The sequence below is a fragment of the Streptomyces sp. GESEQ-4 genome, from assembly GCF_017948455.1.
GTDB lineage: Bacteria > Actinomycetota > Actinomycetes > Streptomycetales > Streptomycetaceae > Streptomyces.
Genome location: NZ_JAFFSU010000001.1, coordinates 969,063 through 1,026,733 on the forward strand (window position 1 = coordinate 969,063; position 57,671 = coordinate 1,026,733).

General features: G+C 69.9%; 45 protein-coding genes and 6 pseudogenes (2 of these 51 cut by a window edge). 33 read left to right on the forward strand and 18 right to left on the reverse strand.

The window, feature by feature from the left end; all coding sequences use genetic code 11:
* On the reverse strand, positions 1–746 hold the 5' portion of the coding sequence (locus KCH48_RS04390; protein WP_210570559.1) for a thiolase family protein. It extends 418 nt beyond the left edge of the window; 746 of the gene's 1,164 nt are visible here — the first part of the coding sequence; its start codon is at positions 744–746; its stop codon lies off the left edge, out of view.
* Between the two features lie 118 nt (positions 747–864).
* On the opposite strand from KCH48_RS04390, the gene KCH48_RS04395 reads away from it, so the two are divergent.
* From KCH48_RS04395 to KCH48_RS43365, 4 genes and pseudogenes are all read left to right on the forward strand, one after another.
* On the forward strand, positions 865–1,641 hold the full coding sequence (locus KCH48_RS04395) for a crotonase/enoyl-CoA hydratase family protein (protein WP_210570560.1): 777 nt from the start codon (positions 865–867) through the stop codon (positions 1,639–1,641).
* A gap of 245 nt (positions 1,642–1,886) precedes the next feature.
* Positions 1,887–2,123, forward strand: a pseudogene (locus KCH48_RS04400) (cation:proton antiporter); the annotation flags it as partial.
* Positions 2,114–2,275 carry a thiamine pyrophosphate-binding protein gene (locus KCH48_RS41965; RefSeq protein ID WP_246884712.1) on the forward strand — a complete coding sequence of 54 codons (162 nt, stop codon included), beginning with the start codon at positions 2,114–2,116 and terminating at the stop codon, positions 2,273–2,275. The pseudogene KCH48_RS04400 and the gene KCH48_RS41965, both read left to right, overlap by 10 nt.
* Positions 2,259–2,426, forward strand: a pseudogene (locus tag KCH48_RS43365) (thiamine pyrophosphate-binding protein); the annotation flags it as partial. The gene KCH48_RS41965 and the pseudogene KCH48_RS43365, both read left to right, overlap by 17 nt.
* 120 nt (positions 2,427–2,546) lie before the next feature.
* On the opposite strand, the gene KCH48_RS04410 reads toward KCH48_RS43365, so the two are convergent.
* Complete coding sequence (locus KCH48_RS04410; protein WP_210570562.1) at positions 2,547–4,805, reverse strand: cation-translocating P-type ATPase; 2,259 nt, start codon at positions 4,803–4,805, stop codon at positions 2,547–2,549.
* Positions 4,806–4,885: 80 nt separating this feature from the next.
* Entirely contained in the window at positions 4,886–5,161 is a 276-nt protein-coding gene (locus KCH48_RS04415; protein WP_210570563.1) for a heavy-metal-associated domain-containing protein, read from the reverse strand.
* A gap of 913 nt (positions 5,162–6,074) precedes the next feature.
* Here KCH48_RS04415 and KCH48_RS04420 point away from each other — a divergent pair.
* The 3 genes from KCH48_RS04420 to KCH48_RS04430 all read left to right on the forward strand — a co-directional run bounded on the left by KCH48_RS04420 (position 6,075) and on the right by KCH48_RS04430 (position 9,039).
* Positions 6,075–6,506: a hypothetical protein gene (locus KCH48_RS04420; protein WP_307840798.1), complete on the forward strand. Its 432-nt coding sequence runs from the start codon at positions 6,075–6,077 to the stop codon at positions 6,504–6,506.
* A 140-nt stretch (positions 6,507–6,646) separates the two neighbouring features.
* Positions 6,647–7,741, forward strand: a complete 1,095-nt coding sequence (locus KCH48_RS04425) for a PLP-dependent cysteine synthase family protein (RefSeq protein WP_210570571.1) — start codon at positions 6,647–6,649, stop codon at positions 7,739–7,741.
* Positions 7,738–9,039, forward strand: a complete 1,302-nt coding sequence (locus KCH48_RS04430) for an MFS transporter (RefSeq protein WP_210570573.1) — start codon at positions 7,738–7,740, stop codon at positions 9,037–9,039. Before KCH48_RS04425 ends, KCH48_RS04430 begins: the two co-directional genes overlap by 4 nt.
* Before the next feature lie 142 nt (positions 9,040–9,181).
* On the opposite strand, the gene KCH48_RS04435 is transcribed toward KCH48_RS04430, so the two are convergent.
* Positions 9,182–10,627: an MFS transporter gene (locus KCH48_RS04435; RefSeq protein ID WP_210570574.1), complete on the reverse strand. Its 1,446-nt coding sequence runs from the start codon at positions 10,625–10,627 to the stop codon at positions 9,182–9,184.
* A 158-nt stretch (positions 10,628–10,785) separates the two neighbouring features.
* Here KCH48_RS04435 and KCH48_RS04440 point away from each other — a divergent pair, with 158 nt between their 5' ends.
* Positions 10,786–11,658, forward strand: coding sequence for a helix-turn-helix domain-containing protein (locus KCH48_RS04440; protein ID WP_210570577.1), 873 nt, complete (start codon positions 10,786–10,788; stop codon positions 11,656–11,658).
* Positions 11,659–11,778: 120 nt separating this feature from the next.
* Here KCH48_RS04440 and KCH48_RS04445 read toward each other — a convergent pair whose 3' ends face one another.
* Positions 11,779–12,426, reverse strand: coding sequence for a TetR/AcrR family transcriptional regulator (locus tag KCH48_RS04445; protein WP_210570578.1), 648 nt, complete (start codon positions 12,424–12,426; stop codon positions 11,779–11,781).
* Between the two features lie 112 nt (positions 12,427–12,538).
* On the opposite strand from KCH48_RS04445, the gene KCH48_RS04450 reads away from it, so the two are divergent.
* The 5 genes from KCH48_RS04450 (at position 12,539) to KCH48_RS04470 (ending at position 18,615) form a co-directional block, all read left to right on the forward strand.
* The gene (locus KCH48_RS04450) at positions 12,539–14,113 is read left to right on the forward strand and encodes a DHA2 family efflux MFS transporter permease subunit (protein WP_210570579.1); all 1,575 of its coding nucleotides are present in this window, start codon (positions 12,539–12,541) and stop codon (positions 14,111–14,113) included.
* A complete protein-coding gene (locus tag KCH48_RS04455) occupies positions 14,110–15,546 on the forward strand; it encodes an MFS transporter (RefSeq protein WP_210570580.1) in 1,437 nt (478 codons plus the stop codon). The genes KCH48_RS04450 and KCH48_RS04455 overlap by 4 nt, the downstream gene beginning before the upstream one ends.
* 396 nt (positions 15,547–15,942) lie before the next feature.
* Complete coding sequence (locus KCH48_RS04460; protein WP_307840799.1) at positions 15,943–16,287, forward strand: DUF5959 family protein; 345 nt, start codon at positions 15,943–15,945, stop codon at positions 16,285–16,287.
* Between the two features lie 835 nt (positions 16,288–17,122).
* Positions 17,123–17,569 carry a hypothetical protein gene (locus tag KCH48_RS04465; RefSeq protein WP_210570581.1) on the forward strand — a complete coding sequence of 149 codons (447 nt, stop codon included), beginning with the start codon at positions 17,123–17,125 and terminating at the stop codon, positions 17,567–17,569.
* Between the two features lie 662 nt (positions 17,570–18,231).
* Positions 18,232–18,615 carry a hypothetical protein gene (locus KCH48_RS04470; protein ID WP_210570582.1) on the forward strand — a complete coding sequence of 128 codons (384 nt, stop codon included), beginning with the start codon at positions 18,232–18,234 and terminating at the stop codon, positions 18,613–18,615.
* Positions 18,616–18,678: 63 nt separating this feature from the next.
* On the opposite strand, the gene KCH48_RS42815 is transcribed toward KCH48_RS04470, so the two are convergent.
* Positions 18,679–18,804 (reverse strand): hypothetical protein, encoded by a 126-nt coding sequence (locus KCH48_RS42815; RefSeq protein WP_282615093.1) that lies wholly within the window; start codon positions 18,802–18,804, stop codon positions 18,679–18,681.
* 7 nt (positions 18,805–18,811) lie between these two features.
* On the opposite strand from KCH48_RS42815, the gene KCH48_RS04475 reads away from it, so the two are divergent.
* The gene (locus tag KCH48_RS04475; RefSeq protein WP_210570583.1) at positions 18,812–19,237 is read left to right on the forward strand and encodes a hypothetical protein; all 426 of its coding nucleotides are present in this window, start codon (positions 18,812–18,814) and stop codon (positions 19,235–19,237) included.
* Positions 19,238–19,552: 315 nt separating this feature from the next.
* On the opposite strand, the pseudogene KCH48_RS41975 reads toward KCH48_RS04475, so the two are convergent.
* The 6 genes and pseudogenes from KCH48_RS41975 to KCH48_RS04505 form a co-directional block, all read right to left on the reverse strand.
* Positions 19,553–19,900, reverse strand: a pseudogene (locus KCH48_RS41975) (hypothetical protein); the annotation flags it as partial.
* Positions 19,846–20,859, reverse strand: a complete 1,014-nt coding sequence (locus KCH48_RS04485) for a copper resistance CopC family protein (protein ID WP_210570591.1) — start codon at positions 20,857–20,859, stop codon at positions 19,846–19,848. The pseudogene KCH48_RS41975 and the gene KCH48_RS04485, both read right to left, overlap by 55 nt.
* A 63-nt stretch (positions 20,860–20,922) precedes the next feature.
* Positions 20,923–21,417, reverse strand: a complete 495-nt coding sequence (locus tag KCH48_RS04490; protein ID WP_374104641.1) for a hypothetical protein — start codon at positions 21,415–21,417, stop codon at positions 20,923–20,925.
* Positions 21,418–21,541: 124 nt separating this feature from the next.
* Positions 21,542–23,014: a SulP family inorganic anion transporter gene (locus tag KCH48_RS04495; RefSeq protein WP_210570593.1), complete on the reverse strand. Its 1,473-nt coding sequence runs from the start codon at positions 23,012–23,014 to the stop codon at positions 21,542–21,544.
* Between the two features lie 80 nt (positions 23,015–23,094).
* Positions 23,095–23,703 (reverse strand): carbonic anhydrase, encoded by a 609-nt coding sequence (locus tag KCH48_RS04500; RefSeq protein ID WP_210570595.1) that lies wholly within the window; start codon positions 23,701–23,703, stop codon positions 23,095–23,097.
* 183 nt (positions 23,704–23,886) lie between these two features.
* A complete protein-coding gene (locus KCH48_RS04505) occupies positions 23,887–24,291 on the reverse strand; it encodes a hypothetical protein (protein ID WP_210570597.1) in 405 nt (134 codons plus the stop codon).
* A 392-nt stretch (positions 24,292–24,683) separates the two neighbouring features.
* On the opposite strand from KCH48_RS04505, the gene KCH48_RS04510 reads away from it, so the two are divergent.
* The 9 genes from KCH48_RS04510 (at position 24,684) to KCH48_RS04550 (ending at position 32,828) form a co-directional block, all read left to right on the forward strand.
* Positions 24,684–25,124 carry a hypothetical protein gene (locus KCH48_RS04510; RefSeq protein WP_210570598.1) on the forward strand — a complete coding sequence of 147 codons (441 nt, stop codon included), beginning with the start codon at positions 24,684–24,686 and terminating at the stop codon, positions 25,122–25,124.
* Positions 25,125–25,238: 114 nt separating this feature from the next.
* The gene (locus KCH48_RS04515; RefSeq protein WP_210570955.1) at positions 25,239–25,466 is read left to right on the forward strand and encodes a hypothetical protein; all 228 of its coding nucleotides are present in this window, start codon (positions 25,239–25,241) and stop codon (positions 25,464–25,466) included.
* 21 nt (positions 25,467–25,487) lie between these two features.
* Positions 25,488–26,370, forward strand: a protein-coding gene (locus KCH48_RS04520) for an IS5 family transposase (RefSeq protein ID WP_210570600.1) whose coding sequence is annotated in 2 segments (ribosomal slippage) — positions 25,488–25,883 and positions 25,885–26,370 — 882 coding nt in all. Because the reading frame shifts where the segments join, the coding sequence is not laid out codon by codon here.
* A 415-nt stretch (positions 26,371–26,785) separates the two neighbouring features.
* A complete protein-coding gene (locus KCH48_RS04525; protein ID WP_210570602.1) occupies positions 26,786–27,778 on the forward strand; it encodes a lytic polysaccharide monooxygenase in 993 nt (330 codons plus the stop codon).
* Between the two features lie 284 nt (positions 27,779–28,062).
* Positions 28,063–29,598, forward strand: a complete 1,536-nt coding sequence (locus KCH48_RS04530; protein WP_210570609.1) for a PQQ-dependent sugar dehydrogenase — start codon at positions 28,063–28,065, stop codon at positions 29,596–29,598.
* 372 nt (positions 29,599–29,970) lie between these two features.
* Complete coding sequence (locus tag KCH48_RS04535; protein ID WP_210570611.1) at positions 29,971–30,615, forward strand: CatB-related O-acetyltransferase; 645 nt, start codon at positions 29,971–29,973, stop codon at positions 30,613–30,615.
* A gap of 346 nt (positions 30,616–30,961) precedes the next feature.
* Positions 30,962–31,627, forward strand: a complete 666-nt coding sequence (locus tag KCH48_RS04540; protein WP_210570612.1) for a dienelactone hydrolase family protein — start codon at positions 30,962–30,964, stop codon at positions 31,625–31,627.
* Positions 31,628–31,842: 215 nt separating this feature from the next.
* The gene (locus tag KCH48_RS04545) at positions 31,843–32,244 is read left to right on the forward strand and encodes a DUF2267 domain-containing protein (protein WP_210570613.1); all 402 of its coding nucleotides are present in this window, start codon (positions 31,843–31,845) and stop codon (positions 32,242–32,244) included.
* 185 nt (positions 32,245–32,429) lie between these two features.
* The gene (locus KCH48_RS04550) at positions 32,430–32,828 is read left to right on the forward strand and encodes an SseB family protein (RefSeq protein ID WP_307840800.1); all 399 of its coding nucleotides are present in this window, start codon (positions 32,430–32,432) and stop codon (positions 32,826–32,828) included.
* 17 nt (positions 32,829–32,845) lie between these two features.
* On the opposite strand, the gene KCH48_RS04555 is transcribed toward KCH48_RS04550, so the two are convergent.
* The gene (locus tag KCH48_RS04555; protein ID WP_374104642.1) at positions 32,846–33,352 is read right to left on the reverse strand and encodes a transaldolase family protein; all 507 of its coding nucleotides are present in this window, start codon (positions 33,350–33,352) and stop codon (positions 32,846–32,848) included.
* A 25-nt stretch (positions 33,353–33,377) separates the two neighbouring features.
* Here KCH48_RS04555 and KCH48_RS43130 point away from each other — a divergent pair.
* The 3 genes and pseudogenes from KCH48_RS43130 to KCH48_RS04570 form a co-directional block, all read left to right on the forward strand.
* A pseudogene (locus KCH48_RS43130) lies at positions 33,378–33,646 on the forward strand (Hsp20/alpha crystallin family protein); the annotation flags it as partial.
* A gap of 197 nt (positions 33,647–33,843) precedes the next feature.
* Positions 33,844–34,149, forward strand: coding sequence for a CBS domain-containing protein (locus tag KCH48_RS43370; RefSeq protein ID WP_246884714.1), 306 nt, complete (start codon positions 33,844–33,846; stop codon positions 34,147–34,149).
* A 22-nt stretch (positions 34,150–34,171) separates the two neighbouring features.
* Positions 34,172–35,071 carry a universal stress protein gene (locus KCH48_RS04570; RefSeq protein ID WP_210570620.1) on the forward strand — a complete coding sequence of 300 codons (900 nt, stop codon included), beginning with the start codon at positions 34,172–34,174 and terminating at the stop codon, positions 35,069–35,071.
* Between the two features lie 593 nt (positions 35,072–35,664).
* Here the strand turns inward: KCH48_RS04570 and KCH48_RS42825 are convergent.
* Together KCH48_RS42825 and KCH48_RS04580 are read right to left on the reverse strand one after the other, a co-directional pair.
* Positions 35,665–35,790, reverse strand: a complete 126-nt coding sequence (locus KCH48_RS42825) for a hypothetical protein (RefSeq protein WP_282615094.1) — start codon at positions 35,788–35,790, stop codon at positions 35,665–35,667.
* Positions 35,791–36,393: 603 nt separating this feature from the next.
* A complete protein-coding gene (locus KCH48_RS04580) occupies positions 36,394–36,897 on the reverse strand; it encodes a GntR family transcriptional regulator (protein ID WP_374104643.1) in 504 nt (167 codons plus the stop codon).
* Between the two features lie 28 nt (positions 36,898–36,925).
* Between KCH48_RS04580 and KCH48_RS43375 the strand changes: the two are divergent.
* Positions 36,926–37,153 (forward strand): annotated as a pseudogene (locus KCH48_RS43375) (SDR family oxidoreductase); the annotation flags it as partial.
* 55 nt (positions 37,154–37,208) lie between these two features.
* Positions 37,209–37,865, forward strand: a pseudogene (locus KCH48_RS04590) (alpha/beta hydrolase); the annotation flags it as partial.
* A gap of 3 nt (positions 37,866–37,868) precedes the next feature.
* Here the strand turns inward: KCH48_RS04590 and KCH48_RS04595 are convergent.
* Together KCH48_RS04595 and KCH48_RS04600 are read right to left on the reverse strand one after the other, a co-directional pair.
* Positions 37,869–38,099: a hypothetical protein gene (locus KCH48_RS04595; RefSeq protein WP_210570623.1), complete on the reverse strand. Its 231-nt coding sequence runs from the start codon at positions 38,097–38,099 to the stop codon at positions 37,869–37,871.
* A 260-nt stretch (positions 38,100–38,359) separates the two neighbouring features.
* Positions 38,360–41,338 carry a BTAD domain-containing putative transcriptional regulator gene (locus KCH48_RS04600; protein ID WP_307840803.1) on the reverse strand — a complete coding sequence of 993 codons (2,979 nt, stop codon included), beginning with the start codon at positions 41,336–41,338 and terminating at the stop codon, positions 38,360–38,362.
* Between the two features lie 436 nt (positions 41,339–41,774).
* On the opposite strand from KCH48_RS04600, the gene KCH48_RS04605 reads away from it, so the two are divergent.
* The gene (locus KCH48_RS04605) at positions 41,775–49,055 is read left to right on the forward strand and encodes a SpvB/TcaC N-terminal domain-containing protein (protein WP_210570625.1); all 7,281 of its coding nucleotides are present in this window, start codon (positions 41,775–41,777) and stop codon (positions 49,053–49,055) included.
* A gap of 50 nt (positions 49,056–49,105) precedes the next feature.
* The gene (locus KCH48_RS43145) at positions 49,106–54,403 is read left to right on the forward strand and encodes a neuraminidase-like domain-containing protein (protein ID WP_210570627.1); all 5,298 of its coding nucleotides are present in this window, start codon (positions 49,106–49,108) and stop codon (positions 54,401–54,403) included.
* A 1,087-nt stretch (positions 54,404–55,490) separates the two neighbouring features.
* On the opposite strand, the gene KCH48_RS04615 is transcribed toward KCH48_RS43145, so the two are convergent.
* Positions 55,491–55,709 (reverse strand): heavy-metal-associated domain-containing protein, encoded by a 219-nt coding sequence (locus KCH48_RS04615; protein WP_210570628.1) that lies wholly within the window; start codon positions 55,707–55,709, stop codon positions 55,491–55,493.
* A 158-nt stretch (positions 55,710–55,867) separates the two neighbouring features.
* On the opposite strand from KCH48_RS04615, the gene KCH48_RS04620 reads away from it, so the two are divergent.
* The 3 genes in view from KCH48_RS04620 to KCH48_RS04630 are tightly spaced (each overlapping or abutting the next) and all read left to right on the forward strand, a layout consistent with a single transcriptional unit that may run on beyond the window.
* Positions 55,868–56,218: an NADH-quinone oxidoreductase subunit A gene (locus tag KCH48_RS04620; protein WP_246884715.1), complete on the forward strand. Its 351-nt coding sequence runs from the start codon at positions 55,868–55,870 to the stop codon at positions 56,216–56,218.
* Complete coding sequence (locus KCH48_RS04625) at positions 56,209–57,645, forward strand: hypothetical protein (RefSeq protein ID WP_210570630.1); 1,437 nt, start codon at positions 56,209–56,211, stop codon at positions 57,643–57,645. Before KCH48_RS04620 ends, KCH48_RS04625 begins: the two co-directional genes overlap by 10 nt.
* Positions 57,638–57,671, forward strand: the 5' portion of a protein-coding gene (locus KCH48_RS04630; RefSeq protein WP_210570632.1) for an NADH-quinone oxidoreductase subunit H. 911 nt of this gene lie beyond the right edge of the window; 34 of the gene's 945 nt are visible here — the first part of the coding sequence; it begins with the start codon at positions 57,638–57,640; its stop codon lies off the right edge, out of view. The genes KCH48_RS04625 and KCH48_RS04630 overlap by 8 nt, the downstream gene beginning before the upstream one ends.

Sequence of the window (57,671 nt, forward strand, 5' to 3'; positions counted from 1 at the left end):
GCCGCCCCGTCGGTCAGCGGTGAGGAATTGCCCGGCGTGACCGACCAGTTGATCTCCGGGAAGCGCTGGGCGAGAGCCGGGTCGGCAAAGGCGGGACTCAGGCCGGCCAGGCCCTCGACGGTGGTCGACGGACGGACGGTCTCGTCCACCGCGTGGCCGCCGACAGAGACGATCTCGCCGTCGAAACCCCCTGCGGCCGCGGTGGCTGCGGCGCACCGGTGCGAGCGCGTGGCGAACTCGTCCAGTTCCCCGCGGCCCAATTTCCAGCGGGTCGCGACGAGTTCGGCGCTGACCCCCTGCTGGACCAGTCCGTCCGGATACCGCCGGGCAAGGGGAGCATACGGATCCCGGCCCTGGGTGCTGCTGAACATCGGCACCCGGCTCATCGACTCCACACCGCAGGCGATGACGACGTCGTAGGCGCCGGCCAGTATGCCCTGCGCGGCGAAGTGCGCCGCCTGCTGACCGGAGCCGCACTGCCGGTCGACCGTGGTGGCCGGCACGGACTCCGGGAAACCGGCGGCCAGCAGCGCCGTCCGCCCGATGTTGAGGGCCTGTTCACCGGACTGCGAGACACAGCCGGTGATCACGTCGTCGACCAGAGCCGGGTCGAGTGCGTTGCGATCCAGCAGCTCCCGCAGGACGGTGGCGAGCAGCTCCGCCGGATGCAGGCCGGCCAGTGCGCCGCCGGGCTTGCCCTTCCCGGAGGCGGTACGCACCACATCGACGATGACGGCGTCGGTCATGGAACTCCCTTCCTGCAAGGGCCCCTTGAGGAGCGGTACGCGTTCTTGCGCACGCTGCCGCCCTGCCCCGTACCTTAGCGAGCGATAAGTAAGGGAGCCAGGGTGAGAGAGAGGGCAGATGACGGACGATCACCAGAGCAGCGTGCTGACGGAGTTCGCCGACGGCGTCGGAGTCGTCACGATCAACCGGCCTGCGGTCCGTAACGCGGTCGACCTGTATGTCGCCGTTCAACTGGCCCGCGCCATGGATGAGTTGGAGGCACGCGACGACGTTGTCGTGGGCATCCTTACCGGGGCGGGAAACACCTTCTGCGCGGGCATGGACCTCAAGGCGTTCGCTCGGGGCGAGCGTCCCTCGATACCCGGCCGTGGCTTCGCGGGGATCACCGAGCGACCGCCGTCCAAACCGCTCATCGCGGCGGTCGAGGGCTGGGCCCTGGCCGGCGGCTGCGAACTGGCGCTGGCCGCCGACCTGATCGTCGCGGCACGGGGCGCTCAGTTCGGGCTGCCGGAGGTGAAACGAGGCCTCGTCGCGGCTGCCGGCGGGCTGCTGCGGCTGCCCCGGGTTCTGCCGTACCAACTCGCGATGGAACTCGCGCTCACCGGTGACCCGATCTCCGCCGAGACCGCCCACCGCCACGGCATGGTCACCCTGCTGACCGAGCCGGGCGGAGCCCTCGCCGGCGCCCGTGAACTGGCCGCCCGCATCACGGCCAACGGACCACTCGCGGTCCGCGCGGCCAAGCACATGCTGTCGGCGTCCACCGGCTACACCGACGCCCGCGCCTACACCGAGCAGCAGGAAATCGCCGCCCCCGTTCTCGCCTCCACCGACGCCCAAGAAGGCGCCCGGGCCTTCGCCGAGAAACGTGCGCCGGTGTGGCGGGGGAAGTAGCCGATCGGCCGACCCATTCAGCGGCACTGCCTCATGCGACTCGCGGTTCGGGGGTGCCCTTCGCTGAGCCACTTCAAGCGGACGCGCTGAGAGTTGTCCGCGTCAGGGGCCCTCCGACCCTCGTTGACCAGGGCCGGATGGCCGCTTGTCGCCCGGAGCGGCCCCTCGGACCTCGTGAAGTAGGCGGCGGTCTCCGGGTCCGCCGGGTAGTACGACGGCATCACCAGGCGTGCCGGCGGCGCACAGCCGGCCGGGTCGGCGCTCTGATGAACGCCCGCGGGCTGATGCAGCTGATCGCGCTCAACATCGGGCTCGCGGCTGGCATCGTCAGCCAGGAACTCTTCGCCGCGCTGGTCCTCGTGGCCCTGGTCACCACGGTCATGACGGTTCCGGAACAGAGCTGGCTGGATCGCCGGGACGCCAGGACACGGCCCCGTGAGGCGGCACCCCAGGAGGAGAAGGCGGCGGTGAGATGGAGCTGAGCGGGGCCCAGGCGCTGGTGGGCCAGTTGGAGCGGGACGGCGTGCGTCATGTCTTCGGCGTGCCCGGCGTCCAGCTCGACCACGTCCTGGACGCCCTGGCCCGCGCCCGGGCCGCCGGAGGGGCCGATCGAGTACATCGCCGCCCGGCATGAGCAGGGCGCGGCCCACACAGCGGAGGCATACGCACGGACCACCGGGCGCCCCGGCGTCTGCCTGGTCGTCCCCGGCCCCGGCGTGCTCAACGCCCTGACCGCCGTGGCCACCGGGTACGCGTGCTCGTCGCCGATGCTGTGCGTGGCGGCGGACATCCCTTCCGGGCTGGTCGGCCGGGGACTGGGCATGCTGCACGAACTGCCCGACCAGGACGGCTTCTCGGCCTCGGTCACCAAATGGTCGTCGCGGGCCGAAGCCCCTGTTGGCTGCTCAGCGGCCGGCAGGCTGGAACCCGCGCAGGCGGAGGCTGTTGCCGACCACGAAGACCGAGGAGAAGGCCATGGCGGCGCCCGCGATCATCGGGTTGAGCAGGCCGGCCGCGGCGAGCGGCAGGGCGGCGACGTTGTAGGCGAAGGCCCAGAAGAGGTTGGACCTGATGGTGCCCAGCGTCTTGCGGGAGAGGCGGATGGCGTCCGCCGCGACCCTCAAGTCACCGCGCACGAGGGTCAGGTCGCCCGCCTCGATCGCGGCGTCCGTACCCGTACCCATCGCAAGACCCAGGTCGGCCTGGGCCAGTGCGGCGGCGTCGTTGACACCGTCGCCGACCATGGCGACCGAACGGCCGTCGCTCTGCAGCCGCTTGACGGCGTCGACCTTGTCCTGCGGCATGACCTCGGCGATCACGTGCTCAGGCGCGATGCCCACCTCCGCGGCGACCGATTCGGCGACCGCCTTGTTGTCACCGGTCAGCAGCATCGGCGTCAGGCCGAGGGCGCGCAGCCGCCGGATGGCCTCCGGGCTGGTCTCCTTGATGGCGTCGGCGACCTCCAGGACCGCGCGGGCCTCGCCGTCCCAGGCGACCGCGACGGCGGTACGTCCGGCCGCTTCGGCCTCGGTCTTGGCGCGCTGAAGCTCCTCCGGCAGGGACATGGCCCACTCGGCGAGCAGCTTCTCGCGGCCGACGAGGACCGCGTGGCCCTCGACGATGCCCTGGACACCGAGCCCGGCGATGTTCGCGAAGTCCTCCGGGGCGGGCAGTGTGCCGATGCGGGCGGCGGCGCCGGCCGCGACGGCCTGGGCGATGGGGTGCTCGGAGGAGTGCTCCAGGGCGCCCGCGAGGCGCAGGACCTCGTCCTCGTCGGTGCCGTCGGCCGTGTGTACGGCGAGCAGGGCCATCTTGCCGGTGGTGACGGTGCCGGTCTTGTCCAGGACAATAGTGTCGACCTTGCGCGTCGTCTCCAGGACTTCCGGGCCCTTGATGAGGATGCCGAGCTGGGCGCCGCGCCCCGTGCCGACCATCAGCGCGGTCGGCGTGGCCAGGCCCAGGGCGCACGGGCAGGCGATGATCAGGACGGCGACCGCTGCGGTGAAGGCGGCGGTCAGGCCCGCGCCGTTGCCGAGCCAGAAGCCCAGGGTGCCTAGCGCGAGGGCGATCACGACCGGGACGAAGACCGCGGAGATCCTGTCCGCGAGCCGCTGGGCGGAGGCCTTGCCGTTCTGCGCGTCCTCCACGAGCTTGGCCATGCGGGCGAGCTGCGTGTCAGCGCCGACCCTGGTGGCCTCGACGACCAGGCGGCCGCCGGCGTTCAGCGTGGCCCCGGTGACGGCGTCCCCGGTGCCGACCTCGACCGGCACCGACTCTCCGGTGAGCATCGAGGCGTCCACGGCGGACGAGCCCTCGACGACCACACCGTCGGTGGCGATCTTCTCGCCGGGCCGTACGAGGAACCGGTCGCCGACCTTCAAATCACCGACGGGAACGAACTCTTCGCGCCCGTCGCGCAGGACGGTGACTTCCTTGGCCCCCAGCTCCAGCAGGGCCTTGAGCGCCGCGCCCGCCTTCCGCTTGGAGCGGGCCTCGAAGTACCGCCCGGCCAGGATGAACGCCGTGACACCGGCGGCGGCCTCCAGATAGATGTTCCCGGCGCCGTCGGTGCGGGCGATGGTCAACTCGAAGGGATGCGTCATGCCGGGCGTCCCGGCCGTACCGAAGAACAGCGCCCACAGAGACCACAGGAACGCCGCCGAGATGCCGACGGAGATCAGTGTGTCCATGGTGGCGGCGCCGTGCTTGGCGTTGGTCCAGGCCGCCTTGTGGAAGGGCCAGGCGGCATACGTCACCACGGGCGCTGCCAGCGTGAGCGAGAGCCACTGCCAGTACTCGAACTGCAATGCCGGGATCATGGCCATCGCGATCACGGGCACAGCGAGGACCACGGCGGCCGTCAACCGCTGGCGCAGCGGCCGCAGTTCGTCGCCCTCGTCCTGCGCGGGGCCGCCGGCTTCCGGCTCGGTGCGTACGGGCTCGGGCTCGCGGGCGCTGTAGCCGGTGGCCTCGACCGTCGCGATCAGGTCCGCCACGGCTATGTCCTCGCGGAAGGTGACCTTGGCCTTCTCCGTGGCGTAGTTGACGGTGGCCTCGACGCCGTCCATGCGGTTGAGCTTCTTCTCGATCCGGGCGGCGCACGAGGCGCAGGTCATGCCGCCGATGGCGAGTTCGACCTCGGCGCCGGGCGTGGTGGTGGTCATGTCTGCTCCTCGCAGCTCACGGACTCGATGGGGGAGGGGCGGGGCCGGTCGGGCAAGGCGGCCCCGCCGATGCTGGTGGGTCAGGCGGGCACGCGGCCGGCGAAGTCGTAGCCGGCCTCGTCGACGGTCTTGGCGATCAGCACGTCGAGCTCCTCGTCGGGCGCGGTGGCGGTGGTCACGGTGACCAGGCCGGTGCCGATCTCGACGTCGACCGCGGTGACCTCGTCCAGACCGCCCACCGCCTTGGCGACGATGCCCTGGCAGTGGGCACTGCCGACGCCGTCGACCTTGTAGGTGGTCTTGATCTCCGCGCTGGTGTGGCAGCTTCCGTCAGAGGTGCAGCAGCTGTTCGACATGGGATTCTCCGTGGCTGGTGACTTATACCCCTAGGGGGTATCCGTAGCGGCTTCATATATACCCCCCACCCGTATTCTTTGCAAGGCTGATCGCACCGGGACGTGCGAGCCGTGACCGCGCGGCGTCTGCTGCTGCTCGACGGCGACCCGATCCCCGGCAAGGCAGCCACCTCGTCGCCCTGCGTTCCGGTGAAGGTGCGCACGGCAGCCTTCACGGGGCACGCACACTGAGGCGCGTGCACACTCGCCATAGCAAATCGGCCAATCGCCTGGCGAGTTAACCCGACGTTTCCGGGTTGGTGGTCGATCAACACTCCCAAGCGGCTACGATCACGGCATGGTTACGGCTTGGTCGCCCCGGCGCAGAGTAAGGACCCGCTCCGATGCGGGTCCGCTGCTGCGCGTGCTGGCCATTGCCGTGCTCCTGTTCGGTGTCCTCGTGACACACGGCGTGCACGTCGAGAGTGTCCGGGGACATCTCTCCACCAGTGCAACGACCCCTGCCGCAGCGCCGTTTGATGGCATTCACCATGCTGCCTTCGAGGCTGCACCGCAGTTCTCCGCGGAAGCGGACGATCACCATGGTGGTCACGAGTCGTCGCATCCTGGTGAGCAGTGCGCATCCGGACAGCCTCAGCAGGGTCCTGTCCTCGTAACGCCCTGCTTTGCAGCGTCGGTTCGCGAATCAGCCAGTGCCGACGACGCCTCGGCCGTGCGTGTGCCTGCCGCTCGTGAGCCAATGGGCGGGGCACCACCGGCGGCGCTGAGAGCAGCATCCGTGGTGAAGCAGGTCTAGAAGTACAGAGTCCTCCAACTGGCATGCCGGTTGTCACCGGCATGCTGTCCTGCCCCCCACTCATCTCTGCGCCTCCCTCCGCCCTCGTCGGAGAGGTGGCAGCAGCGCGGAGGACCTGTGCCGACACTTTCCCGTACGCCCGCGCACGCGCCGTGGGCGCGATACGGCTCATCGCTGTGGCGTCGACTCGTCTCTGCCATCCGCGGCACCCTCGTGGTGGCGCTCATGCTGTGCGCCGTCATGCACGGTGTGCCGGACGAGACGCACGGGCCGGTGTCCCTTCCTGCCGCTTCTTCGGCGATGGCTGTCGGCGGGGAGTCTCACGGGCACCACGCCCCCCACGGGGACGAGGACTGCGCAACGAACCTGATCATCCGTACAGCGGCCCAGTCGGCGGAGGATCTTTCCCTCGCCGCGCTGACCGTGGTCGTACTCGTCGCCGTGACCATGGCGTTGGCGAGACCCCTCGTACGGCATGAATCGCGCAGACGTCGCAGCGCACGCAATGGCCGTGTGGCGCTTGTGCGTACGTCGCGGTGGCGGATCTAGACCACTCGCTCGCAGCCGACCGACTTCACCGGCTGCCGCGCACCCATGGCCTGACCGCGGACCCACGGTCCGCCCTGCCGCCCTGGGGCGCGAGATGAACCCGCACCCTGCCTTCATCGAGCGAGAGTGAACACACAGACATGGCTTCATTGATCAAGACCGCGGCCGCCTCCGGCCAGTCGGCCCTGTCCGGGCTGGTGGGCAACACCCCGCTGCTGCGGGTGTCGGAGCCGCTGACCCCGGCCGGGCGTGGCTTCTGGGCGAAGCTTGAGGGGTTCAATCCCGGCGGTATCAAGGACCGCCCGGGGCTGCACATGGTGGAGCGGGCCCGTGCCCGTGGCGACCTGCGGCCCGGCGGACGGATCATCGAGTCCACCAGCGGAACCCTGGGTCTTGGGCTGGCGCTGGCAGGGATGGTGTACGGCCACCCGGTCACCCTGGTCACCGACCCGGGACTGGAGTTGTCCATGACCCGGCTGCTGAGCGCGTACGGCGCCCAGGTCAACGTCGTCTCCGAGCCCCATCCCACGGGCGGCTGGCAGCAGGCCCGCCGCGAGCGCGTGCAGCGGCTGCTGGAGCAGCACCCGGACTCCTGGTGCCCGGACCAGTACAACAACCCCGACAACGTCGCCGCCTACACCCCGCTGGCTCTCGAACTCGCCTCCGAAATGGGCCACATCGACGTACTGGTGTGCAGCGTGGGCACCGGCGGTCACTCGGCCGGCATCTCACGGGTCCTGCGCCAGCTCTACCCGGAGCTGACCGTGGTCGGGGTGGACGCCCCCGGTTCGACGATCTTCGGCCAGCCCGCCCGGCCGCGGCTGATGCGCGGACTCGGCTCCAGCATCTACCCCCGCAACGTCGCCTACGAGAACTTCTCCGAGGTGCACTGGGTCTCCCCGGCCGAGGCGGTGTGGACCTGCCGCCAACTGGCCGCCTCCCACTACGCCACCGGCGGTTGGAGCGTCGGCGCGGTCGCGCTGGTGGCCGGCTGGCTGGCCCGGACGATGCCCGCGGACGCACGGATCGTCGCGATCTTCCCCGATGGCCCGCAGCGATACCTGGGAACCGTCTACGACGACGACTACTGCGCCGCCCACGGTCTGCTGGACTTGCCACCGGCGCCCGAACCGGAGCTGATCGGCCGCCTGGACGAGAAAGAGGTCACCCGCTGGACCCGGTGCACCACCGTGGTCGACCCCCTCACCCTGCGCGGCGCGGAGCAGGACCGGTGAAGGGGCTGCTCACGCAGGTGAGGTCGTACGAGCGCAGCGTCCAGCTGTTGATGGTGAACCAGTTCACCATCAACCTCGGCTTCTACATGCTGATGCCCTACCTGGCCGCCCATCTGTCCGGCACGCTCGGGCTGGCCGGCTGGATCGTCGGACTCGTCCTGGGCGTACGGAACTTCAGCCAGCAGGGGATGTTCCTGGTCGGCGGCACCCTCGCCGACCGGCTCGGCTACAAGCCGATGATCGTCGCCGGGTGTGTGCTGCGGACCCTCGGTTTCGCGACGCTCGGGCTGGTGGATTCGCTCCCCGCGCTGCTGGCGGCGTCTGCGGCCACCGGGCTGGCCGGGGCGCTGTTCAACCCGGCCGTACGGGCGTACCTCGCGGCCGACGCGGGGGAGCGCAGGGTCGAGGCGTTCGCGCTGTTCAACGTGTTCTACCAGGCCGGCATCCTGCTGGGTCCGCTGGTCGGCATGGTGCTGACCGGGGTGGACTTCCGCATCACCTGCCTGGTGGCGGCCGGGATCTTCGCGCTGCTGAGCGTCGTACAGATCCGCGCGCTGCCCGCCCGGCGGTCCGAGGACACCAAGCGGCAGGACAGCGACGGCGGTCAGGGTGTGTTCGCCCAGTGGCGCGGCATCCTCGCCAACCGGCCCTTCCTGCTCTTCTCCGTCGCCATGATCGGCTCGTACGTCCTGTCCTTCCAGGTCTATCTGGCGCTGCCGCTGGAGGTGCGCCGGCTCGGCGGCGACGGGGAGTTCGGCACGGCGGCGGTGGCGGTGCTGTTCGCCGTCTCCGGGCTGAGCACGATCCTCGGCCAGACGCGGGTGACGGCCTGGTGCAAGGCACGGTACGAGCCCGGGGAGGCGCTCGTACGCGGGCTGGCGGTCATGGGCCTGGCCTTCGTACCCCTGCTGGTGGCCACCGCCGTGCCCGTACCGGAGTCGGGGGTCGGGCTGTGGCTGCTCGCGGCGGTGCCGCCGACGCTCGCCGCCCTGCTGCTGGCCGTCGGCACGATGATCGCCTATCCCTTCGAGATGGACACCATCGTCCGTCTCTCCGGTGATCGCCTCGTCGCCACCCACTACGGGCTGTACAACACGATCTGCGGCATCGGCATCACGGTCGGAAACCTCGGCACGGGCGCCGCGCTCGACGCCGCCCGCGCGGCCGGGATGCCCGCACTGCCGTGGATCACGCTGTGCGTGCTGGGCCTGGCGTGCGCGGCCGCCCTGTACGGCCTGCACCGTACCGGCCGACTGACGGAGCCCCCCGCCGCCGAGCCGCTGCCCGCCACCGCCTGACCCAACGGCCCTCCGGCCCGGGGGCGGGGCACCGCATGGTGTCCCGCCCCTGCCGTGTCCCATGACTCACCGGCTGAACCTCACTGCGGCCGCCGCCGTTTCCGGGCCGGGCACCACCGGGGACGAGCGGCGCCCTCCCCAGTCAGGTAAGAGTGTCGCGGGCGTCGACTGCGGACCTTGAGCGGCGGCTTGTGAGCAGCGTGGCGATCAGGGCGGCGCCGATGGCGAGGAGGACGGCGGCGACGGTGATCGCGAGTGAGAAGCCTTCCGTCGCGGCGTGCAGCGGGCCGGTCGACTCGGCCAGGGTCTCGCTGCGGTGTGCGGCCAGAGCAACCAGTCCCGCCACGCCCACAGCGCCGCCCACCTGTTGGACGGAGCTGAGGACGGCCGAGCCCAGACCGGCGTCCTCCTCGGTGGTGCCCGTGAGCGCGGCGACCGTCAGGGCGGGCAGGCTCAGGCCGCACCCGAGACTCGTGACGAGCATGCCGGGCAGCACGCCGGACGCGTAGCTGTCGCCCGGCGCCACGCCGGACAGCAGAAGCAGCCCTCCTGAACTGATCAGGAACGACGTAATGAGAGTCCGCCGCATCCCGAGCCTGATCACCCCGCGGGAGGAGAGCCACATGCCCGCGAGCATCCCGGCGCAGTAGGGCAGGTAGGCGACGCCGGCCTTGAGCGGGCCGTAGCCGAGCACGGTCTGCACGTGGATCATCAGCAGGAAGGCCATCGCGTACATCGCGGCGGAGAAGAGCAGGGTCGCGCCATTGGCGACGGCTCGGATCCGGAAGGCCAAGAACGCCAACGGCACCAGTGGCTCCGCCGTGCGTGATTCAGCCACGAGGAACGAGATGGCCAGGACGACAGCGAGGAGCAGAGACCCGACGCAGGCCATGGCACCCCAACCCGACTCCCCGGCCTGGAGCAGCCCGTAGACCAGGGAGACGACGGCGCCGGTGCCCAGTACCGCACCAGGCACGTCCAGGCGTGTCCGGCGGGTGGCCCGGCTCTCGGCGACCAGACGCGGGAGCAGTGCAAGGGCCAGCACGACCACAGGCAGGTTGATCAGAAAGATCCAGCGCCAAGAGGTGAGGCCGGTCAGCGCACCGGAGATCACCAGGCCCATCGTGCCGCCGAGACCGGCGACGCCGCCCCAGATGCCCAGTGCCTCGGCGCGCTCCTGAGTAGCGGGGAACAGGAGTGTGATCAGCGACAACGAGGCCGGACTGGCCATGGCAGAGCCCGCACCCTGGACGAACCGTCCGGTCACCAGTTGCCAGGGCTCCTGGGCAAGCCCGCAGGCGAGGCTCGCCGCACCGAACAGCGCCACGCCGCTGAGGAAGACGCGTCGGCGGCCCAGCAGGTCGGCGGCGCGGCCGAACAGCAACAACAGCCCGCCGAAGGCAAGGAAGTACGCGTTGACGACCCAGGCCAAGCCTGCGGCGCTGAAGCCGAGGTCGTCCCGGACGCTGGGGAGAGCGACGCTCACCACGTTGTCGTCCAGGACGAGCATGAACTGCACGAGGCACAGTACGGCCAGCGCCGACCGGCGGCGGCCCGCGATGGCGGTAGGGGTGGATGCTGACGTCATGACCGGCGTCCGGTCAGCTCGGTCGGCACGTCCGTCCTGCGGTAGCACCCCTGGCGCGAATGGCGGATCAGCATGCGAACGACGCTATGCACCGGCCTAGCTGGCCACAATCCGCTATGAGGCCACGTGGTATCGCGTTGAGGACATACGGTGGAGGCATGACCGATGCCGTCGCAAGCGCCGTCCCACCCGGGGTGGGGGCGATCGTCGTGGGGAACTTCCCCTTGTCGTCGGGACAGTGGATACCCCCGCACAGCCACCCGCAGCACCAGTTGGCCTGGACGCCACGGGGCGTACTCGGCGTCGCCGTCGACGACACCTACTGGGTCCTGCCGCCGACCCGGGCGCTGTGGCTGCCCGCAGGGGTCATTCACCGCACCGGTGCGACCCGCGACGCGGTGCTGCGCAGTCTCTACCTCGAACCGGACCGGTGCTCTCTGGACTGGAAAGAGCCCACGCCGGTCGGCGTCGACGGCCTGCTGGCCCACCTGATCCACTACCTCAACCGACAGGACCTGCCCGACGACGTACGACTGCGAGCCGAGGCGGTCGTACTCGACCAGCTGCACCCTTTGCCGACCCTGCCCATCGAAGTGCCACATCCCGCCGACGAACGTGTATGCGCCGTGGCCGACGCGTTGCTCGCCGATCCCGCAGACCCGCGCAGCCTTGACGCCCACGCACGGGCAGTCGGTGTGAGCCGACGCACACTTACTCGGCTGTTCGTTCACGACACAGGCATGAGCTTCGATCGCTGGCGCACCCATATGCGGCTGCGGGCCGCCCTGCCCCTTCTCGCCGAAGGCCGATCCGTGGCCTGGGTCGCACACGCCGTGGGATACGCGACACCGAGCGCATTTCTCGCGGCGTTCCGCCGAACTGTCGGCACATCCCCGAGGCGCTACCTCAACGGGGACGCCGTACTGGCGGCGTCTGATACGAGCGCGCTGTTGCCAGCCGAGGAGGAGCTGGGACTGCGCGATGAGCCAGGCGCCCGGCCGTCCATGCCGCCAACCCGGCCCGCTCGATGAGGAGCACCCTTCTCTGTCCTCACCAACAAGAAAGTCCGTACGCAGGACAGTAAGGGCTTGGGCGCCGCCCGCGATGTCGGCTCGACCGCCCGCCCGAGATGACCTCGCCGCGGATGGCCGCTACCTGTCTCGTGGGCCGTAGTGGCCGAGGTACATGTCGACGCCACTGGTGATGAGACGGTCCGTCAGGTCCTCGTCGATGTGCGTGCCGTAGGAGCTGAAGACCATGTGGGGGAAGACCAGGAGCCCGTAGAACTGGACGATCGCCACCTGTAGGTCGGGGATCTCCAGTCGGCCTTGCTCGGTGAGGGCGCGCAGGGCGCCTGCCACGGCGGGGTGGTGGCTTTCCGTGCCACGGTGTCTCCAGGCCTCGCCCAGCTCGGGGAAGCGGTGGAGTTCGGCGGCGACGAGGTTGCGGAGAGCCGTGACCTCGTGGTTGGTGCGGACGGCGTGAACCCAGGTGCGGGCCGCTTCGACGAGGGCGGACCGCAGGTCCTCGGCTTCGGCCAGGCCCTCCAGTGCGGCCGACGACTCACCGGCCAGCGGCTCGTCGAGCGCGCTCGTGATGACGGCGGTGAACAGGGCTTCCTTGCTGCCGAAGTGGTTGTAGACGGTCACCTTCGACACGCCCGCCTCGGCGGCAATGGTGTCCATACCGACGCCGAAGCCCTCCCGGAGGAACAGCTCACGGGCGGCCCGCACGATGGCCTGCCGCTTGAGCTCCGCGCGGGGTCCGCTGGGGGGCTGCTTGACGCTGTCCACGCTCATGAGCTCGACCCTAGCACCCACCTGAACTGTACGGTTGAGTTCATATGAACTGAACAGTATGGTTCAGTTAGTCGCGCGGTCGAGCGAGACCGTGCACGAGAAAGGGGACCTCGTGCCTTCCGTGACTCATGCGGCAACCGCCGTACCGCAGACGGCCGACCCGCCGGGCCGGCGCTGGCTCACCCTCGCCGTCGTGAGCGTGAGCCTGCTGGTCGTCGGCCTCGACACCACCGTGCTGAACGTCGCCCTGCCCACGCTCGTCGGTGAACTCGGCGCCTCCACCAGCCAGTTGCAGTGGATCGTCGACAGCTATGCGCTGATGTCCGGCAGCCTGGTGCTGTTCTGCGGCAGCCTGGCGGACCGGCTCGGCCGTAAGTGGATCTTCATGGCCGGCCTGGCGCTGTTCACGGCAGCGTCCGTGGTCGCCGCATACGCCGGATCCGTCACCACATTGGTTCTCGCACGTGGCGTCATGGGCGTCGGTGAGGCCCTGATCATGCCCGCCACACTCGCCGTCATCGGGAACGTCTTCCCGCGCGGCGCCGAACGCACCAAGGCGATCGGCATCTGGTCGGCGGCCGTCGGCGTCGGGACGGTGATCGGGCCGATGGTCGGAGGCTGGCTGCTGAGCCACTATTGGTGGGGCTCGGTGTTCCTGATCAACCTCCCCATAGGCATCGCGGGCCTCATCGCCGCCGCTCTGCTCGTGCCCAACTCCCGTGCGCCCGAGGGCGGGCGGCTGGATCCCGCCGGGGCACTGCTGTCCGTGGTGGCCGTGGCAAGCGTGCTCTGGGCGGTCATCGAGGGGCCCGACCGCGGCTGGACAAGCCCTGAGGTGCTGGCCGCGTTCGCGGCGGGTGCCCTCCTGCTGGCCGCCTTCCTCGCCTGGCAGCGCAGGGCCGCGTGCCCCATGCTGCCGCCCAGGATCTTCAGGCACCGGGCGCTCGCCACGGGCGACCTGCTGGTGCTGCTGGGTGCGTTCGCGCTGATCGGCACGCTGTTCGTGGCCGTGCAGCACTTCCAGTTCGTGCTCGGATACAGCCCCGGGCAGACAGGGCTCCGGCTCAGCCCGGCCGCGCTCGCGCTGCTGGTCGCCGGACCACTGGCGGGCGTTCTCACGCCACGCATCGGGATGCGCGCGGTGTCAGCCGTGGGGCTCGCCCTGTTGTGCGCCTCCTCGGCGGTGCTCGCCACCACCGAGGCGACGGACGGCTACGGCCGGGCTCTCGTGGCGATGCTGCTGCTGGGCGCGGGCGCCGGATTCGTCATCACGGCGACCAGCGACGCCATCGTCGGCTCGCTGCCCGAAACGGACCTCGGCGTGGGCTCGGCCACCAACAGCGCCGCCATCCAACTCGGCGCGGCGACCGGTGTCGCCGTCATGGGCAGCCTGCTCTCCGACCGTTACCGCAGCGGTCTCGACGCCAAATCCGTGCCTGTTCCCGAAGGCCTCCTCGACTCCGCGAAAGAGTCCCTGGGCACCGCGCTCGCCCTCGCCGAGCAACTGCCGGGCGGGGCCGGAAACGCCTTCGCCGAGGCCGCCCGCCGCGCGTTCGTCGATGGCATGGGACCGGCGATGTTCGCCGGGGCCGGGGTCACCGCGGCGGGCGTGCTCCTCGCCCTCTTCCTCGCCCCGGCCCGCGGCGTGGACCCGACCGGAACAACACACCCGAAGGACCCGTCATGACCCACTCCACAGCCGGTGCCCCGCACACGGCCGAACACGACCACCACCCGCCCGCCGACCCGCACCGCTGGGCAGCCCTCACGCTGATCTGCGTCGCCCAGTTCATGCTGATCCTCGACGTCACCGTCGTGAACGTCGCCCTGCCCGACATGGCGTCCGACCTGGACCTCGGCCGGGAGACCCTGACGTGGGTGGTCACCGCCTACACCCTCTGCTTCGGCGGGCTGATGCTGCTCGGCGGCCGACTCGCCGACGCCCTCGGCGCCCGTCGCACCCTGCTCGCCGGACTCGTGCTCTTCACGGCCGCCTCACTGGTCACCGGTCTCGCCCAGAACGCCCCGACGCTGCTCGGCGGCCGGATCGGCCAGGGCGTCGGCGCCGCCCTGCTGTCCCCGGCCGCGCTCTCCATCGTCACCACCACTTTCCACGGCACCGAACGCAACAAGGCGCTCGGTGTCTGGGCGGCGATCGGCGGCACCGGCTCGGCGGCCGGCGTACTCCTCGGCGGAGCCCTGACCGACGGACCCGGCTGGCAATGGGTGTTCTACATCAACGTGCCCGTCGGGCTGCTCCTGCTGCTCGCCCTGCCCGCCTTCGTCCCTGCCCGCGCTCCGCAGCCCGCACGACTCGACATCCCCGGCGCGCTGCTCGTCACCGCGGGCACCGCAGCCCTGATCTATGGCTTGGTCAAGGCGGGGGACGCCGGATGGGCGGACGCTTCGACCCTGCTGCCGCTGGCCGGTGCGGTACTCGCCTATGCGGCCTTCGCGCTGGTCGAGCGGGCCAGCCGGGCTCCGCTGATGGATCTTCGGATGTTCACCCGCCGACCGGTGCTCGCCGGTGCCTTCCTGATGCTGATCGCCACCGCCCTGCTGATCGCGTTCTTCTTCCTCGGGTCGGTGTATCTCCAGCACGTTCGCGGCTTCAGCCCGCTGCGGACCGGGCTGGCGTTCCTGCCCGTCGCCGTGGCCACCGGCATCGGCGCCCACCTCGGGTCCCGGCTCGTGGGCCGGATCGGCAGCCGCCCGACCGCTGTCGCGGGCATGCTCGTCGCCACCGCAGGAACCATTCCCCTGACCCAGTTGTCGGAGACCGGCAGCGTGTACGCCGGGCTCCTGCCCGGCTTCGTGATCGCCTCGTTCGGCATCGGCGCGGTGTTCGTCACCGCCACGACGACCGCGCTGGCCATGGTGGAGCCCCGGGAGGCGGGGCTCGCCTCGGGAGTCGTCAACACCTTCCACGAGGTGGGTGGCTCGATCGGCGTCGCCGTCGTCTCGACCGTCGCGGCTTCCGGCTTCGAGCGAGGCGCGGTGGGTGGCTTCGCCGACGCGTTCACGGTGTGTGCGGTGGCGGCCGCCGTCAGCGCCGTCGTGACCCTGGGCCTCGTACCGCGTGGCAAACCGCAGTCGACCGGCGGCCCGCACGTGCACTGACCCGGGCAACAAGGCCCGAGAGTTCCTCCGGTGCCGGGGAGCCGCAACGGTCGCACTCTGCCGCAGCCCCCGGCCACCGGCGCCCCGACTCAATGGGCGTGGCCATCCTCCGCATGGCCGGCTTCTTCACCGCCCGGCCACGGGTGTGGAACTTCGCCCATGACGACCAATTGGTCAGGACCCGAGAATGAAGCGACTGTGACCGCGTGAAGCGGCGGCAGGCCGGGGGCCGCTGATTGGCCCCCGGCCTGCCTGCCACCTGCAGGGATAGAATCTGGCCACTACGAACGCCTCGGAAGGGGCAACGATGGCACAAGGGCCGATCGACCTGATCCGCCTGGTCGGCGGAGGCAATAGCGTCGTCCTTCGGGTCACGGGAAGGGAGACCGGGGGGGGGTGCGCACGACCGACGTGCTGACGAGCCAGTTCGTGGTCGACACGCCGTTCATCAGCGGAACCCTCAATGACTGGTTGTTTCCTGCTGACTTGACCGAATGGCAGGAATGTCTCGACGCACTCGATGCCGGACAGGCCATCACCTGGCGTGAGGCCGCACGAGGCCCCTCCCTGTCGATCGAACGCGATGAGGCCGACGAGCGACTCCGCGTCACCATCAGGGACAATGTGATGACTCTGACAACGGTGACCGTGACGGTACCGCTGGCAGACTCCTGGTTCGACGACGCCTACGACCGCCTCGAACAAGTCTGGAAGACCTTGCCCCCGACCGAAGGCGACTGAAGCCCGGACCGACCAGCACCTTGCACACGTCGTTCGTGATGCGGCGGACATCGTGAGCGGAGTTCTCTCTCCGAGCACGAGCACGGGAAGAGCGGCAGAACATCCGCCCACCCACCCAGCATCGCCGTAGTGGTGGCCCTTCGGCCGGATCAGTGCGCGGTGGCCGCGCCAAGGCCGTCGCCGTCTCCCTGATGACCTTCGCCTGCTCCTCCAGCCGCAGCGCCTCTTCGAAGTGCCTGGCGTCCTGCCCGCGCCCTTCATGGGCAGGAATGTCACGAAGATGCCGCCCGTCCGCAGGACTTCGCCCAGGCGTCGCGCCTCCGGCTCCGTGAGCGGCAAAAGATTCGATACGCCTGTAACCCGTGATGTTTGTGATGCGACATCCGCTCGGTCAGTCGGGAGGCCAGAAGCTGGCCTCCCGACTGACCGAGCAAACGGTGGAGCCCCATGGGCCAAGTGGACCAAAGTGTCCCTGTGCGCCGGAGATGCGCGGTCGTGCGCCGCAGGGTTCGTCGCCCGAGTCACCACCCGCAACCGGTTGCCGCTGGACTACTCGGTGGCCAGCCTGCGGGTCGTGGACTTCCTGATCGACGGGCTGCGCAGGGTGGGGCCGAACGCGAGCGGATGCGGGACACGCTGTTCGGGCTCGGCGCCTACGTCGGCGAGGTGCTCGTGCGTTGCGCGAGGGCGTGTGGGTGGATTTCGACGCCGACCAGCGCGCCTACTTCGGCCAGCCGTCGGGTGCGGATGCATTCACCACAAGGGCGGGCCCGCCGTGCGGAACATCGCACGGCGGGCCCCGCCGCGGATATCCCTGAACAAAGTGAGGTGTGACATGGCGGAGCACGCCGGCGGACGGCGCCGCATTCCCGGACTGCTGCTGCGTATGGTTCCGGAGTCCCGGGCCGGCATCGAGACCATCTCCGGCCTCCCGGCGGAGCAGGCCGTCAGCGCGGATCTGGACTGGTTCGACCTCTACGACTTCCTGCGCGACGTCGTCTTCCGGGGCGTCGTCCGCCCGGCGCTCCAGGCGCCGGTCAAGGACACAGAGCTGCTCGCCCGGTGCGCGGAGATCACCGAGACCTTGCTGCTGGACCCCGTCCCGTCCGTGAGCTCTGCCGCGTACTTCCAGCTCGTGGAGCCGCTCTTCGGCAGCGAGGAACTCCTGGGCGCGGCCGTTCCGCTGATGCGGCCGGAAACCCTCCGGCTCACCCTGAGCGAACTGGACCCCGACCTGCTGTCAGCTCCGACGCGTGATGCGTTGGCGGAATTCCTGCAGTGATCGGGATGATCGAGTTCGCGGACATCGTCCGAGTCTGGCTCCAGACGGAGACGGATCTCTTCGACTTCCTCCCCAAGGTGCATATTCCGGACACCGTGACGGTCACGTGGTGCAGCGTCGTCACGGGGCGGGAAACACCGTCCCAATGCCGAACACCCCTTAGCGGAAGGGGCGGAGCGTCATTCCTGACTCCGCCCCTTCCGGCCGTTTCCAGTAAATGACATTCATCGAGGTCCAGATGTGGATCGATCGACTGGTGGAAGTCACTCATTAGGAGCCGCGTCAGGCGGAGATGTCCTGGGGGTGAGACCGAGGAACGTGTCGGTCTGTCGCTGCCCGAGGACTGCAAGCGCCTTGCCGCGGTCTTCGACAAGGGGCTCTTCTCCGGCTTCCTGCAGATCCTTTTTCTCGATCGAAAGTGTGCGGGAGAGGGCTCGGTCGCCGATGTGCAAACGTCCGGTGGAATGGCCTCGACGTTCGGCATGATCCGCTGAGCTAATCTCGGCGCAGGCCGCCCCGTTCACGCGACGTGGAGGTTGATTGTGCGGAATGTTAGGTTTGCCCAAATCGCAGCCATGGCCTTGTGGGCTGCCATGCCATTCGGGACTACAGCGTGTATTGCCCCCGATGCCAGATATGAACCGGTGCCTATCCCGGAACCGATGAAGTCCGGCGAGCTGACGGGAGACTGGAAGGGCTGGCGGGGGAGCGCGCTGGATCTTGACTCCGGCGGACGGGTGACTGTGACAAACCTCGACGGGCAGTCCTGGGACTTCGACGACGGCTGGCGGATGACGGGAAAGGGGACCTGGCAACTAGAGCGGAACGTCCTCGTCGTCTCGGTCAAAGCGAACGACGTGACGGAAAGGCCCAGATCCGTCGACGAACCCGGCGTGCCCCTGCCGAACCTGAATCCGGAGGAATTCCCCAAGGAATACCGCTGGCAGTTCAAGGCGCGGCATGGCGAGAAGGGCCGCCTGGAGATCTACTTCTTCACCGGCGACCCGGACACCCGGGATGCGTACGTCATGTGGCAGGCGGGCTGATCGCGGCCTCGAACCACGCCGTCTTGCCATTCTCGGGCACCAGACTCCCGCCCCACTTGTCCGTCACCGCGCCCGCCAGGTGCAGTCCCGCCCGGACCGCGCCGGCGGGAACTGCTGGAACAGCACGGGGTGTTGAGGGCTGCCGTCCGTGACCTCCAGCCGCACCACCTCCGGCTGACGCAGGATCAACAGCGGGATGAAGGCATGCAGCCACTACCGGTTCAACGTCAGGCGCTGGGCCGCCCAGTCCGGCACCTACGACATGGGCTGCCGCGAGCGCGACCCCGGCCTGAACCGCTTCACCACCCGGGACATGTACGACGGCGCCCTCGCCGACATGAACCTCGGTGTCGAGCCGTACACCGGTAACCGGTACGCCGTCACCGGCGGCAACCCCACCTCTGGCATCGAATTCGACGGCCATGGCTGGCTCAACAACACGGCAGTCTGGACCAGTCCGGCTGCCCCAGCTCGTACCGGGATCGTAGCGGGCAGCCACGTTCAGCCCGGATCGAGGGCCGTCAGCCCAGTCCATGGCGAGAGCGGCCGGGCGGCGCATGGGCGACTCCAGGGGAAGTTAGGTCAGCCTTACCCGGGCTACTCTGGCGACCTCTCCTCTTAAAGTCAACACGCGTGAAGTTCAAGGTGTGCTGCTAGCCTCGGGCTCCGATGAGCAGCGACGATCCCCCGGTCCGGCGCCGGCCGACCCACCGCAAGGGGCGCGCCACCCTCACCCGCGAGTCGGTCGGGCGGGCCGCGCTGGACTTCCTGGGCCGCCGCGGCCCGGCCGAACTGACCATGCGCTCACTGGCAGCAGATCTCGGCGTCTCGCCCCGGGCGCTGTACAACTACGTCGAGGACCGCCGAGATCTGATCGCGCTATCCCGTCGACGAGGATGTCCAGCGCGAACTCGAACAGCGCGTCGGGCGGGGCGGGTTCGAGCTCGCCGAGCCGGTTCAGGTGGGGCAGTTCCGCTGCCGTCGCCGGGCGCAGCCACGGCGGCGGCAGCTGTTCGAGGTCGGCGGGGTCCAGGTGGGCGGGCGGCCGGTCGTACAGGCTGTCCTGCAGTTCCACGAACCCCACCACCAGCCGGATGGACTCCATGCACGCGAGGTAGGCGTCCCCCAACGGCAGCCCGACACCGGTGAAGAAGCCGATCAGATCGTCCACATTGCGCAGCATGACCGGATGGCGGGCCATGGTGACGTTCTCGCGCAGGGCGAGGGTGGTCATGCCGGGGTGGCGCCGGTAGTGGGCCCGCAGGTCGCGGCAGAACGCGCGCAGGCTCTCGCGCCACCGGTCCGGATCGGCGTCGAGACCGCCAGGCCCACGGCGAGCAGGACCCCCGCGACCCGGGCACCGACGGACGGGGCGATCGGCCGGACATCCGCAGCAAGTTCAGGGCTAGGCGGTGTGGACTCGGTCGTGGCCCGGTCCGTCCCATCCGCCTTGCCGACGAGACGGCCCGTGATCGGCGTCAACGCCAGGCCCGCCACCGTGACCAGCAAGAGCCGTGTCACCAAGGCCGTACCGGTCTTGCCCGTGAGGGTGGGACCCAGCAAGGACAAGTCGAACAGCGCGGTGACGCCCCGACCGCTCTCATACGGGCCGCGCAGAAGCAGCAATACGAGCGTGGAGACCATCAGTGTCAGCCAGCCGGCCAGCAGCAGCCTGCGCACCAGCCGCAGGGCGAGCGCGGCGGGCCAGCACAGCAGGCCGAATCCGGCGACCCCGATGAGCAGGGCGAGGCCACCATAGGCGGCGTAGCGGGCGACGCCGTAGAAGCGGGAGACGGTGGGGTCGACCGAGGGACCGGAGGGCAGTACCGCGGAGGTGGCGGACGGTTTGCCGATGGAGAAGGTGAACGCGCCGGAGATCGGGTGGCTGTCGGCGGAGACGACGCGCCAGGACACGGTGTAGGTGCCCTTGGCCAGCTTGTCGGGCAACGTCACACGGACCGTGTTCGTCTTGCCGTCCGCGTGCTCGACCGGGCCCTTGTTGACCCGCTCGTTCTTGGGGGACAGCACGCGCAGGGAGCCGTCGGAGGGGCTGACCGCTTCGGTGAAGGTGAGCGTGACCTGCTGCGGAGCCGTCTTCAGGACGGCGGTGTCGGCCGGGTCGGATCCGGTCAGGGCGGCGTGGGCGGAGGCGGGCCCGGCGCCGCCGAGGAGGAACGCGAGCACGGCGCCGAGCAGCGCCAGGGCGGTCAGCGGTTTCCTGGCCCGGCGTGGTGCCGTGTGCATGGAGCAGTCTCCAGGGCGGTGGTTCGTGGGCGTCGGCGGTGGTGCGGGGCGATGGCCGAGCTGCTACGGCGTGGTCGGGGTGGGGCCGATGCCCTGCAGCTGCTGGATGTTTCCGCCGATCTTGGTCCGGAACTTCTCCAGCATCTCCGGCTTTTTCGCGCTGACGATCCAGCGCGTGCCGACCAGGTACTTGCCTCCGTAGATGGCGGCGGAGTCCAGCCAGGTCTGCTTGTACTTCTCCTCGGGGAAGGTGGTGATGAGGTAGTCGACCTCCTTGGTGTGGCACAGGCCCTGGCGCAGTTGGTCCGCCTCGATGCGGATTTTGGGCTTGCAGCCGGTCAGACTGGCGATCACTTCGACCTTGGCCGGCGCGACGACGCCGGCCGCCGGGGCTGCGGAGATCTTCGACGGACCGGCTTCCTCGGCCGCCTTGTCCTCGCCGCCGCTGCAGGCCGTGGCCAGGGGAAGGATCGCCAGGCTTGCGACGACGGCTGCGCGCCTCGGGGATGCGGCGGACACGCTGCGGCCGATGGGTCCTCGCGGGTGCTGCTGGGGCACGTTGCCTCTCCATCTCCGGTGCTGTTCGTACTTGGCTTGGGGTACGGATGAACGCCAGGGGCGGTTCACCACGTATGACGTCAAAGGCCGTGGGGCAGCCGGAACACCGCCCCACGGGTAGTGCTCAGGCTGAAGCGGGGATGTTCTCCGGCTGGACGGTGTGTGCGTTGTGCTGGTCCGCCCAGTTCTGCAGGGCGCTCATGCAGGCGTGGTCGAGGTGGCGCAGCCCCGCGAGGTTGAGCTCGACGGAACGGTCGTGGGGCAGTTTCTCGAGGGCGTCCAGGATGTGCGGCAGCCGCAGGAAGGTCGCGTTGCCCACGATCCGGACGCGCACCGGCCCGGTGCCCGTGTCGTCGGTCTCGATGTGGACGTGGGACACCTCCCACGCGGACTTCGCCACCGCCAGCACGAGCCCGATCAGCACGCCCTCGAACATGTTGGTGACCAGAATCGCCCCCGCCGTGATCACCAACACCACGGCCTCGCCCCGGTGTTCACGCCACAGCGGACCCAGCTCCTTGACCGGCAGCAGCTTGAAGCCCGCGTGGATGAGCACGCCGGCGAGCGCGGCGGTCGGGATCATGCCGAGGGCGCCGGGCAGCAGCGCGGCGAAGAGCAGCAGCCATACGCCGTGCAGGACGCGGGAGAGCTTGGTGCGGGCTCCTGCCTGGACGTTGGCGGCGCTGCGGACGATCACCGCGGTCATCGGCAGCGCGCCGAGCAGCCCGCACAGGGTGTTGCCCGTTCCCTGGGCCATCAGCTCCTTGTCGTAGTCGGTCTTCGGGCCGTCGTGCAGACGGTCGACGGCCGCCGCGCTGAACAGAGACTCGGCCGAAGCGATGAGGGTGAAGGCGATGACGGTGGTCAGCAGGCCGACCTGCGCCAGTTGTCCGAAGTCGCCGAGGGCGGGCGGCTGGATGGCCTCCGCCAGACCGCTGACCTCGACCCGCTTGACGGGCAGGTCGAAGGCGGCGGTAGCGGCCATCGCCGCGCCGACGGCCACCAGCGGGCCGGGCAGCAGTTGGGCCTTGCCCGGCAGCTTCTTCCACAGCGTCATGATCACCACGGTTCCGGCGCCGATGCCGACGGCGATCAGCGCCGGGTCCGAGAGGAGGACGTCGACGGCGAGGCCCGGCAGCCCGGCGATGTTCGCGGTGCCGCTGCCGGGTGCCTTGTGGTCTGCCAGCGCGTACAACTGTCCGGCGATCAGGACCAGGCCGATGCCGGCGAGCATGCCGTGGACCACGGACAGCGAGATGGCCCGGAAGAATCGGCCCAACCGCAGTGCCCCTAGGGCGAGTTGGAGCAGACCGGTGGCCAGGACGATCACGCCAAGTGCGGGCAGGCCGTACTCCTGCACGGCGGTGAACACCAGCACGGTCAGTCCGGCGGCCGGGCCGCTGACCTGGAGGCTGCTGCCGGGCAGCAGCCCGGTGACGAGGCCGCCCACGATGCCGGTGATCAGGCCGAGTTCGGCCGGGACACCGGAGGCGACGGCGACGCCCACGCACAACGGCAGGGCGACGAGGAAGACAACGAGGGAGGAGGTGAGATCGGTGCGCAGGGCGCGCTTGAGTGTGGCGAGGTGCGAAGTCATGGCGTTCTTTCGAGTGGGGGAAGGAACGTCGCGTGGCATGCGACCGGAACAGGCGGGTGTGGGGCCGCTGTCCGGCCGGTTCACAGGGGTTTGAAGGCGCGGGCGCCGGGAGCGCAGGCCAGGACATCGCCGGTCTCGACGGTGTAGTACCAGGCGTGCAGGCGCAGTCGGCCGGAAGACAGCCGCCGGGCGATGAAGGGGTCGCTGCGCAGGTGGTCGAGCTGGGTGAGTACGTGCTGCTGGGTCACCGCGGTCGGGTCCTCGCCCAGCCCTTGTGTCTGCCACGGCTCATCGGCCTGGGCTCGGCGCTCGGCCCAGGACAGCCAGCGGCGTACGAGCGGCATGGTGTGCACGGTCTGCTCGCGGATGAGTCCCTGGACGGCGCCGCAGTGCGAGTGACCGCAGACGACGATGTCGGGGATCTGCAGGGCCTGCACGGCGAACTCCAGGGAGCCCGCGACACCGCAGGCGGCCTGCGCCCGGTAGCGGGGGACGATGTTGCCCGCGGTGCGCAGCTCGAAGAGGTCGCCTGGCGCGGCGCCGGTGAACAGGGACGGGATGACGCGGGAATCGGAGCAGGAGATGAACAGGGCCTGGGGCTTCTGCCCCTGGGCCAGGTGTGCGAACTCGTCCTGCCGGTCGACGATCTTGGCGGGGAACGTACGGGCGTGCTCGATGAGTGACTGCATGGTCGGCCTCGTGCTCTTCGTGCGTCGACAAGCGTCGACGAGGACTCGGGGATACGAAGAGGGCGTGCTGCGCAGCCGGGCAGGAATCACTGGCCCGATGGCTCACCGACGGTCCGGTGCGCGGACATCAGGTAGATCGGTCCGGACCGGTGTGCGTGAACTGGCTGCGAAGCACGCGGCCGATCAGCAGCGGAAGGTCTGCAGTGTGCTCTGAGTGGGTGTCAGGGCGCCGCTCGGGTTCCAGGCATCTCTCGCCGTGCGAGGCTGCGCGGTTCCCGACGGGACAGCGTCGATGGTCACCTCGTCGACCGGTGTGCCGTCCGAGGACGCGTGCGACTCAACGTCGGGCGCCAGCGCGCGGGGCGGCCGGGCCGGGGCATCGACCTCGGTCTCGTGGTGCTCCAGGCCGGTGTCCGCGTGGATGAGGACGGTAGCGGGGCCGGACGCCGTCCTGGTTTCCGGTTCGATTGCGGGTGCCATCGCGGACACCGCGCTCGGAGTGTCGGTGGCGTGGTGCGGCGTCGCGAAGTGCAGCAGTACAGCGGCAGCCAGCAGCACGATCGCCGCCGCCACTCGCCGTATCACCACTGCACTCCTGCCGTTTCGTTCCTGCCGACGCCAAAACGTTACCGGGCGGCGCCGCTCACGCGGGCCGAACTCCCCGGTAGCAAAGGTGAGATGGCCAACATCACGGCCGCCGTTGCAGTGGCAATGAGCCGGTTGGGCGGGGCTTGCCGGATGTAGGGAACTGGTGAGATCGAAGGGCGCTGATTCCGGGGGCCGGTGGGGCCGATCGGGCGCTGGATTCACTCGGTGTGGTGATGAGCGTCAAACGAAGATGCCGCCCTCCGTCTGCACCCGCGCCCCAGTGAAGATCAACGCGGCCCGGCCTTTCATCGGACTTCGCCTTCGGGTGCGGAGGCGGCATCAGCTCCTACTCGCCGGAACGTTATGTACTTGATTGATTACTGTTTGTGTTCATGGCGGCTGGTTCGGTGCTCCGAAGCCGCCGCTCCGTGTCGCGGACCGGAGCGGCGCTGCTGGTGCTGCTGACCGCCCTGGTACACCTGCTGGCCTGCGCACACGGACCCACGTCCGAGGCGGCCGGACGGGCAGACACCTTTCCGGCGACGGCCTCCGTCAGCTGCGCCCAACACTCCGAGCCGCCGCGAGAGACGGCGGGCCGGCAGAGGGCTCCCCTGGACAGCCACCCACCTCACTGCTGGGGATTGGACGAGCCGCCGGTCCAGGCGCCGCGCGACGTTGCCCTGACCGTGGAAGCGGTCCAGGACGCGCTGCCCCTCGAGGCCGTCGGCGCCCGGCTCATGCCGGTACTGCGGGCTGCGCAGCCCTCGTTCGTAGAGCCCGGACTGTCTTCCACCGGGCAGTCACGGTCCTCGCTCGGCGTGTGGCGGACCTGATCGCTCTGTGAGCCGCGCGGTACACCCGCCCGCGCCGACGCGGCAGCAGCGCCCACCCGCCTCATTCCCCCCAGTACGACCGGCAGGCACACCGCCGGTGAAGCGTTGTCGAGGGTGCTGAGCACCCTCGACCGGCATGGCTCGGGCAAACTCGGCTGGGTGGATCCGTACGGTGACACGTTGTTCAACGAACAGGAAGCTCAAGTCGCCTGCCAGGAAGCCGTCGCCCTGGCACAGGGGTGTACGGACGACCAGCAGAAGGCGGCTCTGCTCGACCTTGCCGAGCTCCTTGAAGTGTGTGCGTCGACGCCAGGCAGCTACTTGTGGTTCATGGGTGACTAGCCATACCTGATCATTGCTCTTGTGGTTGGCCGGGGTGAGTTGACGGATGTGGCGTGGGAGCGGATAGGCCCGCTGCTGCCTCGTGTTGATGGTCGTGGGCGGCCCTGGCGGGACCACCGCCAGGTGGTGAACGGTGTGCTCTGGCGGTTGCGGACCGGGGCACCCTGGCGTGACCTGCCCGAGCGTTATGGCCCCTGGCAGACCGTCTACGAACGCTTCGCCCGCTGGGAGATGGACGGAACTTGGGCGAAGCTGCTGGAGCACGTGCAGGTCAAGGATGACGCGGTGGGTGCGGTGGAGTGGACCGTGTCGGTGGACTCCACCATCAACCGTGCTCACCAGCACGCCGCGGGCGCCGCAAAAGGGGCACCGGCTCAGGACGAACTGGAAGATCCGCCACATCCGACGCCTGGCCAGGGCGCTCGGCAGGTCCCGAGGCGGATTGACCACCAAAGTCCACCTCGCGGCCGACGGCCGCGGCCTGCCCTTGGCCATCGTCGTTACCCCGGGCCATGTCAATGACTCAACGGTGTTCGACACGGTGCTGGACGCGATGCGAGTGCCCCGCCTGTCCGCAGGCCGCCCCCGTCGCAGGCCCGAGACGGTCATCGCCGATAAGGCGTGTGCGTCACGGGCCATCCGGACCGGATTACGACGTCGCGGCATCCGAGCGGTCATCCCTGAACGATCCGACCAGATCGCCAACCGGCAACGCCGAGGACCGGTCGGCGGGCGGCCGCCGGCCTTCGATGCAGAGCGGTACAAGGCCCGAAATGTGGTCGAACGATGCTTCAGCAGGTTGAAGCAGTTCCGGGCCGTGGCTACCCGCTTCGACAAGTTGGCCGCCCGCTACCTTGCCGGCCTCCGACTCGCATCGCTCGTCCTCTGGCTCCGTGAACCATGATTGTTTTGTCAGACACGACCTAGCGGCAAGGGCCCGCAAGCCACCGTGTACGGGACCTTCATACCCGCCACCCTCGCCTCGGCCGTCTACGGCGGCTTCCTCGCCCTGGTCTGGACCCACTCGTACTGTGCGCTCCCAGGAGGCAGGAAGCGTACGAGCCGGCCGTCTTCGGCAGGGGAGAAGAGGATGCGACGGGGGCATTCACGGATGTCCCGCCGGCCACTATGGTATGGGAGCGCTCCCATTCGCCTTATGGCGATCCGGTCCCGGACCGGCCGGGCGCCTTGGTGGGTGCGCGGCACTTCTACAGTCGGGCGGTTCGGCGGGCGAGTCGCCGCTCGGCCGACCTGACGTCTGCGCGCTGATGCCGGTCGGCTGCCCGCCGTGCCGCATCACCGCAGAGGAGATCGCCCACATGATCATCGGACACGTCGGCCGGAGCCGGAAGCGGCTCCGCTTCCACCGCTTATTCGCCCTGCTGGGAGCCCTGTTACTGGCCCTCGCCGTGGTCTCGCTGCCGTCCCCGGCGGCAGCGCACGGCGTCGCCATGGGGCCCGGCTCGCGCACGTATCTCTGCTACCTGGACCTGCTCCAGAACGGATCGACCCAGATGCCCTCCAACCCGGCCTGTCGCGCCGCCGTCCAGCAGGCCGGCACCACGCCGCTGTACAACTGGTTCGCCGTGCTGGACTCCAACGCCGGTGGCAGGAGTGCGGGCTACGTCCCTGACGGGAAGCTCTGCAGCGCCGGCGACAGGAGCCCGTACAACTTCTCCCCCTACAACGCGGCCCGCACGGACTGGCCGAAGACGCACCTCACCTCGGGCTCGAACATCCAGATCAACTACAGCAACTGGGCACACCACCCGGGCAGGTTCGAGGTGTACATCACCAACAACGGCTGGTCGCCCACCACTCCTCTGACATGGGGTGCCCTGACGCGTCTGCAGACCGTCACCAACCCGCCGCAGACGAGTGGCCCGGGTAGCGTGGGCGGCCACTACTACTGGGACCTGCGGCTGCCTGCGCGGTCCGGTCCGCACATGCTCTTCGTCCAGTGGATCCGTTCGGACAGCCAGGAGAACTTCTTCTCCTGCTCCGACGTCGTCTTCGACGGCGGTCAGGGTGAGGTCACGGGTCTGGGCGGCGGCGGGACGACGGCCGACGCGATCGCCGCGAAGGCGGCGGGGTCCAAGGGCATCCAGGCAGCGGCGGCTCACACCGGGCACGGGGCGCATGCCGCCGCAGCTGCGGACGTGGGCGCGGTGAACGCCGCCGGCGAGGCAACGAGCGGCTCGCCGCTCACCGCGCTGGCCGGCTCGCTGGCGGGAGCCGCGGTCCTGGTGGCCTGCGCGGGTGCGGCGTTCCACCGCGGACGGCGCCGCCGGCAGGCCGACGCCCGACCGTGATCCCCATCCCCTTTGAGCCTGTCCGGTGGATCGTGTCGCAGCACCGGGTGCAGTACCCGCCGGTGCGGTCCCGCAAGGGGCCGTCGCTTACCGCGGCATGATCCGCCGGACAGGCCCTGACACCAGGCGCGGCCTCAAGGCGGCGAACGTCGCCTTGAGGCCGCGCCACAGCGACGGTCGGCGGGTGCGCTCGCGCACCCGCCGTATGAAGCCCGCACTCACTCGACCGTGGAGCCGACTCCTTCCCGCCCGTGGGGCGGCTCTCCCTCGCCCGTGGAGCCGACATGCTGAAACGACGCTGGGCAATTCCCCTGCTGATCGCCTCACTGCTGTCCCTCTCGACCCTTCCGGCAGCCTCCGCCTCCCCGCCGGAGCCCCCGAGACCCGCCGGCGCCGGCGCGGAGTCGTCCGTACCGCTGCCGGAGATCGCCGCGCACACCACCCAGGTCGCCTCCGGCCTGAGGCGCCCCATCGCCATCGCCGCGCCCGACGACGGCTCGCGCCGGCTGTTCATCGCCGAGAAGCGCGGCACCGTGCGGGTGTACCACCCGGACACCGGCCTCGCGCAGACCCCGCTCATCGACATCACGTCCGCGGTGGACGAGTCGGGCAACGAGCGCGGGCTGCTCGGCATCGCGACGGCGCCCGACTTCCCGGACAGCCGGGAGGTGTACCTGGCGTACACCGCGCTGCCGGATGGAGCGGTGACCCTGGCCCGGTACGACCTCGACGACGCGCGCCTGGAGGTGCTGCTGTCCCAGGAGCACGCCACGTACAGCAACCACAACGGCGGCCAGCTCGCCTTCGGCCCCGACGGCCACCTGTACTGGAGCATCGGCGACGGCGGCGGTTCCGGAGACCCCTTCGACTCCGGGCAGCGGCTGGACACCCTGCTGGGCAAGATCCTGCGCATCGACGTGAGCCGGAGCTGCGGGGACCTCGCGTACTGCGTGCCCGGGGACAATCCGTTCGCCGGAGTCGCGGGAGCCCGCCCGGAGATCTGGACCTACGGGCTGCGCAACCCCTGGCGGTTCTCCTTCGACCCCGCGGACGGCTCGCTGTGGATCGGCGACGTCGGTCAGGGCAGGTGGGAGGAGATCGACCGGCTGCGACCCGCGGAGCAGCCCGGGGCAAACCTCGGCTGGTCCTGCCGCGAAGGGCTGGTGGTGTTCGACGAGGCCCAGTGCGGGGGCGGCGCCGAGCTCACCGATCCGGTCTTCACCTACTCACCGCGCACCGGCAGCTGCGCGGTCATCGGCGGGCAGGTGTACCGCGGCAAGCAGTTCGCGGACCTGGTCGGGGGCACGTACATCGCCACCGACTACTGCTCGTCCACCGTCTGGGCGCTGCGCGACGACGGCGCGGGCGGCTACCTCCAGGCGGAGATCGGGCAGACGCCGACCCAGGTCACGGCGTTCGGCGCCACGCCGGAGGGGGAGCTCTACGTCGTCAACGACCTGCCCGGTGGACTGCACCGGGTGTCGTTCGAGAGGGTCGCGCCGACCTGCCGGATCACCCAGACCGCGAACGCCTGGGGCGGCGGCCTGACCGCGAACCTCACCCTCACCAACACCGGCACCACACCCGTCTCCGGCTGGAAGCTCGTCTTCCCCCTCGCCCTGGGCCAGACGATCATCTCGGACTGGAACACCGACCTCGTCCAGAACGGCGACATGGTCACCGCGGCCAACGCCGCGTACAACGGCACGATCGCGCCGGGCGACAGCGTCGAGATCGGCTACCTGGCCAACCACACGGGCGACACCTCGGCCCCTGAGAGATACACCCTCAACGGACACGCCTGCACCATCGGCGACTGACCCAGGCTCCGTTCGCCGGCCCTGGCTGCCCGAACGGAGCCCGGCCACGAGCGGGTTTGCTCGCGGTCAATGTGCGGGCGCCGCTGTTCATCGTCCAACGGGCCCGGAAGTCGCCTATGGCATGGCCAAGAGGGCGTCGACGTCATGGGCCGCGCTCTGGCCTGGGAGTTGGGTAGGCGGGGCATCACCGACACCGACATGGCCCCGCCCGACCTGGCCGAACTCGCCTGGACCTGAGTCCCGATGGGCCGCCCGGCCCAGCCTCGGGAGGTGGCCGCGACAGTCAGCTCGCTGATGTCACCGGCAGCCTGGTACGTCACATACGCAGAATGGATGCATTCACCGGCTATTGCCGATCGGAAAGCGACTGCCATGAACCACCTTCCCGCAGACCCGACGGTGCTCCACCCGTTTCCCGACCAGCCGCGCGTAGTCCTGCTGAAGCCGCTGGTGGCCTCGCCGCTGATCGAGGTCGGGGAGTACTCCTACTACGACGACCCGGAGGATCCGACCGCGTTCGAGACCCGCAATGTGCTCTACCACTACGGGCCGGAGAAACTGGTCATCGGGAAGTTCTGTGCGCTGGGCACCGGGGCGCGGTTCATCATGAACGGCGCCAATCACCGCATGGACGGCTCCTCCACCTTCCCCTTCCCCATCATGGGCGGCTCCTGGGCCGAGCACTTCGACCTGCTCTCCGGCTTGCCGGGCAGGGGCGACACCGTCGTCGGCAACGACGTCTGGTTCGGCTACAACACCATGGTCATGCCCGGAGTGCGCATCGGGCATGGCGCGATCATCGCTTCCGGCGCCGTAGTCGTGGACGATGTCCCCGACTACGGCATCGTCGGCGGCAACCCAGCCAAACTCATCCGCACCCGCTACAACGACGACGAGATCGCCCGCCTGCTCGCCCTCGCCTGGTGGGACTGGCCCGCAGAGCACCTCACCGAACACATCCGGACCATCATGTCCGGCACCATCGACGACCTAGAAGAGATCGCACCACCGGGCTGAGCCGGCCTCCACGCACTACGACACGCTTGAGGACCCAAGACAGGGCTGCGTCAGGCGGGCGCCGACAGTGAGCGTGGCAAGTTCGTCGACCGGGCGACGGCGAACGTGGCCGAGTGGGCCGCACAGGCCACCGCGTCAGCCGCTGCTGCACAAGCCTCGTCCGACGCGGCGGCCGTATCCGCCAAGGCGAAGAAGTCCGAGGCCAACACCGTCGAGTACGACCGGCAGGCCACCGAGGACGCGGTCGCCGTCGTCCGTTTTTCGGGCGCGCAACGATGTGTTCGCTCATCGACGGGTACCCGAAGGGCGTTCCGTCACTGATCCAACGCCGGAAGCAGGTGATCCCATGATCTCCGAGGTGGTGTCGGTGCCCGCTGCCCGTGTGACGCTGGGCGGTGAGCTCACCGTGCCGGAGGCCGCGCGGGCCGTCGTGCTGCTCCCGCACGGGGTCGACGCCTCCCGGCACGATGCGCCCAGCCGGTCGATCGCCGCGCGATGGCACACAGCCGGGTTCGCGACGCTGTCGGTCGATCTGCTCAGTGAGCTGGAGGAGCGCAGGGACACCCGGGTGGGTGAACAGCGTTTCGACGTGGGCCTGTTGGCCCGCCGCTTGGCGGCGGCTGTGGACTGGGTCGGGGCGCAGCCCGGCACCCGGGCCCTACCGGTCGTCCTGTGCACCGGGGGTACCCAGGCGGACACCGTGCTGGAAGCCGCCGCCGAACTGCCGGACCGCGTCCTGACGGTCGTGCTGTGGGGCGGACGGCCCGATCCGGAAGCCGAGACGATCCGGCGCGTCCGCGTACCGGTGCTGTTCATCGTCGGCGGCCAGGACCCCGGACAGCTGCGGCTGACCGAGGAAGGCGCCCGTCGCCTGACGGCACCGCACACCGTCCGCCTGGTGCCGGAGGCCACCCACCTGTTCGAGGAGCCTGGTGCGCTCGACCAGGTCGTCGTGATGGCGACGGAGTGGTGTGACGAGCAGTTGCGGTCCTCGCGAGCAGCACCGCGCTGAGCGACCGTTCTCGTCTCGGGGACGACCGCGCACGCGGACAGGGGGACGGCAGACGGGGGAACTCGTGCGTCCCGATCGGCCGCACATCGCATGCGGGCCGAGGCAGTCCGCATGCGGTGCCGGGCGACACGAGCTCCGCGGAACCGAGCACGTGACCTGCCCGCTCCGCGCGAGCCCTGAGCGACTGTCACCCGCCAAGAACGGTACGGAGAGTCATGGATCACGACACCTTCATAGGGCAGGTACAGGCCCGCGCCCGGCTGGACAGCCGGGGCGCCGCAGAGGCCGCCACCCGGGCCACCCTGGAAACCCTCGCCGAGCGCATCCCCACCGCACTGGCGGCCCAGCTGCCCCGCGAGGTCGGTGAGCATCTGCGCCGCGTCGCCACCGCCCCGGACCAGCCGGAGACAGGGCTGCGGATGGACCACCACGTCTTCCTGGACCGCGTCGCGACACGCGCCGGAGCGCACACCGCGAGGGCGGCCCACGAGGCTCGGAGCGTCGTGGAGGTCGTCGGCGAAGCCACCGAGGGTGGCGTACTGGACCGGATCCGTCAGGCGCTGGACGACGCACTCGCCCAGCTGCTCTTCGCCGGAAGCACCGGCAGCGTCACCTGACGCCGCATGCGAGACCTCGCTCAGGTGCCGGGAGTCGGCTCGATGGTACGAGCATGAGGAAGCACCGACGTGCGGTCACCGCGAGGCACATGGCAGGTGCGCGTCCGGGTACTCGGGCCGCCGTATCACGCTCGGGGACAATGCGTTGTCTCCGTGCACTTTCGATGCATCCGAGGGGACCGACCGTGACTGACTACTCTCCCAATGGTGCCGCGTCCGCCGCTCAGCTGGCCCTGCGTGCGGTCGTCGAAGGCGGCGCCGGCGAGACAGAACTCGACACCCTCGCCGACAGCGAAGTGCTGGTTCCCACAGGCGCCGCCACCGGGACGCAGCCTCCTGGGACGGTGAATCTGCCCGTCTATGAGCAGCAGGACGGCACCGAACTGGTGCCGGTGTTCACCTCGCAGGCCCGCCTGCGGCAGGCGTTCCCGCAGATCACCGACCATCGGATGATCCTGCTCGGCGCGCTCGCCCGCCGCTGGCCGTCCGACGAACTTGCGCTCGTCATCGACGCGGGCACGCCGGAGGAGCTGGCCCTGACGGCTCAGGGGGTGAGGGAGCTGCTGGACCGCGGCATGGACTGAGGTCCGTCACGCGCTGGTCATGCGGCAGAGGTGTCCTCACGCAGGGACCGGCCCAGCTGGTCGCCGACCTGGCGCCGGCTGTCCCGGAACTTCTCGACGCCCTCCGCCTCCAGGGTGGCCATGACGTCGTCGTAGTCGATGCCCGCCGTGCGCAGGTCGTCGAGAACCTGCCGCGCCTCGTCGTAGTGGCTGCGCACGGTGTCACCGCGCAGGCGGCCGTGGTCCGCCACCGCGTGCAGGGTGGCCTCGGGCATGGTGCTGACCACCCCGGGAGCGACGGGCTCGACGACATAGCGGGTGTCGTCGTAGGCGGGGTCCTTGACGCCGGTGGAGGCCCAGAGCGGACGCTGCGGGCGGGCTCCGTCACAGGCCAGGGACACCCAGCGGTCCCCGGCGAGCATCTCCTCGTAGCGGCGGTAGGCCAGCCACGCGTTGGCGATCGCCCGCGGCCCCGCGCAGCCGTTGCACCGATGCGTCGGGCTGCTTGTCGGGGTCCCAGGGGCTGTGGGAGTGAATCCCTTCACCGACTTCGAGAACCTGTGGCGGGACATGAGCCACGCGTTCGAGCGCGGGGCGGGCCCGGTATGGGGCGGCGGCTGGGTGTCGGCGGTCGAGGAGGACGAGACTGAGGACGCCTACGTCGTCCGGGCGGAACTGCCCGGTATACCGGGCGAGAACGTTTCCGTGGATGTCGACGACCACGAAGTGCAGATCTCCGGTGAGCTGACCGAGGAACAGCAGGGCCGGGTGCTCTCGCGCCGGTCGGCCGCTTCTTCTACCGCACCAGCCTGCCCAGCGGGGTGGACGGCGAGAAGGTCGAAGCCGACCTGACCGACGGCATCCTGACGGTCCGGCTGCCGAAGAGCGGCACCTCCAAAGCGAGGCCGGATCTCCATCGGAGGCACGGGATGGCGCCCGCAGATACGAGTCCGGGCGGCGCACCGTGTCGACGGCAGCCGGTCGGGTACCCGGCGGACGCGGCGGAGCGCCGAAGAGGATTGACGATGCCATCGACATGCTGGACGGGACGGGGCGCCAGGTATGTGTGGTGGTCGAAGCCGGACAGGTGGTCGTCGGTCTCCTCCATCACGAGGACGCGGCCTCACGCTCCGAGGGAATCGTCGAGGACGCCATGCGGCCGGGGCCCGCGACCGTACGGGCCGACGAGCCGCTCGTCCCGCTGCTGGAACGCATGACGCGGGCCGGTACGGACGCCGTCCCGGTCACCGACCCGGAGGGGCGCCTGCTCGGCCTCCTGGAACGCGAAGACCTCGAGCGGGCGGTCGTCAGGGCCTCGACCGGGACGGAGCCTCGCACCTGACCAGCGAAGAGGACGGAGTGCCATGTCCCAGGAGGAACCCCGCACGAGCGCATCTCGCGGCACCGATCGTGGCTGCCTGGTCGTCGGCGTCGACGACACGTCGTACTCCTGGCTCGCGGCGGACTGGGCGGCTTCGGAGGCGGAACGGCGCGGCTGTGGGCTGAAGGTCGTCCATGCCGTCGGCCGGGGCGTGGACGCCGCCTACGGTGAGCCACTGGAGCTGGGTCTCACGGAGCGGGCCATGGAGGCGGCCGTCGGCGTGCTCGACGACGCCCGGGCGCGGCTCGTGGTCGGACATCCCGGTGTGCCGGTCGAGACCGAGCCCGCGCGGGACGATCCGGCCGAGGCCCTGATGAGCGCGGCAGTGGATGCCGATCTGATCGTGGTCGGCACGCGCGGGCGCGGTGGTTTCGCCGAGCTGCTGCTGGGCTCGGTGAGCCGGAAGGTGGCCGCGCACGCCGACCGGCCGGTCGTGGTGGTGCGCGGGGACATGGTGAAAGCCGTCGGCAACGGCATCGTCGTGGGCGTACGCGACGAGCGGGACGAGGAAGCCGTACGGTTCGCGCTCGCCGAGGCGGAGCTGCACCGGGCCGATGTGCGGCTGGTGCACTCCTGGACGCCCCTCGCCCACACCGGCCTCGTGACATGGCAGGTCAGCCATCTCGATGAGGAGCGGGACGCCCACGCCCAATTGCTGAACCACGCCGCGCGTCCCGTCGCCGAACACCCGACGGTCCACGTGGACACGGAGCTGACCGTCGACTCGGCCGCCGCGGCTCTGGTGAAGGCGTCGGACGGGGCCGGCCTGGTGGTGCTTCCGCGCCACCCGGTCGAAGGCAGGTTCGGGCTGCTGCTGGGCTCGGTAGTGCACGCCGTGCTGCATCACGCGAGCTGCCCTGTTGCCGTCGTACCCGTGCACTAGCCGGACGTAAATTCGATCCCGGCGGTGAAACGACCAGGCGTGCGTTCACCCGCTGGTCCGCATGTGGCCCGTGCCCGGGGCGGAGGCCGAGGTGAGCCAGGTGGTGACCCGGTGACGTCGGAACTCATGACGATCCCGGGTTGTGGAACTCTCCGGTGGGTCCGTCGTCGGCGAGGGGCGCGAACTTGACGAGGACCGCGGCACCTTCGCCGACCGCGCGGGTGCCCCGTCCCCGGTTCATGTCGGTGGCGACGTACCCGGGTCACTGTATTGATCTTGATGTGGGCGGCGAGATCGGGATCGGCGGCGAACGCCCGAGCGTTCTGGAGCGTGAGCATGTTCAGGGCCGTCTTGGACCGCGTAGGCGATGCGGTGAGCGGCGTCGCCGCCGAAGTCCGTTCCGGCCGCGGTCAGCGACAGCGAGCCGGTGGTGCTGGACACGTTCACGATCCGTGGGTGCGCGGAGCCGCGCAGGAGCGGCAGCATCTCGTGCACCATGGTCGCCGCACCGAACAAGTGGCCTGCGTGCTGTCAGTGCCCCTTGAAACTCCCCTGTGCCGCGTCGGCGCGATGCCGATCGGGAACTCGAAGCCTCAGGTCTGGCCAGTGGCGAGCTCGCGGAAGTACTGCCGCAGCGACCGCGGCTCCCGCCCCAGGACGGTGCGCAGTACGAGCGGGTTCCCGCCGGCCAGACTGTGCCTCTCGTAGTGGTCCAGCATGCGCAAGAGGCCGTCGCGCTGGGGCCCGGCGGGGAGCTGGGCTGCGAACTGCGTCCGGAGACCTGCTGTGCCTCGATGTTTCGGTCCAGCACCTCACCGGCGACGGCGGCGGTCTCTCGACCGTCGGGCATGCCGGGTGCGCACAGCTCGAACGTGCCGTTGCGCAGCTCGTCACCGGTCATGGCCAGCGCCGCGACCTCGGCGACATCCCGGTAATCGACCCAGCAGAACCGGGCTGTCACCGGGTAGGGCATCGGCAGTCGGCCGTGCTCGACCACATCCGCACACGGGAAGGCGTCGTCAGGTTCCTCGACCCCGACAGGACCAAGATCAAACCGACGTGTTGATTCCCGGCAAGCCCTTACAGCTCTCGAGGCTTCCGCGCCTACCTGCGACGACGCGGCATTGCGCGCACCATCCCCGAGAAGACCGACCAGTGACGGCACCGGCTGAGGCGCGGTGGCCACAGCGGCCGACCGCCAGGGTTCGACCGGGGGACCTACCGGCGGCGCAACATGATCGAGCGCTGCTGCAACCGACTCAAGGGCTTCCGCGGTATCGCCACCAGGTACGAAAAGACCGCCACTTCCTACCAAGCGGCGGTCACCCTCGCATCGTTCCTCCTCTGGGCAAGATCCGTTTGAAGAAGGACCCTAGTAGGTCGGACTCCCATCCGATGGTGCCGATGGTGACGGACTCACGGACCACGTGGGTTTCGATGAACACCCGGGCCTCGGTCAGTTCCTTGAGGTGTTCGGGGGAGACGGTTACGACCCGGAACCCCTGCTGCGGCGCGAAGGTCGCCAGTCCTTGGCCGGCCAGGCGGGGTAGGGCCTCCCGCAGGACCCCGCTGCTGGCGCCGTAGTTGCCCTTCAGTGCTTCCACGCGCAGACGTGAGCCGGGCGCGAGGCGCCCGTTGAGGATGTCCGAACGCAGCCGTTGGTAGATCTCCTCGGCGCGGCTCATGGAGGGTGGGCCAGTCGGCGCGAATCCGGGGTAGGACTTGCCGAGGGAGAACTGCGGCACACCGTGAACAATGTCGGCCTGGACTCGCACCACAAGCAGTTGGATCAGATGAGCCTCGAGGAGTTCGAGCGGGTGGCCCACGTCAATATGGGCGGGACCCTTCCTGTGTATGAAGTACGAGCTCCCCGCTCTGGAAATCCGTGGCGGCGGGGCGATCGTCAACGTCGCTGCCAACGGCGGTCTGTACACGATCCCCATAGCCCTTGCCTACGTTGCCGCCAAGCACGGTGTAGTCGGCCTGACCAAGGTCGCCGCGGTGGATTACGCACCGCGTGGTGCTCGCGTCAATGCGGTCTGCCCCGGCCCGACCCGCACACCCGGGTTCGAGCGGGTGGCGGCCGGCACCGACCTGATCGCGATGCAGGAGGCGATCACCCCGCTGGGCCGGATGGCTGAACGACACCGTCTTCGTCCTCGTCCACGGAGCCTGGCACGGCTCGTGGCAGTGGGCGGCGACGCAGCGGGCGCTCGCCGGTCTCGGTGCCGCGAGCGTGGCCGTCGACCTGCCCGGGCACGGCTTCAGTGCTCCTCTGCCCAGCGGGTATCTGCTGCCCGGACGTCCCGGCCTGCTGACCGAGAGATCACAGCTCGCCGGCGTGACGATGGACGACTGCGCCGATGCCGTCCGTGACACGCTGCGGCGGGTACGCCGCTATGGCCGTGTCGTGCTCGTGGCACACAGCGCGGGCGGTGGCCCTGCCTCGCTGGCCGCGGAGCGCGCGCCCGAGCTGGTCGACCGTCTCGTCTACCTCTCCGCGTTCGTCCCGGCCGGCCGTCCCCGGTTCTTCGACTATCTCAGCGCGCCCGAGAATGCCACCGCACGGGGGCAGCACCTCAACCTCGGTGATCCCGGAACATTGGGCGCCGTACGGATCGACCCGCTCTCGCCGGACCCCACCTACGTCGAGGAGCTGCGACAGACCCACTACCACGACACGCCCGCCGACCGCTTCGACCGCTGGCGCTCCGCGCTCAGCCCTGACCTTCCGCTGGCCGTCCCGGCGACTCCCATCACCCTGACCGCAGCTCGGTGGGGCCGGCCGCGGGTGACTTCATGTGGCGCTGTCGCCGGACGCGTACGGCGTCAGTGCGTCACCGAACAGTTCGCGTTGAGCGGCCTGGATTTCGGCCTCGCTCAACGGCTCCTGCTCGGCTTTGTAGGCGGCCACGATCTCGGCGAGGCCGTCCATCGCCAGCTGATGCCGGACCGCAGCGGTCACGTAGGCGGACACGCCGCGCTTGCCGGTGCGCGTGCGCAGAGCGCCGAGGAGTTCCAAGGGCATCGACACGGAGCCTCGCCGATCTGGCAAACATGCAGATCAGAAGGGCCCGACTCTTCGGAGTCGGGCCCTGGTTTTTCCCGTGCGGGATGGTGCCGCGAGCCGCTGCCACGTGCCGCTCTACGCGCGTCGCCTGCCGCGCGGAATACGACGAGGGCGAGCCGTGGACGGCGAACCGGTTCCGCCGCAGCTACTCCGAACGGCAGGTCGCTCCCTTCGCCGGGTGGAAACGAGTTGAGGAGGACTACTCGTGTGCTCCAGCTTCAGGCCGGCGCGGGACGTGGCTGGTGAGGGGACCGGGCTGAACCGGGACGGGGTCGCGGGGTGGTGGCGTCTGCGGGGACACGGCCGAGGCGTTGGAGGAGTCGGGCGCGCAGCGGATCCGTGTCCGGGAGACCGAGTTCGCGGGTGACGGTCATGGCCTGGGTCCAGGCGGCGCGGGCTGTGTCGGGGGCGCTGCCGTGGTGGATGTCGCCGAGGCGGATGAGCCCGGCGGCTTCGCTGTGGCGGTCTCCGGTCTGGTGGAACAGGCCGATGGCCTGCTGGTAGTAGTCGACGGCCTGGGAGTGCTGGCCGAGGTGGTGATGGATGTAGCCGAGGCTGTCCCAGATGTGGGCCTGCCCGTTGAGGTCTCCGGTCTCCTGAGCCAGATCGAGGGCCTGGCTGCAGTGTGCGAGGGCTTGGCGGTGGTTGCCGGACTGGGCGAGGATCCAGCCGATGTGGTTCAGGGCGGCGGACTGCCCGGCCCGGTCCTCGGCGGCCCGGTGATGCGTGAGGCTCTGCTGAGCGTGGCCGAGTGCCTGCTGGTGGTGGCCCAGGGACTCGGCCATCCGGGACAGGTGCTGGTGGATGCGGGCCTGCCCGGGGTGGCTGGCGACTTCGCGGAACAGGTCCAGCGCGAGCAGGTAGTGCGCGCGGGCGTCGTCGGGACGGTCCAGCCGGTCGTGGGAGAGCCCGAGACCTCGGTGGGCGTGGGCCTGTCCGGCCTTGTCGCTCTGGCGCCGGGCGGCGTCCAGAGCCGTGGTGTGGACAGTGGTCAGCGTCCGCCAGTATCCGTGCCGGTCGAGATAGGTCGTGAGCGCTGAGGCGAGCCGCCAGGTATGGATGTCGAAGCCGGCGGTGGGCGCCTGCTCCACGGCGGCGAGGAGGACAGTGTGCTCGGCGGTGAACCAAGCCTGTGCCTGCCGGTGGTCCGACAGTGCCCCGGGTGTGGCGCCCGGCTGGGCGGGTGGGAGGGGAGTCGGGTTGGGCCGGGGAGTGAGCAGGATGTCGGCCCTGTGGGCGGTGTGCAGGTAGTGGTCCAGCAGTCGGTGCGCCGCGGTATGCCGGGCGTCGTCGCTGTCGTGCGTGGAGACCAGTTCGGCGGCGTAGGCGCGCAACAGGTCGTGGAAGACGTACCGGCCGGGCGCGTGTTCGGTGAGCAGGTGTCCGCGGACCAGTTCGGCCAGCAGGACACGGGCGCGCGCTGCCGGTACGTCGGCCAGTGCGGCGATGGCCGGCAGCGTGGCGTCAGGCCCGGGCTGCAGGCCCAGTAATCGGAAGAGCCTGGTGGCCTCGGTGCTGAGCGCATGGTAGGACCAGGAGAACACCGCCCGCACCTGGCTGGTCGCCTCCCCGGCGTCCAGGGCGTCCAGGCGTCCGTCGGCCCGGCGCAGCTCCCCGGCGAGCGCCGCGAGCGGGAGACCGGGCTGGGTGGCGGCGCGGGCGGCAACGATCGCGAGCGCGAGCGGCAGGCCCGCGCACCGGCCGACGATCTCCCGTACAGCGGCGGGTTCGGCCTCCACCCGGTCCGCGCCCAGCCGGCCGATCAGCAGCTCCCGTGCCTCAGTGGAACCGAGCAGGCCGATGGTCAGCAGATGGGCCCCTTCGGCCGCGGCCAGCCCGGTGAGCGATTTCCGGCTGGTGATCAGCGCCAGACACCCGGGTGCTCCGGGCAGAAGCGGACGGACCTGTTCGGCATCGCGGGCGTTGTCCAGCACCACCAGCACCCGCCGCCCGGCCAGCAGGCTGCGGTACAGCCCGGCCTGTGCCTCCAGACCGGCAGGGATACGGGCCGGCGGCACCCCGAAGGCGTCCAGGAACCCCCGTACCGCCTCTGCCGGGCTCATCACCGACCCGCCGGGAGCGAACCCTCGTAGATTCGCGTACAACTGCCCGTCAGGAAAGGCCCGTTGGGCCCGACGCGCCCAGTGCACGGCCAGTGCGGTCTTGCCCACCCCCGCGGTGCCCGACACTGCCGATATCACCACCGCCGACGGCTGGTCCGCCGCTGAGGCGAGGATTTCCTCAAGCCGGGCGAGTTCCTCGTCGCGGCCGGTGAATCCGCGTACGCCCATGGGTAGTTGTGCGGGGATCTCTCCCGGCCACGGCACTGTTGTCCCTGAGGATGGCCGCGCCGGAGGAGGAGCGGAGGGCGTGGCCCCGACCGGCACCCGGGGAGTCGGCCACGGGGAGGGTTCGGACAGGCCTCCCCGTAGGATCGCCTGGTGTACCTCCCGCAACCCCGAACCGGGGTCGGCTCCTAGCTCCTCGGCCAGCTGCTGCCGGATGGCGGCGTAGCAGTCCAGGGCCTCCGCGCCACGTCCGGCGGCGTGCAGCGCCCGCATCAGCGCCTCAGTCAGAGGCTCCACCAGCGGATACTCGGCCAGCAGCTCGGTCAGCGGGCCGATCACAGCAACAGGATCACCGACGCGCGACTCCATGTGGGCCCACCCGACGACAGCGTCCACGCGCTGCCGCCGCCATGCCTCGCGTACACGCGTCGCCCATTGCCCGCCGAGCCCGGCCAGTGGTTCCCCGCGCCACAGTCCGAGCGCCTCGCGCAGCAGCGCCGCCCGGGCCTCATCAGTCCGCCCCGCCTGCCGGGCTTGGCCGACCAACTGCCGGAACCGGTGTACGTCCACCTGGTTCGGGCGTGCCTCCAGAACGTACCCGCTCGAACGGCGCACCAGGCGTAACCCAGGATCCCCTTCGTCTCCGGTCTGCTCACACACCCGGCGGAGCCGGGCGATGTGGGCATGCAGTGCGCGCCGGGCCCCGTTCGGCGGATCCGCGTCCCAGACCCGTTTGATCAGTACGTCGGCCGCGACGGGCCGGCCGGTGTCCACCGCCAGCGCTGCCAGGACGGACCGGCGCTGTGGTGGCCCGATCTCCGTTGTCCGGCCCCGTACCGACAGTTCCACCGGACCAAGAAGCCGCAATTCCGCCACGATGTACGCACCCCCCGTGCAGATCTGCTTCACAAGTCGCGCACACTCTCACGCTGGGCGACAACCTATCGACAACGTACTGACCCACACGCGGACTTCAGTCTGGTGAGGCGGAAACGGCGACCACGCACGGGCGGCGCTCCGCACACGGGGAGCGGCGCCGTGAGGAGCCGGGGAGTCGTACGAAGCGGGCGGTCCGCCTGCTGGGGGCCATGAACGGATCTTCGAGCCGGCGTCGCGATCACGGCCCGGACCGGTTTTGTGTCCTTCCAGGCTGTCGTCCACGGCCCGACCGTCGGTTCGGGGCGCTCACCTGCCCTGGCAGCGGCACCGCTGCCAGGGCATCGACCTACGGGGGCATCCGTCAGATGGCTGGGACGACAAGGCCAACGCGCACCAGGCCGGTGGGCGCCGAGACAGCGCCCATGACCGCCGTGATGATGCCGACAACTCCAGGAGGGCGGCAAGCATGACCTCTGGCGGTACGACGGACGCGACGGCAGCGGGCTCGGTGATCTCCTTGCCGCAAGGAGGCGGCGCGGTGAGCGGCCTGGGGGAGAAGTTCACCCCCGACCTGTTCACGGGGACGGGGAACATGTCAGTGCCGTTGACGGTGCCCGCAGGGCGCCAGGGAGCGACACCCACGCTGTCCCTCGAGTACAGCACCGGCGGCGGTAACGGACCGTTCGGCCTCGGCTGGCGGTTGAGCCTGCCCGGGGTGTCGCGGAAGACGTCGCACGGGGTTCCGAGGTATGTCGACGCCCACGGCGAGGGTGACGAACCGGCAGACGTGTTCGTGATGGCGGGCGCCGAGGATCTGGTGCCGGTCGCAGGCAGCTACCCGGGCCGGGTGCGGTACCGGCCTCGTACCGAGGGACTGTTCGCCCGGATCGAGCACGTCAGGGACGCGACGGGGGACTACTGGGAGGTCCGGAGCAAGGACGGCTCGCTCACCAGTTACGGGACGCCGCGCCCCGCGGAAGCGCCGGAAACCTGGAAAGACCCCGCGGTGATCGCCGACCCGGGGGATGCGAGCCGGGTGTTCGGCTGGCGGGTGACCGAGACCGTCGACGCGCCCGGCAACCTGGTCAGGTACACCTACCGTCCAGACGCGGGCACTGGGCAGGGACGGCTCGGGGTCCAGCCGCTGCTCGCGCGGGTTGCCTATGCCGACTATGGCGACCAGGCCGAGCCAGTGTTCCTGGTCACCGTCGACTTCGCGTACACGTCGCGCCCTGACCCGTTCTCCGACTACCGGGCGGGATTCGAGGTGAGAACGTCGTTGCGCTGCGAAACGATCCGGGTGACGACACATGCCGCGGACGGAGTGCCGCGGACGGCGCGTGAGTACCGGCTCGCGTACGAGCAAGCCGCGTTCAACGGGGTGTCGCTGCTCGCGAGCGTGACCGCGGTCGGCGTCGACGAGTCGGTCACGGCCTCGGGCGGCAGCCGGAGTGACGGGCCGGCGGAACCGGCAGATGTCCCGGGGCCTGGCGACGGACCCGGTGGCAGCGGCGTTCCCGGATCCGCTCCGCGGTCAGCGACGGCCGTCACAGCTCCTGCAGAAGAACCGCTGCCGCCGTTGGTGTTCGGGTACTCGGCCTTTGACCCGGGCGGGCGCAGATTCTCCCCAGTGACCGGCCCCGGCTTCCCGGCCACCGCGTTGAACAGCCCGACGCTCGCCTTGGTGGACCTGCACGGCGCCGGCCTGCCCGACATCGTGGAACTCGGCGCGGCCGCGCGAGTGTGGCGCAATATGGGCGGCGGACGGTTCCAACTACCGCGCTCGATGGCCGAGGCGCCCCCGTTCTCGCTCGGCGAGGCGGGCGTGCGATTCCTGGACGCCGACGGCGACGGGCGGCCCGACCTGGCCGTGCCGTCGATGGGCAGGACAGGAAGGGACACCGGCCCCGCAGCGGGCTACTTCCCGATGGCCTTCGCGGGCGGGTGGAGCCGCCGCGCCTTCACGGCCTACCCGCAGTCCCCGAGCGTGAGCCTCGCAGACCCGAAGGTGAAGCTGGTCGACCTCGACGGCGACGGGCTGACCGACGTGTTGCGGTCGGGCACTCGGCTGCAAGCGTGGTTCAACGACCGCGATCCCCGCCTGGCGTGGCGGCGGACCGCGGTGAGCAACGGCAGTGGTCCGCAGGTCGACCTCGCCGATCCGCACGTGCGGCTGGCCGACATGACCGGCGACGGTCTGCAGGACATCGTGCTGCTGCGCAACGGGAACGTGTCCTACTGGCCGAACCTGGGGCACAACAGCTGGGGGGCGCAGGTATCCATGCGCCACGCGCCGCGCCTGCCCGACGGGTACGACCCGCGCCGTGTGCTGCTGGGCGACGTCGACGGCGACGGCGCCGCCGACCTGCTGTACGTCGACAACGGGCGGGTGTTGCTGTGGGGCAATCAGTCCGGCAACGGCTGGAGCGAAGCGCCGGTCGTCATCCGCGGCACCCCGGCGGTGGCCGACATCGACGGACTCGAACTGTCCGACCTGTACGGCACCGGGATGGCCGGGCTGTTGCTGAGCCGGGCGGCGGGCGTCTTAGGCGGGCCCCAGGCGCGATTCCTCGACTTCACCGGCGGAGTCAAGCCGCATCTGCTCACGATGATGGACAACCGACTCGGCGCCGTCACCCGGGTGACGTACACGCCGTCGACGCAGGAGTACCTGCGCGACGCCGCCGATCCGGCCACCCGATGGCGCACCACGCTGCCTTTCCCCGTACACGTGGTGACGAAGGTCGAGGTCGCCGACCGGATCTCGGGCGGCACGCTGGCCACCGAATACCGCTACCGCCACGGCTACTGGGACGGCATCGAGCGTGAGTTCCGCGGGTTCGCGCTGGTCGAGCACCTCGACACGGAGTCGTTCGCCGGGGCGGTCGGCGCAGGCGTGCCGGAGGGCCACTACGCGCCGCCCGTGCTCACCAGAACCTGGTTCCACTCCGGTCCGGTCGCCGCCGACGAGGCCGGGGACTGGACCGAACTCGACCTCAGCCACGAGTACTGGCAAGGCGACGCACCCATGCTGTCCAGGCCCGCCGGGCAGGTCGCGTTCCTGGCCGGGCTGGAGCGCCGCGCCCGCCGCTCGGCACTGCGCACCCTGCGCGGGCAGGCCCTGCGCACCGAGGTATACGCGGTGGACGGCAGCGCGCTGTCCGACCGGCCCTACACCGTGACGGAGACGCTGTCGGGCGTGCGGGAGGAGGCCGCGGGCGGCGGGCCCGACCGGGAACGCGTCTTCTTCCCGTTCTCGCTCGGCGGGCGCACGACCCAGTGGGAGCGCGGCCCCGAGCCCATGACCCAGTTCACCTTCCCCGCCGGACACGACGCGTACGGGTTTGCGACCGGGGAGGTCTCCATCGCCGTGCCGCGCGGCCGCGACCCGCTGGCGGGCGCCGCGCCGGCCACGGTGCCCGAGCCCTACCTGGCCACATATGCGACCACGGAGTACGCCCGCCGCGACGACGCCGACCACTATCTCGTCGACCGGGTCGCCAGGACATCGAGCTACGAGGTCATCAACGACGGCGGCCTGCCGGTGCCCGCCCTGCGGGACGCGGTTCTGGCCGGCCCGGTGACAGGGACGGGACTGTCGCTGCGGATGACTGGACATACCCGTACGTACTTCGACGGTGAGGCGTTCGTCGGGCTGGCCCTCGGCGTGCTGGGTGAGTACGGCCTGCCGGTGCGCACCGAGTCCCTCGCGTTCACCGACGCATTCCTCGACGACCTGTACCGGGCCGGCGACCCGCTCGCGGTCGGGCCACGGCCGGTAGTCCTGGGCCCCGGGCCGGTGAGCGGGTGGCCGGCGGAATATCCGGCCGAGTTCCGTGCCGCGCTACCGGCCCTGGCCGGGTACCGGCGCTATGCCGTCGGCGACGTGCCCGGATCGCCGGGCGGTTTTTACGTGGTGTCCGGCCGGTACCGCTACGACGTCCATGTCCCGGGCCGGGTGCCGCGCGGCATGCCGGTCGCCACCCTCGATCCGGTCGGCGCGCAGAGCACGATCGACTACGACGAGCACGACCTGCTGGCGGTCCGCACGGTTGACGCCGTGGGCCTGGCGGTCTCGGCGGTCAACGACTACCGGGTTCTGTTCCCGCGCGAGGTGACCGACGCCAACGGCAACTCCACCTCGGTGACGTTCTCCCCGGCAGGGCTGGTCACCGCCCAGTACGTGCGCGGCAAGAACGGTGAGGGCGACCGCGCCGCGCCCGGTGTGCGCACGGTCTACGACCTGCACGCGTTCGCCGGGCGCGGCAGGCCGGCCTCAGTGCGCAGCATCCGCCGGGTGCACCACGACACCGAACCCGATGTCGCAGCCGGACAGCGGGACGAGGTGATCGTCTCGGTGGCGTACTCCGACGGCTTCGGCCGGGTGCTGCAGACCCGGTCGCAGGCCGAGGAGACACTCTTCGGCGATCCGGCATTCGGCGGCAACGCCATCCCGGCCGGCGACCTCACGCCCGTGGGTGACTCGACGGGCCGGACCAGGGCGCCGGACAGCCCGGACAACGTGGTCGTGTCCGGCTGGCAGGTGTACGACAACAAGGGCCGGGCGGTGCAGAAGTACGAGCCGTTCTTCTCCGCGGGGTACGACTACGCGCCGCCGCTCGACGCTCAGCTCGGGCAGAAAGTGATCATGTTCTACGACCCGCGCGGGCGGGTCGAGCGCACGGTGAACCCGGACGGCAGCGAGCAGCGTGTCGTCTTCGGTATCCCGGCCGACCTGGCGGATCCGGACCACTATCTGCCAACGCCGTGGGAGTCCTGCACCTACGACGCGAACGACAACGTCGGCCGCACCCACCCCGCGCAGGCACAGCCGTACGCGAGCCACTGGAACACCCCGTCCGGCGTCGAGATCGACGCGCTCGGCCGCGCGGTCACCGCGGTCGAACGCAACGGCCACGTGCCGGCCGACTGGTTCATCACCTGCTCGGCGTACGACATCCAGGGCAACCTGGTGGCGATCACCGACGCGCTGGGCCGCGAGGCGTTCCGGTACTCCTTCGACCTGGCCAGGCGTCGTTGGCGGACAGACAGTATCGACGCCGGCCGCCGCGACACTGTCCCCGATGCCCTGGGGAGCGTCGTCGAGAGCCGCGACAGCAAGGGCGCGCTCATCCTGGGCGCGTTCGACCTGCTGCACCGGCCGACGCGAGTCTGGGCCAGGGACGACGCCGCCGGCCCGGTCACCCTGCGGCAACGCATCGACTACGGCGACGCCGGCACGCCCGCCCAGCGCCCCGTCGAACGGGACGGCGCCCGCATCCGCAACCTGCTCGGCCGGGCGGTCCACCACTGGGACGAAGCCGGGTACGTCGCCACCGTCTCTGTCGACTTCAAGGGCAACGCGGTGCAGAGCACCCGCACGGTGATCGCCGACGCGCCCGTCCTGGCCACCTACGACCGGGCGGCCACCGCCGGCTGGCAGGTGCAGCCGTTCCGGGTCGACTGGACGCCCGGCCCCGGCCAGACCCAGGCCCAGCGCGACGCGCAACTGCTGGAGCCGGTCGCCTACGCCACGTCCGCCCAGTACGACGCCCTGAACCGTGTCAAGAGGCGCTTCTTGCCCACCGACGTGGAGGGCAAGCGGCACGTGCTCTACCACACGTACAACCGCGCGGGCGCGCTGGAGCAGGTGCAGCTCGACGGCACCGTGCACGTCAAGCGCATCGCCTACGACGCCAAGGGGCAACGATCGCTGATCGCCTACGGCAACGGCGTGATGACCCGCTATGCCTACGACCCGCACACGCTCCGCCTGGTCCGGCTGCGCAGCGAGCACTACAGCCAGGTCGATGCGACGACATACCGGCCGGCGGGACCCGCTCTGCAGGACCACGGCTACGACTACGACCTGGCCGGCAACCTCATCACCCTGCGCGACCGCACACCCGGCAGCGGCATCCCCAACAACCCCGAGGCGCTCACTACTGACGACGCCCGGCTACGCGCTCTGCTCGGCAGCGGCGACGCGCTCGACCGTCACTTCACCTATGACCCGACCTACCGGCTACTGACCGCGACCGGCCGCGAACACCAGGCGCCGCCGACCGGGGACGCGTGGATCGATCTGCCCCGCGGCACCGACGCCACCAAAGCCCAGCCCTACACCGAGACCTACCGCTACGACCCTGTCGGCAGCATCCTGCGACTCGCCCACGCGGGTACTGGAGGCTTCACCCGCGACTTCACCGTTCCGGCCGACAGCAACAGGCTGCACCGGATGACCGTCGGCACGTCGCCGTACGACTACACCTACGACCCGAACGGCAACCTGACCGCCGAGACAACGAGCCGGCACTTCGCCTGGAACCACTCGGACCAGCTCGTCACTTTCGCAACGCGGACAGCCGCCGCTGAGCCCTCCGTGCATGCCCACTACCTTTACGACGCCACCGGGCTGCGCGTGAAGAAACTCGTCCGCCGGCAGGGCGGCGCCGTCGAGGTGACCCACTACCTCGACGACGCCTTCGAGCACCATCGCTGGACCGGACCGCGACCCGGCACGAACAACCACGTCCACGTCATGGACGACCGCCAACGAGTCGCTCTCATCCGGGTCGGCGCGGCTCACCCCGACGACCGCGGCCCAACCGCCGCCGTCCACCTCGCCGACCACCTCGGCAGCGGCACCACCGTCGTCGACGGCGCCGGCGCACTCGTCAACCGTGAGGAGTACACCCCGTACGGCGAAACCAGCTTCGGCAGCTACACCCGCAAGCGGTACCGATTCACCGGCCGGGAACGCGACGAGGAAAGCGGACTCGCATACCACCACGCCCGGTATTACGCGCCGTGGCTGGCGCGCTGGTCGACTCCTGACCCACTGATCCTCAGCCGTGATGCGTTCGCTTCGGGGAATGGCCGAGCGGTACACGTATACAGCTATTGCGCAAATTCCCCGCTGGTGGCTGTCGATCTTGACGGTTTGGACGTCCATATCCTGGTGGACACATCCGGTCGGGACATAGACAAGGCAGCCGTAGCGACCAGAAAGCATGAAATTGAATCATCGGCTTCATATGATTCGAACACCGATGCGATCTACACCCTGACTGTCCACGACCTGGGCAAGATGGGAGAGAAAGTCGCCGGTGTCGTCGCCACTGCGAAGAAGGAAAGACGTGGCGAGACGGTTGAATTCTCCGTCTGGGGTCATGCGGGCGCCGATGGGCCTGTTGGGGACGATCTCACCAGTGGCAAATTCGCACTGGAAAAGAAGCAGATGACACTCGACGGATGGAAGGCAATCGATTACAACTGGAAATGGGGTGATTCATTTGCCGCCTTCTATGGGTGCAAGGCGACCTTCGCTGATTCTTTCCTCAAGTCGCAGGAAACAAAAGCGCTGGGGAAGGCTGGTTTCTTCGAGACGGCATCCTATCCGTCTCTGTCTCCCACCAAGTACATGAATAAGATGGAGATTCGCCCGTGGGGCGTCGATGACGTGGCCAAGGGGATTGCGCATGGTCGACTTCGCGTGTCGGCGGAAGTGGGAATCTGGTACCTGGGCATCGACAAGTGGGAACATCGGAAGGGAACCGCATTCAGTACGGATGCCGAAGTCACGCCGATGACGTGGCGCTACAGCACCCTTCCCTACTTCCTGCCCGCCGACCCGCCGCCGGCGCCCGCGAAGGGATCTGGCGATAACCCGGCAGTCAAACCCGAATCGCCATCCGGGTCCCGTCAAAAAACGAATCCGGGTTCGCCGCGGGACCGGGTCAGGTGAAGCATTCAACTAAACGGTGAGACGGCTACAGGCAACAGGGGGAGAATTCCGTGAGCGTTACCGTACAGATCAATTCACCAACCGCGAATGCGGTGGTGGGTCGCACGGTCACCGTGACCGCCCAGGTGAACGGCCTCGTCGCGCAGAGTGGTGACCACGACCCGTACGACATTCTCAACACCGTGATGGTGTCCGTCGCCGGGCTGCCCGCGGTGCAGGCGAGCAGTGCGGGCGGGGCATGGACGGCCCAGGTGCCGCTGCCGACATCCGTCGCGCCGGGCACGCAGATCTCGGTCACGGTGACCGCCAATTACCGTGCGATTTCTTTCTACATCCCGTATCCCGAGCAGTACCCCGACCTGTGGTCGGCGAATTCCATCGCGCTCAGCAGCTCCCAGACCGTCCAGGTGCAGACGGCGTTACCGCCGGCGTTCACCTGGGTGACCCCTGCCGGCGGCAGCACGGTCGACCTGAAGGAGGGGGGCGCACAGGTCGCTGTCCAACTGAACATCACGCGTGCCCAGCGCCTGCCGCTCACGATCGCCATCACACGGGACGGTACGACGACGTCCGCGCCTTTCACCGGCGGCTCCTCGTACCAGGTGCTGGTGAGCCTGGTGCCTATGCCGCTCGGGGCACGGTCCATCACCGTCACCTGTAGTGATCCCGACGGCCTCACCGCGACGCAGACCCGCTCACTCACCGGCCGGGACGCGGCGCCGCCCAGGTTGCAGGTCGCGGCCACCACGACAGTCGTCGGCGACGCCAACGGTGCCGCGACGGCATCCCTGCAAGGGACGGCGCCCGACGCACAGAGCGGCATGGTCGGCGGCAGCGCCAAGGTGGAATGGGCGCTGTCCGCCACCGGCACCAGGACGGCGGCGAAGCCGGTGTCCGGGAATGACTTCAGCAACTGGACGGCGGATGTACCTCTGTCCGGGTTCGGCGCGCACACCGTCCACCTGTGGGCGACCGACAACGCGGGCACCACGGCGGCCAAGGACATCCAGGTCACGGTGATCAGCTCGTACGTGCCCACGACGCTGGAAGAACGGCTCGACGAACGCGAATATCTCGCCGCGCTGTTGTCCTTCGCGCACGAGCAGGTCAACGTGCCCGGCCCGCCCGCCGCTCCGCTGGACACCGCGACCCTGGCCGCCGCACTCGGGCAGCCGGTCGACCGGCTCAGCCAGCCGCTGTCGGCAGCGGCCGACCGAGGCACCCGCGAAGTCAACCAGCTGCGGATACCGGTGGAGCTCCTGAGAGCCCGCATCGCGGCCACGAACACCCCCACCGGCCCAGGCGGCAACCTGGAACTGCAGTACCGCACCACGTCCTACGCTTCGCTGCTCGCAACCGCCGGAACGTCCTATGCGGAACTGCGGCTGGCGCGGGGCACCGACACCGTGACCCGCCAGGCGCTCGCCGCCCGGCTCGGCATCAGGCTGTCGGCAACCGCGCCCGACGAGCTGGACCAGCTGCTCATCGACAGCCCCGCCCTCACCGAGACGGCGCTGGAGACACTGTTCGGCCTGCCGTCGACCACCGCTTCCGACCCGCTGCGCGCCCCCGCCGTGCCGCTCCTGCTCAGCTGGCGACTGTCCGCCCAGTCACTGGCCTGGGCCGCGCAGGACCAACACCCCAACGCGCCAAGGGCCTTCGGAGTGCTCGCCGACCCTGACGTGATCAACGCCACCGACGTGATCAGCGGCCCGGTCGGCGATCCCGTCCGCAAGCTGCTGACGGACCGGGCTCAGGCACTGGCCACGTTCACGGGCACCCTGTCGGCCCTCAGGCCGGGCAAGACCCCGGCGGCCGGGCTGGGGGCGATGCTCGCGCTGGCGCAGCCCGGCCTCGATCTCGCGGCTCTCGCGGCCAAGGACGCACAAGGCATCGACATCAACGGCACCCTGACCGCGCAGGGCCTGACGCGCGCCGACTTCGTCCACCTCAGGAAGCTGAGCGCCCTGGCAGGCACCGGGACCGTCACCACCGCCGAGTGGGACGACGGGCTCGCCGTACTCACCGCTGCGCACAAGAGGCGGAACCTGTACCCCTCCTGGCGGGCGGCCGAGTCGGGCTTTGTACTCTCGCCGGACTTCTTCGTCCGTGGCGGCACCGGGCCCACGCCCAGTCCGTACCGGTCAGAGGGGGATGCCCGCGCAGAATGGCAGAGTGTGCTGCGGGCCAGGATCGCGCAGCGCCAGGACCTCATCGACGCCAACGCGCAGGCCGTGGCGGCGACCGAACAGGCCGCTCTGCCCGTCCTGCGCGACGCGTTGCTCACCGACCTGGCCACCGGCACCGCCATCGGCAGCGTGGGCGAGGCGTTGTCCGCGCGGTACTTCGTCGACATGCTCGCGGGCGGGACACTGCGCACCACCCGCATCAGGCAGGCCGTCGAAAGCGTGCAGTCGCTGCTGTCGGCGAAACGGTCGGGCGAACTCGACGCGGGCCACCCGGCGGCGGGCTGGGCGCTCAAGAACGGCGTCGACACCTTCGCCGCCGCCTGGGCGTGGCTGGGCGAACAGGGAAGCTGGCAGGCGGCCACCACGGCCTTCCTGTTCCCCGAGCGGCACCTAGACCCCACCCTGCTGGTCCCGAGCACCAAGACCATGACGTCAGGATCGTCACAACTACCCCTCGACATCCTCTTCGCCCAGATCAGCGCGCCGGGGGCCACGTTCACCGCCGGGACCGCTGTCAAGCTGGCGGCCGATTATCTGGTGGCGAAGAATGTCAGGTTCCCCGCCGCGTACACCTATCTCGATCCGCAGCGCACTCTCGACCACCAGACCAAGCTCGCGGACGATCCGAACCGCCCGGAGGAGCCGGTCCGGCGTGAGGTCTACTGGGTGGTGCCGATGCTGCTGGCCCAGCGCCTGCAGACGGCCGGGGACTACCGGGCCGCGCTCGACTGGTACTGGACCGTCTATCCGTACGACCGCGTCAGCCCGAAGTCCATCTACAGCCGGATCAACAGCGAGACGATCTCCAGTCCCGACCTGACCTTCCCGCCGGGCTGGACGGCCGGTCTCGACCCGTTCACGCTGGTGGGCTCGGCGTCGGCCAAGCGTCCGAAGCCTTACACCCGATACACCCTGCTGTCGATCATCAGGTGCCATCTCGACTACGCGGACGCCGAGTTCGCCCGGGAGACCGACGAGTCGGTCGCGCATGCCCGCACCCTGTACGTCACCGCACGCAGGCTGCTCGACTCCCCGGCTCTGGTGCCGCAGAAGCCGACGAACATCGGGGAGCCGGCCCTGCCGATCCCGGAACTGGTCATCCTGCGCACCCGGGTGGACATGCAACTGGCCAAGCTGCGCCAGGGCCGCAACATCGCGGGCATGCCGCGGGCGCAAGGGCTCGCGGCCGCCACGGTCAGCCAGCCGACCCCGTACCGCTTCAAGGTCCTGCTGGAGCGGGCCAAGCAACTCACCGCGCAGGCCGCCCAGATGGAGGCCGGCTACCTCGCGGCCCTGGAGAAGTACGACGAGCGCAACCTGCGCCTCTACGACGCGCTCAAGGCGGTCGACCTCAGCGCGGCGCAGGCCACGGTGGCGGCGAGCCGGGTCGGCGAGGCCAAGGACGCCGCCACGGCGGCGGAGGCCCAGAAGACGAAGGCCGACACGCTGGTCACCACTTACACCGCCGCCATCGAGGCGCCTGCGAACCAGTACGAGCAGGACCTGCTGGACAGCTATGCCGACATGCGCGACCTCAGAGACCGCATCTCGGAGACCGATGCGGCGATCGGTGTCCTGCAGGCGGCTTCTCAAACGGCCAGCATGTGGGAAACGGTTTCCTCCTTCGGGCTGAAGGTGGGGCTGGCTGCTGGGATCTCCGCGGCCACCGTGACCAAGGCCGTCTTCCAGCACCAGCAGAACGACCTCGAAGCGCAGATGCAGGCCAACCAGTTGCGGGCCGGCGTCGAACAGCGCAAGGACGAGTGGCGGCGCCAGGTGGTTGCCGCCCAGCAGGACGTGCAGATCGCCGGGGCACAGATCACCGTGGCCAAGGACCAGGTCGCGATCGCCCTGGGGGAACAGGCCGTCGCGGCGCTGCAGCACGACCAGGCGATGGGCACCCTGACGTTCCTCAACGGACAATTCACCAACGCCGACCTGTACCTGTGGATGAGCAACACGCTGGGCGGGGTGTACCGGTACTTCCTGCAGCAGGCCACCGCGACCGCCCGGCAGGCGCAGGCCCAGCTGGCGTTCGAACGGGCGGAGCCGGCCCGGGTCCTGATCCGTCAGGACTACACGCAGTCGCCCGCCGAACTCACCACCAACGCGGGACCCAGCCGCCAGGGCCTGACCGGCGCCGAACAGCTCAGCGAGGACCTCACTCGCCTCGACGAGTACGCCTTCACCTCGGCCCGGCGGCGGTTGAACCTGACACAGACGCTCTCGCTGGCCCGGCTCATGCCGGTGGAGTTCCAGGAGTTCCGGCGCACCGGAACGCTCGCGTTCACCACGCCCACGTCGCTGTTCGACGCCGACTTCCCGGGGCACTATCTGCGGCTGATCCGACAGGTGCGGGCGAGCCTGGTGGCCCTCGTCCCGCCCGACCGCGGAATCCGGGCCACGCTGTACTCCAACGGGATCTCCCGGGTGACCACCGGAGGCGACGGCACCTTCCAGGATGTCGTGGTACGCAGCGACCCCGGCATCGTCGCCCTGACGTCGCCGGTCAACGCCAGCGGGGTGTTCGAGCTCGACGCCCAGTCGGACATGCTGCTGCCGTTCGAGGGCAGCGGTGTGGACACCAGCTGGGAGTTCCGGTTGCCGCCCGCTGCCAACCCGCTCGATTTCTCCAGCATCGTCGACCTGCTGGTCACAGTCGACTACACCGCCGCGTACGACGACACCTACCGCGACCAGGTGGTCACCAGGCTCAACGCCAACCGGGACCGGGGCGCCGACTGCGTGTTCAGCCTGGCCCGCGACTTCCCCGACCAGTGGTACGACCTCAACAACCCGGCTGACCCAGCGGCCAGGTCGGCGACGCTCGCGCTGCGCGACGTCGACTTTCCGGTCGGGATCGACGACCTCGCCGCCGCCGCCGTCGCCGTTCGCCTGTCGAGCGACGCCACGGTCCCCGAGACCACGATCTCGCTGCGGCATGGTGCTGCCGGGGGCACGGCCACGGCAACCAACGGCATGGCAAGCACCCGGCGTGGCAACGCCACGGCCTGGACGTCGTTCCTCGGTACCAGCCCAGCGGGGGACTGGCAGCTCAGCTTCGGCAGCGAAGCCAGTGCCCTGTTCGATTCCGGCGCGCTCGACGACATCCTGCTCGTCCTGAGCTGGACCGGGCAGGGCCCTGCCTGGGCGCGCTAGTGCTGGATTCCGCTTCCCGTGGGTACAGGTCGTGGTGGCGGGGTGGTCGGGTGCGCAAGGCCCCGCGAAATGTGGTGACGCGGGCCCGGACGGTCGAGCTGGTCCGGGCTGCGGGTTGTACGTGCCGAATCAGCATCCGTCCTGCTCGCGCAGCATGGTGGTGCTCGTGGAGGGTGCCGCCCACTTGATCCCGGGCCCGGTGCGGCCGATGCCCGTTGTGGAACGACTCCAACTCGCACAGGGTGTGCAGGAGGTGGTTGGAGTTCAACGGCGGTATCCGGATACCGCGGATGAACTCCAGTCCGGCATCCCAGCGTTCCTCTGTCCCGACAGCCTCCAAGAAGGCAGCTGTTGTGCCGTCGTCGTTGACTTCCCGCGGCCGATCGCCCAAAAGGCGCAGGTCGAGGATGCCCTGTCGGACGGCAGCGGCTCGCAGCGCACTGGCCCCGGAGTTCACATCAAATTCGGGTGCACAGCAGCGGAACGGGGTGTCGGCCACCTGGCAGGCTCGGCCGGGCACACGGGGTGGTACTTCTCGTCCTCCAGGTACAGCGAACGCCCTACCGGAGTCAGGTTCCGGCGGAGGGCCCGGCAGATCGCGTCGATCGCTTCCTGCGAACTGGAGAAGGGCGATGCTCCACAGGCGTGTGTCGCCGTCGCCGCTGCCGGTGGCGAGGGTGCAGCCGTCGGGGCTGAACATCCCGTCCAGACGATGAAGCCCGCCCGACAAGGACCTTGCGGGTCTCGCCGGTGGTCAGGTCACCACTCGAGAGCCACGTCGAATGGGCAGTTCTCACCGCCCGGCTTCTGCGGCTGCTGCCGGACCTGACCCAGCGCCCCCTTGAAGGGTGTCACCCGTCTCGCAGATCCGCTTGCTCACATCCCGTGGGGAGCAGAGCAGCCCTCGTCGTGGTGACCGGACCAGCTCAGCGAACCGTGCCGGCGGCGCCGCCGCACGCGCAGGGCTTTCGCGCCGGGGCGGCTCCGGGATCCGTGAGGCGGGAGGCCGCGGCCTGGAGAAGCGCCGCGGCCGTGAGCCTGACGACAGGGCGACCGATTGCCCGGCGCAGCAGCTCTGCCCGCCGGTTCACTGGCTCCCGCCGCCGACGAGCTCGTAGCCGGCCTCGTCGACCGCTGCGGCGACGGCGGCGGAATCCAGCTGCTGTTCGCTGGTCACCGTGACCTGACCCGACGGCAGATCCACCTGGACGTCCTCGACTCCGGGGAGGCCGCCGAGTTCGGAGCTGACGGCCTGGACACAGTGGTCGCACGTCATGCCTTTGACGTCGTACACCTTCTGAACCATGTTCTTGCTCCTTCCGAAGAGGAGTGCCCATGATACCCCTAGGGGGTAAGCTCGCCCCGGGGTGGGAGTGGTTCCGGAGGCATCCCAACCACTAACGTCCTTAGTGGTGTGGCGCTTCACCATAAGCCGTATGACGCCGAGAACGGAGGTCGGGCGGGATGGACGCATGGCAGCCGATGCTGGTCCTTCTCGGTGTGGTCGGGGCCGGGCTGGCGATCCTCTACGGATTGGGCCTGTGGCTGGCGGCAGCGCGGACTCCCCTGGAGACGGGCCCTTTCGCCGGAGGTCTCAAGCCGGGCGAGCACGCCGTTTCCCGGTTCCATGTGCGCTGGTACGCGGTCACCATGATCTTCCTGGCCTTCGACATGGAGATGCTCTTCATGTACCCGTGGGTGAAGGTCGTCTCCGAAGTGGGCACCACGGCCGTCGTCGAGATGTTCCTTTTCCTGGGGATCCTCTTCGCGGCGGTGGCCTACGCCTGGCGTGAGGGGGCCCTGCGGTGGACCTGAGAAGTCTTCTGCGGCGTACGGCGATGCGGCGCCCGGCGGTCCTGGCGGTCGCGCTGCCCGGAGCGACGGACATCCGGCTGGAGGTGGAGGCAGAGGTACGCCGGCAGGGGTGGGCGATGGCGGGCGCCCCGGCCGCCGCCGACCTGTTGGTCGTCTGCGGCGCCTCGGAGCCGTGGGACGCGGAGTGGCTGGACGACATCGAGCGGTCGATGCCGGACCCGGCCGTGCGCATCGTGGTCGAGGAGACCGGGCACGCCGCGCACGCGCTCGAAATGGCGCGGAGGGATCTGACGGACAGGGCGGTTACTCCGCGCGAGACCGAAGGGGACGACGAGCAGGAGGCTGCGGCGGGTGAGTCTGGCGGGCGTGCGCAAGGGGAGCATCAAGGGCACGGTGATGATCAGGGCCACGGCGCGCACCACGGCAACTCGCCGCCTCCCGCACCCGACGATCAAGGTCATCCGCACCGCTCCATGGACCACGGACATGGCGACCATGCGGCTCACTCCGGCCATGAGGGCCACGAGAACCACCACCCCGACGACCACCGTGCCCCGCACATGGACCACACCGAGCACGAAGGCCATTCCGGCCATATGGATCACATGGGCCACGACATGCATGCCATGGGGGACGTAGCGGGCCTGCCCATGGCCGAACGGGCCGACGACCGTGACGAGCTGAGACTCGATCAGCTTCACGTACCGATCGGCCCCGGCCTGACCGACTGGCCGACAGGGCTCGTTCTCCGACTTACTCTGCAAGGAGACGTCGTACAGGACGTAGAGGTCGACCACCTCCCCGTACCGCCCGGCCATCGACTGCCCTTCTGGGACGAGCCATGGCTGCGGGCGGCGCAGGGGGAGGAAGTCACCAGCGGAAGTGCGGTGCGTCGGCGCTGCGCCGCGCATTTGGACAGTGTGGCGCGGCTCCTCGCTGTCGTCGGCTGGGACGACGTCGCCGCGCGGTGCCGTCGGCTGCGGGACGAACTGCTGTCGGGGGCGCCGCGCGAAGGGATCGGCGGCGACCTGCGCGGGGTACTGCGCAGAGTGCGGCGCTCACGCACCCTGCGTTGGTCGATCGCCGGGCTGGGGGAGTTGTCGTCCGCCAGAGCGGGCGAGGCAGGAGTGACCGGACCGGCCCTCACTGCGGACGGGGACGCATACGACCGACTGCGGATCTGGCTGGACGAGGTCGAGCGCGGCCTCGAAGTACTCGACGACGAACAGCCATTGACGCCGGACGATCTCACCGGCCCGCGCGGACGCCTGGACGGACCGCAGCCGCCGTCGCAGGCGCTGCTCGACATCCTTCCGGAGTTGCTGACCGGCGCGGAGTTCGCCTGTGCGCGGATCATCGTGGCCAGCCTGGACCCCGACCTCGAGGAACTCGCGCTCGTGCCCGTGTCCGGAGCGGCCCATGGCTGATGCCGCGCCCCTCTGGGCGACCGCCA

What these genes read in the sequence shown, in the direction of transcription:
- KCH48_RS41965 (WP_246884712.1), top strand. Translation starts at nt 2,114, where the DNA reads ATGGAGCTGAGCGGGGCCCAGGCGCTGGTGGGCCAGTTGGAGCGGGAC.
- KCH48_RS04415 (WP_210570563.1), bottom strand. Translation starts at nt 5,161, where the DNA reads ATGTCGAACAGCTGCTGCACCTCTGACGGAAGCTGCCACACCAGCGCG.
- KCH48_RS43370 (WP_246884714.1), top strand. Translation starts at nt 33,844, where the DNA reads ATGCTGGACGGGACGGGGCGCCAGGTATGTGTGGTGGTCGAAGCCGGA.
- KCH48_RS04500 (WP_210570595.1), bottom strand. Translation starts at nt 23,703, where the DNA reads ATGCAGTCACTCATCGAGCACGCCCGTACGTTCCCCGCCAAGATCGTC.
- KCH48_RS04435 (WP_210570574.1), bottom strand. Translation starts at nt 10,627, where the DNA reads ATGACGTCAGCATCCACCCCTACCGCCATCGCGGGCCGCCGCCGGTCG.
- KCH48_RS04455 (WP_210570580.1), top strand. Translation starts at nt 14,110, where the DNA reads ATGACCCACTCCACAGCCGGTGCCCCGCACACGGCCGAACACGACCAC.
- KCH48_RS04485 (WP_210570591.1), bottom strand. Translation starts at nt 20,859, where the DNA reads ATGCACACGGCACCACGCCGGGCCAGGAAACCGCTGACCGCCCTGGCG.
- KCH48_RS04530 (WP_210570609.1), top strand. Translation starts at nt 28,063, where the DNA reads ATGCTGAAACGACGCTGGGCAATTCCCCTGCTGATCGCCTCACTGCTG.
- KCH48_RS04605 (WP_210570625.1), top strand. Translation starts at nt 41,775, where the DNA reads ATGACCTCTGGCGGTACGACGGACGCGACGGCAGCGGGCTCGGTGATC.
- KCH48_RS04475 (WP_210570583.1), top strand. Translation starts at nt 18,812, where the DNA reads ATGAAGGCATGCAGCCACTACCGGTTCAACGTCAGGCGCTGGGCCGCC.
- KCH48_RS42825 (WP_282615094.1), bottom strand. Translation starts at nt 35,790, where the DNA reads ATGCTGGACCACTACGAGAGGCACAGTCTGGCCGGCGGGAACCCGCTC.
- KCH48_RS04440 (WP_210570577.1), top strand. Translation starts at nt 10,786, where the DNA reads ATGACCGATGCCGTCGCAAGCGCCGTCCCACCCGGGGTGGGGGCGATC.
- KCH48_RS04445 (WP_210570578.1), bottom strand. Translation starts at nt 12,426, where the DNA reads ATGAGCGTGGACAGCGTCAAGCAGCCCCCCAGCGGACCCCGCGCGGAG.
- KCH48_RS04495 (WP_210570593.1), bottom strand. Translation starts at nt 23,014, where the DNA reads ATGACTTCGCACCTCGCCACACTCAAGCGCGCCCTGCGCACCGATCTC.
- KCH48_RS04525 (WP_210570602.1), top strand. Translation starts at nt 26,786, where the DNA reads ATGATCATCGGACACGTCGGCCGGAGCCGGAAGCGGCTCCGCTTCCAC.
- KCH48_RS04620 (WP_246884715.1), top strand. Translation starts at nt 55,868, where the DNA reads ATGGACGCATGGCAGCCGATGCTGGTCCTTCTCGGTGTGGTCGGGGCC.
- KCH48_RS04410 (WP_210570562.1), bottom strand. Translation starts at nt 4,805, where the DNA reads ATGACCACCACCACGCCCGGCGCCGAGGTCGAACTCGCCATCGGCGGC.
- KCH48_RS04545 (WP_210570613.1), top strand. Translation starts at nt 31,843, where the DNA reads ATGGATCACGACACCTTCATAGGGCAGGTACAGGCCCGCGCCCGGCTG.
- KCH48_RS04570 (WP_210570620.1), top strand. Translation starts at nt 34,172, where the DNA reads ATGTCCCAGGAGGAACCCCGCACGAGCGCATCTCGCGGCACCGATCGT.
- KCH48_RS04395 (WP_210570560.1), top strand. Translation starts at nt 865, where the DNA reads ATGACGGACGATCACCAGAGCAGCGTGCTGACGGAGTTCGCCGACGGC.
- KCH48_RS04425 (WP_210570571.1), top strand. Translation starts at nt 6,647, where the DNA reads ATGGCTTCATTGATCAAGACCGCGGCCGCCTCCGGCCAGTCGGCCCTG.
- KCH48_RS04540 (WP_210570612.1), top strand. Translation starts at nt 30,962, where the DNA reads ATGATCTCCGAGGTGGTGTCGGTGCCCGCTGCCCGTGTGACGCTGGGC.
- KCH48_RS04535 (WP_210570611.1), top strand. Translation starts at nt 29,971, where the DNA reads ATGAACCACCTTCCCGCAGACCCGACGGTGCTCCACCCGTTTCCCGAC.
- KCH48_RS04465 (WP_210570581.1), top strand. Translation starts at nt 17,123, where the DNA reads ATGGCGGAGCACGCCGGCGGACGGCGCCGCATTCCCGGACTGCTGCTG.
- KCH48_RS04510 (WP_210570598.1), top strand. Translation starts at nt 24,684, where the DNA reads ATGGCGGCTGGTTCGGTGCTCCGAAGCCGCCGCTCCGTGTCGCGGACC.
- KCH48_RS04470 (WP_210570582.1), top strand. Translation starts at nt 18,232, where the DNA reads ATGAAGTCCGGCGAGCTGACGGGAGACTGGAAGGGCTGGCGGGGGAGC.
- KCH48_RS04595 (WP_210570623.1), bottom strand. Translation starts at nt 38,099, where the DNA reads ATGCCCTTGGAACTCCTCGGCGCTCTGCGCACGCGCACCGGCAAGCGC.
- KCH48_RS04615 (WP_210570628.1), bottom strand. Translation starts at nt 55,709, where the DNA reads ATGGTTCAGAAGGTGTACGACGTCAAAGGCATGACGTGCGACCACTGT.